The organism is Paenibacillus silagei (assembly GCF_017874735.1).
GTDB classification, from domain to species: domain Bacteria; phylum Bacillota; class Bacilli; order Paenibacillales; family Paenibacillaceae; genus Paenibacillus_AQ; species Paenibacillus_AQ silagei.
The window spans coordinates 1-57,671 of sequence record NZ_JAGGLV010000035.1 but is presented as its reverse complement, the minus strand read 5'-3'; the positions used below and the strand labels follow the sequence as shown (position 1 = coordinate 57,671).

Sequence of the window (57,671 nt, the reverse complement as noted above, 5' to 3'; positions counted from 1 at the left end):
ATCTCGCCTTCGTCTTCTACAGGAACTCCTTGAATGTCTTCGCCATCTTCATGCTCAGACAGCTCTTCATCCTCTTTGTCCGCTCTGCACAGTGTAGCTACAGCATCATCCTCACGGATATTAATCAGCTTAACGCCCTGCGCATAACGGCCCATGGTGGATATTCCGTCCATGCTGGTACGTATCAGGGTACCGCTGGTCGTAATAATCATCAGATCCTCGTCCTGCTTGACGACCTTCAGCCCGACAACCGGCCCGTTCTTATCCGTAAGGTTAATGGTCTTGATGCCTTTACCGCCGCGGGTCTGGGACCGGTAGTCAGCAGCAGGTGTCCGCTTACCATAGCCCTTGGTGGTTACGATCAGCACCTCAAGCTCCTGGTCTACGCAGTCCATGCCAATAACATGGTCATTGGAATCAAGCGTGATTCCCTTAACCCCGGTAGCGCTGCGGCCCATGGAACGCACATCATTCTCCGAGAAGGTAATCGACATTCCGCGTGCAGTACCGATAATCAGATTCTGCTCACCGTCTGTCAGCTTCACCTCAATCAGTGAATCCTCCTCACGGAGATTGATTGCAATCAGGCCACCCTTACGAATGTTGTTGTAATCTTCCAGAGGCGTCTTCTTCACAATTCCCTCGCGGGTCGCGAAGAACAGATACTTGTCACTGTCCGCTTCCTCTACCTGGATGACCGCGCTGATCTTCTCGCCCTGCTCGATTTGAATCAGGTTGATGATCGGCGTTCCCCGGGCAGTCCGTCCAAGCTCCGGAATCTCATAAGCCTTAATCCGGTACACCTTACCCTTATCAGTGAAGAACATCAGGTAGTTATGGGAGTTGCTCACGAAGAGATGCTCCACAAAGTCCTGGTCCTTGGTGTCCATCCCGATGACACCGCGTCCGCCGCGCTTCTGGCTGCGGTAGGTGTTGACCGGAAGACGTTTGATGTAACCGGTGTGGGTAATCGTGATAACAACCTCTTCACGCGGAATCAGATCCTCGTCGAGGATGCTTTCTTCCCCAACCGTAATTTCTGTACGGCGGTCATCGGAGTACTTATCCCGGATCTCCTGCAGCTCATTGCTGATAATATCCAGCACAAGATGCTCATTGGCCAGAATCTCACGGTATTCGGCAATTTTGGCCAAAAGCTCGTTATATTCGTTCTCGATCTTCTCGCGTTCCAGACCGGTCAGGCGCTGCATCCGCATATCGAGGATCGCCTGGGCCTGCTCTACGCTTAGACTGAAGGTCTCCATCAGACCTTCCCGGGCAATATCGGTAGTGCGTGAGGCGCGGATCAGGGCAATGACCTCATCCAGATGATCCAGGGCAATACGCAGACCTTCCAGAATATGCGCCCGTGCTTCCGCCTTCTTAAGGTCGAAGATCGTCCGGCGGCGGATGACTTCGATCTGATGCTGCAGATAGTGATACAGCACATCGCGCAGATTCAGAATCTTCGGTTCATTGTTGACAATAGCCAGCATGTTGATCCCGAAGGTGGACTGCATAGAAGTATGCTTGTAGAGATTGTTGAGTACCACACTCGGATTCACATCCCGTCTCATTTCAACCACTACGCGCATTCCATTACGGTCAGACTCATCACGCAGATCCGTAATTCCCTCGATGCGCTTCTCACGCACCAGCTCCGCAATCTTCTCCACGAGCCGGGCTTTGTTGACCTGGTAAGGAAGCTCATGCACAATAATCCGGGCCTTGCCGTTATTCTCTTCAATGACCGCTTTGGCACGCATGGTAACCGATCCGCGTCCAGTGCGGTAGGCCTGACGGATGCCTTCACGGCCCAGAATATATCCGGCCGTCGGGAAATCCGGGCCTTGAATATATTCCATAAGCTCCATAGGCGTAATATCAGGATTCTTAATCATCGCCTGCACACCGTCAATAACCTCACCGAGGTTATGCGGAGGAATGTTGGTTGCCATCCCCACCGCAATCCCGCCTACACCATTGACCAGCAGATTGGGATAACGCGCCGGCAAGACTACAGGCTCGTTCTCTTCACCGTCATAGTTGGGCGCGAAGTCAACGGTCTCCTTGTTCAGGTCACGTAGCATTTCTCCGGCAATTTTGGACAAACGTGCTTCTGTATATCGCATTGCAGCCGCCATGTCTCCGTCTATGGAACCGAAGTTACCATGACCGTCTACAAGCATATAGCGCATGGAGAAGTCCTGTGCCATACGTACCATTGTTTCATAGACTGCTGAGTCACCGTGCGGGTGATACTTACCGATAACCTCACCGACGATTCTCGCTGACTTCTTATGTGGCTTATCCGAGGACATACCAAGTTCCGACATCGCAAACAAAATGCGTCGGTGAACAGGCTTAAGTCCATCCCGCACATCCGGCAAAGCCCGGCTTACAATGATGCTCATTGCGTAATCCATAAAGGATTCGCGCATTTCCACGCCAATGTCCCGATCTTTGACTTGCGGGTTATTTTGTTCAGCCATGAGTTGGTGGACCTCCTTCAGTTAAAAACCGCTACCCTATATTATATTACTTTCACAAAACCAGCACAATTAAACATGATAGCCTGTTATCGTCTATATTGATTTTCTTTTAGTACGGATAAGGGTATACGCCCTCTCCGCTGCTGTCTTCAGTACATAGACTGTAGAGACAAGAGAATTGGCTTCATGCCCCTGTTTTCGTCCCAAAAAGCATAATCTCATATCCTTATATTATAACATTATTTTGCTTTCTTGTCCTGAAAATTCGCTATGCGTAAAGAAACGGAGGCAGAACATGAAGATTCAACGCGTGTCCAGCAAATGGGCAAAAACGAAAGTCATTCTGCAAAACCGTCAGCTCTCGGTCTATATTCCGGAAACGCGCAAATACGGCCTGGAGGATCTGAAAGAAATGCTGCATCTGCATGGCACGGTATATATAAAGCCCGACCGCGGCACCTATGGCAGCGGAGTGATGAGAGCCGAGCAGAGGGTTGTACACTTAAGTCCCAGCGGGCAGCAGCCGGAGACCGATGAACCGGAGACAGCAGCTGCAGGCATTGAAGCAGAAGTGCCGGCAGAGCCGAAGCTGATGTATATTCTCAGGTATGCGAAGGACGCCGAGGTCTTTAATAGCCCTGAAGAGCTTCATGCCGCACTGGTGCCCCGGATTAAAGACCGCAGCTATCTGGTCCAGCAGGGCATTGATCTGCTGCAGCATCAGGAGCGCCCCTTCGACCTGCGGGTGCTTACCCAAAAGAATCCCCAGGGCAGCTGGGAGACTACAGGCATGCTTGGCCGGGTCGCCGCACCGCAGAAGGTGATCACGAATTATCACAGCGGGGGCAGTGTTTTTCCGGTAGGTGCCCTGTTCAAGGAGCATATGACCTCTGACGAAATGTCTGCAACTACCCAGCAGCTCAAATCGCTGGGCGTCCGAATCGGCGCGCAGCTCGAAACGGCTTATCCAGGCCTTAAGGAGCTGGGGCTTGATGTCGCCATAGACCAGCATCACGATCTATGGCTGCTTGAAGTAAACACCTTACCCTCCATCATTGTCTTCAAATTGTTCCCGAACAAAGCAATTTACCGCAAAATCCACCGTTACGCTGTGGCCTATGGACGGTTGAAGCCTAACCGGAAGTCCGTGACCAGCCACCGCAAGCGAATATCGAACTTCTAGCTCTATGTATTCAAACGGCAGACTATATACCCTCTGTATTACTAAAAAACCTCCGGCTTTATCCGCAAGGGATAATCCGGAGGTTCGCTATGTGCGGCTTAAATATCCAGGTTCTTAACCGATTGCGCATGCTCCTGAATGAATTCACGGCGCGGTTCGACATTGTCACCCATCAGGGTATCAAAGATGCTGTCCGCCAGCATGGCATCCTCAATGGTCACCTGCAGCATGGTGCGGCTCTCAGGGTCCATCGTCGTGTCCCACAGCTGAGCGGCGTTCATCTCACCCAGACCTTTGTAGCGCTGAACATTAACCTTCACGTTCTCACCGAAGGCAGCAATGATCTCATCGCGCTCCTTCTCGGTCTGTGCATAGCGCACAACCTTGTTGCGCTCGATCTTGAAGAGCGGCGGCTGGGCGATATAGATATACCCTGCGTCAACAATCTTCCGCATGTAGCGGTAGAAGAAGGTCAGCAGCAGTGTTCGGATATGTGCGCCGTCGACGTCCGCATCCGTCATAATGACAACCTTGTGGTAACGCGCCTTCGAGAGGTCGAAATCATCGCTAATCCCGGTTCCGAGTGCGGTGATAATCGCCCGGATTTCCGCATTGGACAAGATCCGGTCCAGCCGGGCCTTCTCGACGTTCAGAATCTTACCGCGCAGCGGCAGGATCGCCTGAAAATGACGGTCCCGGCCTTGCTTGGCTGATCCGCCCGCCGAGTCACCTTCGACGATGTACAGCTCACTGATCGACGCATCCTTGGAGGAGCAGTCCGCCAGCTTTCCCGGCAGGGCGCTGACTTCAAGCGCACTTTTGCGGCGGGTCAGCTCACGGGCCTTTTTGGCCGCTTCACGGGCACGGGAAGCCTGCAATGACTTCTCCAGCACCTTGCGTGAGACGGCAGGATTCTCTTCCAGGAACTCCTGCAGCTTCTCGCCGAACAGTGATTCTACAATCCCGCGGACTTCACTGTTGCCGAGCTTGGTCTTGGTTTGGCCTTCGAACTGCGGCTCAGGGATTTTGACGGAAATAATCGCCGTCAGACCTTCACGGACATCATCACCGGTCAGATTCTGGCTGCTATCCTTGATCACGCCGGCCTTGCGTGCGTAATCATTAATGATCCGCGTCAAAGCGCTCTTGAAGCCGGATTCATGCGTTCCGCCCTCGTGGGTATTGATATTGTTGGCGAATGAATAGATATTCTCTGTATATGAATCGTTATATTGGAGAGCTACTTCAACCGCGATCATATCCCGTGAGCCTTCCACGTAGATCGGATCCTCATGAAGAGCTTCTTTTTTCTCGTTAAGGTATTTCACATACTCCACAATACCGCCTTCATACTTGAACGTATTGTTGACTCCGGTCCGTTCATCCAGCAGTGACAGCTCAATGCCCTTGTTCAGGAAGGCCAGCTCTCGGATACGGGTAAGGAGCGTGGAGTATTCAAAAGTAGTGGTTTCGGTAAAAATATCCGGGTCCGGGTGGAAGGTGGTGGTGGTCCCCGTCTCCTCTGTATCCCCGATCACTCTGATGTCATATTGCGGCACGCCGCGGTTGTACTCCTGCTGGTAGACATGCCCGTCACGCTTGACGGTCACTACTACCTTCTCGGACAAAGCGTTAACCACAGAGATCCCCACGCCGTGAAGACCGCCGGACACCTTGTAGCCCCCGCCGCCGAACTTACCGCCTGCATGCAGGACAGTCATGACCACTTCAAGCGTGGACTTCTTCAGCTTGACGTTCTCACCGACAGGAATTCCCCGCCCGTTGTCAATAACAGTCACACTGTTATTCTCAGTAATTATGACTTGAATCCGGTCGCAAAAACCTGCCAGCGCCTCATCGATACTATTATCGACAACTTCCCAGACCAAATGATGCAGACCTTTGGAGCTGGTGGAGCCAATGTACATGCCGGGACGTTTCCGAACTGCTTCCAGCCCTTCCAGTACCTGAATCTGGCTCTCATCATATGTCGGTTGATTCATTGACATGCCTTCACCTACTTCTTTCAGATTATCTCTTGTAACTTGCGAAACCTATATTTCTAACAAGATCTTGGCTCTTTTTTTGAGAGTGGAGGAGGAGATCGGGGAGTAATAGACAGTATTCCTGGTCACGACAATAGACTTCGCTTCCTCTTCACCAATGCGTTCCAGCTTCTTATCCTGCTGGGAATGAGTCATAAACTGCTTCGATACCTTGGAGGACTTCTCAATCGATATATCAAATATAGCAATCAGCTCTGAGGATCGAATAATTTTTTCTCCGCCCAAATGAATATACATGGTCTTCCTCCGCTCTTTATAACCCCACTTTGCCGCCATGAACATGATACAGGATTGCACCCTTTAGTTTATCAGCGTTCAGTCCCTCAACACCGGTGGCAGTGATGAAGGTCTGCACCTTGCTCTGAAAGGTTTCGATAAGCTGGGTCTGACGATAGGGATCAAGTTCGGACAAAACATCATCAAGAAGCAGCACAGGATATTCTCCGATCTCCTCATGGATCAGTTCAATTTCCGCCAGCTTGAGCGATAAAGCTGCCGTACGTTGCTGCCCTTGGGAACCGTAGACCTGAGCTTCTCTTCCGTTGATAAAAAAGGACAGGTCATCCCGATGGGGACCCGTCAGCGTCATGCCGCGCCTGATTTCCTGATCTCTTGTTTGTGATAACTTTAACATAAATTTGTCCAATAAGACAGCTTCATCTTCCTCTTCACGCTCACCAAAGGAGGGGACATAGAGCAGCTTGAGCTCTTCTCCGCCGTTTGTGATGCCCCGGTGGATGCTTTCTGCCCATATCTGCAGCTTCTTTATGAATTGTTTCCTTTTTTTGACGATTTTAACACCATGTTCTACAAGTTGGGCATCCCAGATGTCCAGAAGCTCCCGGCCGCCAGCCTCCTTGCCCCATAACTGCTTCAGCAAATTGCCCCGCTGGAGGAGGACTTTCTGGTACTGCTGCAGATGAAACAGGTAGCTCGGCTGAACCTGGCCAATCTCCATGTCAAGGAACCGGCGCCGGATGCCCGGGGTGCCTTTAACAATCTCCAGATCCTCCGGAGCAAACATTACAACGTTCAGCGAGCCTACGAATTCACTGAGCCGCCGTTGCTCCAGTCCGTTAATTCTGGCCTTCTTGCCCTGCGGGGACAGGGTCAGCTCCAGCTTAAGATCTCCGTATTTGCGCTCTACTTCAGCAACAATCTGTGCGGAGCCCGCCGGGGCATCGAAGGAGATCAGCTCCTTGTCCTTGGAGGTCCGGTGGCTTTTGGTCATCGCAAGGACAAACAAAGCCTCCATGAGATTGGTTTTGCCCTGGGCGTTCTGTCCGAGAATGAGATTCACATCGCCCAGATGCTCAAGACGCAGCAGCCCATAGTTGCGGTAATCCTGCAGTCCGATATTTTTGACAAACAAGAGCCTGTTCCTCCTTAGGGTTACTCCTCCTTAACGCCGCCGCCCTCAACTTCAAAGACGCCGTTATCCTGTACCTCGATTGTATCACCCGGGTAGAGCTTCCGGCCACGCCGTTCTTCCACCTCACCGTTCACCTGCACATGCCCTTCCTGCAGCAGTGCCTTAGCCATCCCCCCTGTGGATACACAATCGGAGAGCTTCAGGAACTGGTCGAGCTTAATATATCCACTGTGGATAACTATTTTTTTCATGTTTTTGATCCTCTCAGCCACTTATCCACATGTTCATGAACAGGGCGTTAATTAGTTGTCCGGTACGGCAGAATCACATACAGGCTGCGGCTCTCATCGAGCGGTCTGAGAATAATCGGGCTCATCATGCCGGTGAAGGCGATCACGAGCTGCTCACTCTCCACCACCTTCAGCACATCGAGCATATATTTGGAGTTGAAGGAGATGCGCAGCGGCTCGCCTTTGAAATCGATAACTTCCAGCTCCTCACGGACCTTCCCCAGCTCGGAGGAGCTGGAAGAGATCTCTACATCACCGTTTTCCAGGGTCTGCATCCGGACGATGTTCGTTTTCTCTTCGCGGGACAGCAAATAAGCACGGTCAATCGATTCGCTTAATTTTTTTGTGTCCAAAGTTAGTTCTGTTTTGTAGGTGGTTGGAATAATTCTAGAAGTATCCGGATAAATGCCATCCAGAATCCGCGAATAGAACAGCACTTTGTCGATTTTGAACAGCACCTGGTTATCAGCGACGACAATATCCACCAGCATATTCTGATCAGGGATAATTTTGCTCAGCTCGTTCAGCGTTTTGCCGGCAATGACAATATTCGCGAACTGGATATTCTCTGTGCCTTCCAGGTGTGCAGCTCTGGTTGCGAGCCGGTGGCGGTCGGTAGCCGTGAACTTGAATTCATTGTCGGCCAGATTCCACAGAATGCCTGTCAGGATCGGTGTGGTCTCTTGGGTGGAGATGGAGAAGGCAGTCTGCTTGATCATATTCTTCAGCAAATCACCGGGCATGGAGATGGTTTCATTCTCTTCAATGCTTGGCAGAACAGGGAATTCTTCAGGATCGAGGCCCACAATCTGAATCTCCGTAGAGCCGGAGGAGATGTAGGTCTGGAAGCCTTCCTTGACTTCCATGTGAATTTCTTTGGAGGGAAGCTTCTTGATAATCTCTACGAAAAATTTGGCGGGAAGCACTACGCTGCCCGGCTGCTCTACCTTGACGATCGTCTGGCTGTCATTCTCGGCAGGGATGAAGGACTGAATGGAAATATCCGTATCACTTGCAGTCAGTGTAACGCCCTGATGGCTAACCTCAAACTTAATACCGGTCAGAATAGGGATAGTTGTTCTGCTGGAGATTGCCTTGGAGACATGGCCGATGGATTCGTTAAGCTCGTTTTTGAGAATGCTGATTTTCATGATTTCACTCCTAGCTGAAAAATTGGGAAATGGGTGTACGTAAATGCTCTTTGAAACCTGCTCTTAGAAGATGAATTATTATAGTTATTTAATAGTATTAGTAGTAGGGGCTCCGTTTATGTGGATAAGTGGCTAAACAGCATAAAATTAAGCCTACCCACATGTGTATAGATTGTGTATAGGCTCTTTGTTCCTCTTAGGAAGGATTTTTAATTTTCTCCGAAAGATTATTTACCACTTTATAGAGCTCCTGGTCCACCTTTAATTGCTGCGTAATCTTCTCATGGGCATGGATAACGGTCGTATGATCGCGTCCTCCGAAGGCCTCGCCGATCTTAGGAAGCGAATAATCCGTCAGCTCGCGGGAGAGATACATGGCAATCTGCCTTGGAAAAGCCACAGCCTTCGTGCGTTTCCGCGCTTTGAAGTCCTCCATGCGCAAATTGTAGTATTCACCGACTTTTTGCTGAATATCGTTAATGGTGATCATCTTCGGACGGCTCGAAGGGATGATATCCTTCAGCGCTTCGGCTGCCAGATGTGTCGTCACATCCTGGTTCGTCAGGGAAGAATAAGCCACTACACGGATCAGCGCGCCTTCAAGCTCCCGGATATTCGTGTCGATCTGGTTGGCAATGTACATCATGGCTTCGTTCGGGATATCCAGGTTCTCCGCCTTGGCCTTCTTGCGTAGAATGGCAATCCGCGTCTCAAGATCGGGGGGCTGGATATCTGTGATCAGTCCCCATTCGAATCGGGAACGCAGCCGTTCTTCCAGAGTAGGAATTTCCTTGGGAGGCCGGTCGCTAGAGATGATAATTTGCTTGCGTTCTTCGTGAAGAGCATTGAACGTATGGAAAAATTCCTCCTGCGTGGACTCCTTGCCGGCCAGGAATTGGATGTCGTCAATCAGCAAAATGTCAACATTGCGGTACTTGTTGCGGAAGCTTTCGCCGCGGTTATCACGGATGGAGTTGATGAATTCATTCGTGAATTTCTCGGAGGAGATGTAAATCACCTTGTTGTTGGGGTTATGCTCCAGCACATAATGGCCGATCGCATGCATAAGGTGAGTCTTTCCGAGACCTACGCCTCCATACAGAAACAGAGGGTTATAGGCTTTGGCCGGCGCTTCGGCTACAGCAAGGGAGGCTGCATGCGCAAAACGGTTGCCTGAGCCGATCACGAATGTGTCGAAGGTGTATTTGGGATTGAGCAAATGTGTCTGTGCCTCTTCGCGCGAAACAACGGGAGTGGGCGTACTTTGCTGAACCACAGGCTCAGAGGGCTTGTTCTCCTCAATGACAAATTTGACTTCCACTTGCTGTCCGGTAACTTCATATACCGTTGCTCCTACCAGTTTGGTATAGCGACTTTCCAGCCATTCTACGGCAAAGGTTGTAGGCGCCGAGATGATAAGAGCCTGGGAATTGAATGTCATGGCCTTGGTGGCCTTGAACCAGGTATCGAAGCTCGGCTTGCTTAGTTTGGTTTGAATAATCGATAATATTTGCTGCCATAATTCGGAAGTATGGCTGTCCACAGACTGTCACTCCTTTAAATCTTCCAAATGTGGCATCAGCCATGAAGTGGAAATGTCGAAGAAAATGGGTTGGCGATTAATCTTATCCCCAGTATGCAACTTCAAGAGACAAAAAAATATGGATAAATTTGAATTGTTCACAACTTTATCCACAGCTTGTTGATAATTTATTGAACAAACAAATCTATTCACATTCAAAAGTAATACTATCATAGCAAAACGCCCCTTATTTTTCAATGAGCGACGCCATTTTATCCACAAATTCAATCACTTGTGTATAATTTTTAGGCACACCACTACATATTGTTGATAATTTGTTTACCGTTCGACAATTTCCGCGACTGCGGCAATTTTTTTATACACAGGTTGTGCTCACCTGTGAGCAAAATCCGCCCGGAATTAATCACAGGTGGATAACTGGACAAGCCTGTGGATTATTATTTTGGAAGTGTTCCTTGTGGATAAGCGGTTAGGGTTAGGATTAGTGAAGAAGCGGGAGACGCTGGGGATAAGATTCCGGATTCCGGCTGGTCCCAAAAAACGGGGGCAAAAGTGGAGCAGCCGGAAAAAGAGGGAGAAAGAGACATGGTTGACTTTTGGCGCATTAATGTGTTTAAATATATAAAGGTGTTTTCTGTGAGGATATGTCTCCAAATTAAATTGATAATACTTGTAGATACTGTCCCTACTTTAAGGACGGCTTAGTCCGTTTCTGCTTATATGACAGTAATTATGTTCCTGTAAGGGAGGTGCAATACATGAGACCGACGTTCAGACCAAATGTGAGTAAACGCAAAAAGGTGCATGGTTTCCGCAAAAGAATGAGCACGAAAAACGGCCGCAAAGTGCTGGCAGCCCGCCGCTTGAAAGGCAGAAAAGTTTTGAGTGCGTAAGATAGGCCACTTTGGGACCACTGCTGTGGTCCTTTTTTACGCTTTATTTGCAGAATGCATCAGCTGTTTTTATTTCTCTTCTATATATAGCGCAGAATGGGATGATGCTCAGTGAGCAGAAACCCACGCATTACTTCTGCTGCTGCAACAATAAACGATAGGCTCTGCAGGGGATATTAACGCTACTGCGGGGCTTTTTTTAAAATATAAGAATTCAATTTCACTAGATTGTAGCTTCCACAAGCTGTCTATGTTTGTTGGCAGGGGATCTCCAGGGCCGGCGCAGTAACTGTTTATGGTCTCCCTTGAATGACAATACTAATTAGAAGATGAAATTCCGGAGCCTGGAGCAAGTCCGGTATTTGAATAGGAGATTTCCGTGCACAAAAGTTTACGATTACGAAACCGTGCCGACTTCAGCCGCGTATACCGCCATGGGAAGTCATTTGCGAATCATCAGTATGTGGTGTATTGGTTCCCCAGAAGAGAAGTGGAACGATTCCGGGTGGGCATATCCGTCAGCAAGAAGGTCGGGAATGCCGTAGTCCGCAACCGGATGAGAAGGCTGGTTAAGGAGATTGTCCGTCACCACGAGGCGGAAATTGCCGGCAATCTGGATATCGTTTTCATTGTCCGAAAAGGAGCGCTCTCCAAGGATTACGCCGAACTGGAGAAAAGCGTGCTGCATGTGCTGCGCAAAGCCAAGCTGCTCAAGGCTTTACGCAAGTAAAAGAGCCTGAAGAGGGCTTGTTTATTTGTATCCATAATTATGTTATGATTTACGGTGCAATGGAATGTTTATGAGAGGGGTTTTGAAGTGTCTCTAATGAAGACTAAGCGAGGAAAAATGTTTCTTCTCCTCGGGTTAATGGTTCTAATGATTGCTGTTCTGTCGGGATGCTCTCCGTCTGCGACAACAGTGACGCACACTACGGAGGATTTGAAAAATGGAGGCTTCTGGCAGAGTAATGTTGTGTATTATTTCGCCATTGCCCTGGATACTTTTGCGAAATGGTTCAATGGCCAGTATGGCCTAGCCGTTCTTGTAATGGTTATCATTGTCCGCACGCTGATTCTTCCGCTTACGATTAAGCAGGTGAAGAGCTCACGTGCCATGCAGGCAATTCAGCCGGAACTTGAGAAGATTAAGAAAAAATATAAAGATGAGCCCGAAAAGGTACAGCAGGAGACAATGCGCCTGTTCCAAGAGAACAAGGTCAATCCGATGGCGGGCTGTCTGCCGCTGATCGTGCAAATGCCAATCTTCATTGCCCTATACAACTCGATCTACTACAATCCGGATCTTAGATTACATGACTTCCTGTGGCTGCAGCTCGGCAAACCCGATCACCTGTTCATCCTGCCGCTCCTTGCCGCTGCTACGACATTTATCCAGACCCGTATGATGACCAAAATGAACCCGGTACAACAGCAGGGTCCAATGCAGTTCATGATGATGGTATATCCCGTTCTGATCTTCATCATGTCCTACAACTTCCCGTCTGCACTTCCGCTGTACTGGTTCTATAGCAATCTGTACACCATCATTCAGAACTACTTCTTGTACCGCAACAATGATAAGCACAAAGCAGCACTTGCCGCTGCCAGCGCTACGGTGAGTGCAGGCAACAGCAAGGCTAAGGATGTTAACCTGACGAAGAGCAAGAACAGCAACTCTAACGCCCGCAAAGATGTAACTCCTGCTGCTAAAGGAAACGGAAGCAATGGGAAGAAGGGGGTCAAAAAGTCAAAATGAGCAAAGTCGTCGCGACAGGGAAAACCATTGAAGAAGCTGTAGAACGGGGACTTAATCAGCTTGGAGTTCACAAGGACCGGGTAACGGTCAACGTACTTGAACAGCCGTCAAAAGGATTCCTTGGATTGATCGGTGCGAAGGGTGCCAAGGTGGAATTGACCTTAATCCCGGAAGCCGCACCGGCATCAGCGGCGAGTGCTCCGCTACTGTCTCAGCAGACAACAAGAGAGAGCAATACAGAGGCGATCAGCGGTGTACCGCGCCAGGATTCCGGACACCCGGTAGAAGAAGCATACGGTCAGGCCGTTCATTTCATTGTAGATGTCGCCAAGAGCATGGGGCTTGAGGTGGAAGTTGAAATCGTTCATGCCAAGGAATCTACTGTTCTGCAAATTTCCGGTCCGGAGCTTGGGCTGCTGATTGGCAGAAGAGGACAAACTCTCGATGCTTTGCAGTATTTGGCTAATATTGTGGCCAACCGGTATTCTGACAGCTTCATCCGGCTCGTGCTGGATGCAGAAAACTTCCGGGAGCGCCGCAAGAAGACACTGGAGGAGCTGGCTGACCGTCTGGCCGGGCGTGTGGTGAGGACCCGCAAAGAGGTGGTCCTTGAGCCCATGTCGCCGCAGGAACGCAAGATCATCCATTCCAGATTACAGGATCACAAGCAGGTGAACACCCTCAGCAAGGGTGAAGAGCCGAACCGCCGCGTCGTTATAACTTTGAAGTAGAACCATATGCCGCAATGACTCCTTGACCTATGCGAGGAGTCATTGTTTTTTTGAAGAGACCAAAACCAGAGGTGAATTACAAACATGCTTAGTGATACTATTGCCGCTGTATCGACAGCCTTGGGCGAGGGCGGTATTGCCATCATCCGGGTTAGCGGACCGCAGGCAATCCCCCAAGTGGCCCCTTTGTTCAAAAGCCGTATCCCCCTTACGGAAGCTGATTCTCATACGGTGCATTATGGACATATCGTAAGTCTGCAGGACGGGGAACAGCTGGAAGAGGTACTGGTAACCGTCATGAAGGGACCACGCTCCTTTACCACGGAGGATGTGGTGGAGATCAGCGCCCATGGCGGTGTAATCTCTGTAAGAAGAGTAATGGATCTGCTGCTGCAGCAGGACATCCGGCTGGCCGAGCCGGGAGAGTTCACAAAGCGTGCCTTTTTGGGCGGACGGATTGATCTCTCGCAGGCCGAGGCCGTAATTGATCTGATTCGTTCCAAGTCGGACCGGGCCTTCTCGGTTGCCCTCAAGCAGGTTAGCGGCTCGTTATCCGCACGTATTCATGAGCTTCGGCACACGCTAATTGAGACACTGGCCCATATAGAAGTGAATATTGATTACCCCGAGCATGATGTGGAATCCTTAACTGCCGATTTCATCAAGGATAAGAGTCAAGAGGTTATGCAAGGCATAGATAAGCTGCTTCGAACTGCCAATGAAGGAAAGATTCTGCGCGAAGGGATTACGACAGCTATTGTGGGCAGGCCCAATGTCGGGAAGTCCTCACTGCTGAACGCGCTTGCCCGCGACAACAAGGCGATTGTGACCGACATTCCGGGAACAACGCGTGATGTGATAGAAGAGTATGTAACGATTAATAATATCCCGCTGAAGCTGCTGGATACTGCCGGTATCCGTGAGACGATGGATGTGGTGGAGAGAATCGGTGTGGAGCGCTCGAAGGCGGCTTTCAGCGATGCGGATCTGATTCTGCTGGTGCTGAATGCCAATGAGGAGCTTCATGAGGATGAACTGGCACTGATGGAACAAATCCACGGTAGACAAGCGCTGGTCATCATGAATAAAATGGACTTACCGTCCCGTCTGGACACGGAGAAGCTGCGCTCCTTTTTCGCTGAAGCGAGTATTGTACCGATGTCGGTGCTGGAAGAGGAAGGACTCGATAGACTGGAAGAGGCGATCTCCGCACTATTCTTCGGAGGCAAGCTGGAATCTGGCGATCTGACTTATGTAAGCAATGTAAGGCATATAGCCTTGCTTAAGAAGGCACATAAATCACTACAGGATGCCTATGAAGCAGCGGAGATGCTGATTCCTATAGATATGATACAGATTGATGTACGTCTAGCCTGGGAGCAGCTCGGGGAGATTATTGGAGATACGGCGGCGGATTCGCTGCTGGACCAGATCTTCTCGCAATTCTGCTTGGGCAAATAAGAAGGAGGAACCGTTATGAATTATGATGGAGGCAGCTATGATGTTATCGTCATCGGTGCCGGTCATGCCGGCTGCGAAGCAGCTCTGGCTGCTGCACGGATGGGCTGCCGCACACTGATGATCACAATTAACCTGGATATGGTGGCCTTCATGCCATGTAATCCATCGATTGGCGGACCCGCCAAGGGCCATGTGGTGCGTGAAATTGATGCACTCGGCGGAGAAATGGGCCGCAATATAGACAAGACCTTCATTCAACTGCGAATGCTTAATACAGGCAAGGGGCCTGCGGTTCATGCTCTGCGTGCACAAGCCGACAAGTTCCTCTATCAGCACGCAATGAAAGAAACGATGGAAAAGACTCCTAACCTGACTCTGCGCCAGGGGATGGTGGAGGAACTGATCGTCGAAGACGGACGCTGCGCCGGAGTGGTGACGAAAACAGGGACGGTGTATCACAGCAAGACCGTTATTCTGACAACGGGAACCTACCTGCGCGGCAAAGTGATCATGGGTGAGCTGACATATGAGAGCGGACCAAATAATCAGCAGCCGTCCGTACGCCTGTCCGAGAATCTGCGCGAACTGGGGTTCGATTTGGTCCGCTTCAAGACCGGAACGCCGCCGCGTGTCCACAAGGATTCGATTGATTTCTCCAAGACAGAAATCCAGCCGGGCGATGAGAAGCTGAAATTCTTCTCTTTTGAAACCAAATCCTCGGATAATGAGCAGTTGCCTTGCTGGCTGACCTACACCTCCCCGGTTACTCACCAGATCATTAATGACAATCTGCACCGGGCGCCAATGTTCACGGGTATTATTGAAGGAACGGGTCCGCGTTATTGCCCTTCCATTGAAGATAAGGTTGTCCGGTTCAGTGATAAATCACAGCATCAGATCTTCCTGGAGCCGGAAGGTAAAAACACATCGGAATACTATGTACAGGGTCTGTCGACAAGCCTTCCTGAGGATGTGCAATTGGCGGTCCTGCGGTCTATTCCCGGTATGGAGAAGGTAGAGATGATGCGCAACGGCTATGCCATTGAATATGATGCCATGGTTCCGACGCAGCTCTGGCCGTCTCTGGAAACCAAACGTCTGCCGGGACTATTCACTGCGGGACAAATCAACGGTACCTCCGGCTATGAAGAAGCGGCAGGGCAGGGGGTTATTGCCGGTATCAATGCAGCGCGTAAAGTACAGGAGAAAGAGCCGGTCGTGCTGGATCGTTCGCAGGGTTATATTGGCGTTCTGATCGATGATCTTGTCACTAAGGGAACGAATGAGCCTTATCGTCTGCTGACTTCCCGTGCGGAATACCGGCTGCTGCTCCGTCATGATAATGCGGATCTCCGCCTGACACCAATCGGTTATGATATTGGGCTGATTACAGAGCAGCGCTATGAAGCCTTCCTTGATAAGAAGGGCCGGGTCGACCGTGAGATTATCCGTCTGCAGGAGACGAAGGTCAAACCGGTTCAAGTGAATGAAGCGCTAGCCAGTTATGGATCTGCACCGATTGTTGACGGAAGCAATCTGCTGACCTTAATGCGCCGCCCTGAGCTAGCCTACAGCTTCGTGGATCTGATCTCTCCTTCTCCAGAAGAGCTGGATGAAGAGATGAAGGAGCAGGTGGAGATTCAGATTAAGTATGCCGGCTATATTGAGAAACAGCTTCTGCATGTGGAGAAGCTTCAGAAGATGGAGAAGAAGAAGATTCCAGACGACATCAACTATAATGAGATTCATGGACTGGCAATGGAGGCCCGGCAAAAGCTGACCAAAATCGCTCCCATCTCCATAGGGCAGGCTTCGCGTATCGGAGGCGTTACCCCGGCAGATATCTCGATTCTGCTGGTCTATCTGGAGCACTATAACCGTGTAACAGCGGCGAAAGGATAACCTATGGATACAACGGTAGCTGAGTTCACCGACCTGCTCAAGGAGCATGGGCTGGAACTCTCAATGAAGCAGCTTGAACAATTTGAACTCTATTATCAGGAGCTGGTCTCCTGGAATGAGAAGATGAATCTAACCGGGATCACAGAGCGGAGCCAGGTATATACCAAGCACTTCTATGATTCTTTATCTTTAGCCTTCTACGTGAATATGCAGGAGACAAAGAGTCTTGCTGATATTGGTTCAGGGGCAGGGTTCCCTGGTATTCCGCTAAAAATATGCTTCCCGGATCTTAAGCTGACGATTGTGGATTCACTTAGCAAACGGATCACCTTCCTGCAGCATGTCTGTGATACCCTGGGGTTGAAGGGTGTACAGCTCATTCACGGCCGGGCAGAGGATGTGGCCAGACAGTTTGTTCACCGGGATGCTTATGATGTAGTTACTGCCCGTGCGGTGGCTCGTTTATCGCTTCTGAATGAATTCTGTCTGCCATTCACCCGCAAGGACGGCATCTTCGCTGCCATGAAGGGGAGCGATCCGACGGAGGAACTGCAAGAAGCCAAGCGCAGCTTCAAGGAGCTGCGTGCTGAACTGCACAAGGTAGAATCCTTCAGTCTGCCGGTGGAAGAATCTTCCCGGCATATCATTCTTGTACGTAAGACTGGGGCCACACCGTCCAAGTATCCGCGCAAGCCCGGCGTACCTGCGAAGTCGCCGCTCATCTAATTGTTTCACGTGAAACAACATTTGACAGTCTTCTGTTATAGTGGACCATGCTCATCTTTGATGAGCTTGGTCTTTTTTTAAATATAAGAATGTATAGGTTTCACGCTATCCATTATCCTTCTATTTCTCACTGAAACGGTACCGTCCTTTAAAAGGACGGCAAAGCCGTTTCCACTTGTAAGATAAGAATTTATATTTTTTGGGCCCTTACAAAGCACCTGAGTTATCTTCGAAGCCAAAGCCCCACTTTGTGGGGTTATTTTTATGGAAAGCAGGGTCTGTTCAGGCTGGTTTGCAGGAAAAATAGGTCATTATGGAGAATAGGATTATTAGCAGAAAAGTGATAGAATAATATAGTAAGACTTTTAATAGATAAGATCAGAATAAATGCCAGGCCGTCTTTTAAGAGAAGTGGCTCAGAATGACTTAGGGATACTTTTCTTACGCTGTACGATAAGCTTTTCGCATGAAAGGTTAAGATGATCGTACTATAACGAAATTAGGTGGTTATGAACGGAATGAAAGAACAATTCACCAAGCTTTTTGGATTTACCGAGCGGAGCAGCGGAGAAGAGATCAAACAAATCCCGGTTCATGAGGTCATCAGCAGTCCGTATCAGCCACGGACTATTTTCGATGATGAGAAGATCGACGAGTTGTGTCAGACTATCAAAACTCATGGCGTGATCCAGCCGATCGTTGTGCGTATGCGTGATTCCCAGTATGAGATTATTGCAGGCGAAAGACGCTGGCGGGCAGTTAAAAAGCTGGGCATGGACACCATTCCGGCGCTTGTCCGCGAATTCAATGATTCACAGGCTGCATCGATCGCACTGATAGAGAACTTGCAGCGTGAGGGCTTAACCTCTATTGAAGAGGCGATCGCGTATCAGAAGCTGATTGACTTGCATCAATTGACCCAGGAGAGTCTGGCTCAGCGGCTTGGCAAAAGCCAATCCACCATTGCCAACAAAATCCGCTTGCTGAATTTGCCTGAACAGGTCAAAACTGCTTTAATGGAAAGAAAAATCACCGAGCGTCATGCACGCTCGCTCTTGTCGCTGGACACTGAGGAGATGCAGCTTAAGGTTCTGGCTGAGGTTATTTCCAAGGAATTGAATGTAAAACAAACAGAAGCACGTATCGCCTTCTACAAGGCCGTTACCCAGACCAAAAAATCAAAACGGACCTCCTATACCAAAGATGTCCGTCTCGCTCTTAATACAATTCGTCAATCTATAGACATGGTGACCGGCTCAGGAATGGAGATTAAGACCTCCGAGAATGACCGCGGAGATCATTATGAGATTGTGATCCAAATTCCAAAACGATAATGGCAACAAAAGCTGAAGGCGGCCCTGAGGTGTTGGCCGCCTTTTCTATGACTAGCTCCGAACGTTATCACATATACACTCTAAGGATAAGTTGTTGTCTATTTGCAAATATAAGGATTTATATGTCGCTATAAATTATCCTTCTATTTCTCGCCGAAACGGTACCGTCCTTTAAAAGGACGGTAATGCCGTTTCCACTTGTTTACCTACATCTCCGCAAACGTGATGCCGTAGATCCAGATTATTATGCCGTTAACAGCTAAGAACTACAAGATGATTCTTTCTAAACAATTCGAGGTGAAATAAGTGTCCAAGATTATTGCCATAGCAAATCAAAAAGGCGGGGTAGGTAAAACAACAACCTCTGTGAACCTGGGTGCCAGCATGGCTACTCTGGGGAAGAGAGTGCTGCTTGTTGATATTGATCCGCAAGGCAACACTACGAGCGGCGTTGGCGTCAACAAAGCGGATGTAGAAAATTGCATTTACGATATTCTTATTAATGAAGTGGATCCGCAGGATACAATACAGGAGACCCGGATTGAGGGCCTTCATATTATTCCGGCAACCATTCAGCTGGCAGGAGCAGAGATCGAGCTGGTCTCTACGATATCGCGGGAACTGAAGCTGAAGAAGGCACTGAATGCAGTGAAGGCGAATTATGATTACATCATCATAGATTGCCCGCCATCATTAGGGATTCTTACCATTAACTCTCTAACGGCTGCTGACTCAGTGATTATCCCTATACAATGCGAATATTATGCGCTTGAAGGATTAAGCCAGCTGCTCAACACTGTAAGACTGGTTCAGAAGAATCTTAATCCTCATCTCAAAATAGAGGGAGTATTGCTCACGATGCTGGATGCCCGGACGAACCTCGGGATTCAGGTTATCGAAGAAGTGAAAAAGTATTTCCAGGAAAAGGTATACAGAACGATTATCCCGCGTAATGTACGCCTAAGCGAAGCCCCTTCACATGGACAGTCAATTATTACCTACGATTCCCGTTCCAAGGGAGCGGAAGTATATTTAGAGTTGGCAAAGGAAGTGATCTCTTATGAGTAAGCGTTTGGGGAAAGGCTTGGATGCATTAATACCTTCTCTGTCGATCAATGAAGACGATAAGGTAGTAGAGATTCCGTTGACGCAGCTTAGAGCCAATCCTTATCAGCCGCGCAAGGATTTCAATGAAGAGGCCATTCAGGAGCTTGCAGAATCCATAAGACAGCATGGTGTGATCCAGCCGATCATTGTTCGCAGTGTTTTGAAAGGGTATGAGATTATTGCCGGGGAACGCAGATTCAGGGCCTCGCAATATTGCGGCAAAGCTACGATTCCGGCAGTGGTCCGCAGCCTCAGTGATCAGCAGGTGATGGAGATTGCCCTGATCGAGAACCTGCAGCGTGAGAATCTTAACGCGATGGAAATAGCGGTTGCTTATCAAGGACTGATGGATCAATTCTCACTAACTCAGGAAGAGCTTTCTCTTAAAGTCGGAAAGTCCAGATCGCATATCGCCAACTTTTTGCGGCTGCTTAGCTTGCCGGAAGAAGTGAAGGATTATGTTTCACGTGGAACAATTTCGATGGGGCATGCCCGGGCAATTGTGGCTCTGAAAGATCCGGAGGTCATCAAGCAATTGGCTGCCCAGTGTGTGGAGCTTCAGTGGAGTGTTAGAGAACTGGAAGAGGTAGTGAAAAATCTCGACCGCAAACCGGCTAATGGAATTAAGGCCAAGGTTGTGAAACGTGATCCTTATATTGATAATGTAGAGGAAGTATTACGGGAGCGATTCAAGACAACAGTCAAAATTAAACAAGGCAAGGAAAAAGGGAAAATCGAATTAAACTATTACAGTGCCCAAGACCTGGAAAGATTGCTGGAGCTGCTGGGGAACTGATTTGGATATTTGTACCGAAGACATATCCTGAGATATCCTTAATACGGATATGGAGGGGTATGTTTTTTAAATCGAAAAGAGGGAGGGTGGAAGATGGAGAGGCTGGTATATCTCGATCACGCAGCTACTTCGTGGCCCAAGCCGCCGGAGGTGGCTGCAGCTATGGTGGAGGCCTTGGAACAGTCAGGGGCCAATGCCGGGCGGGGCAACCACTCACTGGCTATCGGGACGGGGCGGGTATTAGTTCGTGCACGAATGCTGCTGGCAGAGTTGTTTGGTATAGCGAATGCTCAGGATATTGCGTTCACCCATAACACAACTATGGGGCTAAATATGGCTATTAAGGGTACACTTCAACCAGGGGATCATGTCGTTTCGACGATGACAGAGCATAACTCAGTGCGCAGACCCTTGGAGTATTTGCGCCGGAGCATCGGGATTGAAGTGGATTATATACAGGCGGACCGCGAGGGCCAAATCAATCTTCACGAGCTCCAGCGTTCTCTGCGTCCTAACACCCGGATGGTGATCTGCAATCATAGTTCCAATCTGCTGGGAAGTATTCTGCCGATTGGGGATATCGGTGACATAGTGAAATCGCATGGGGCTGTGTTCCTGGTAGATGCCGCTCAAAGTGCAGGGGCGCTTAATATTAATGTGGCGGCTATGAATATTGATCTGCTGGCATTTCCGGGACATAAAGGGCTGCTCGGTCCGCAAGGGACCGGGGGGCTGTATATCTCTCCTGGGATGGATCTGGAACCGCTGATGCATGGAGGGACTGGCAGTCAGTCGGAGAACAGCGAGCAGCCAAGTGTTCGCCCGGACCGTTATGAGGCAGGGACACAGAATGCCGTCGGAATAGCTGGTCTGCTGGCTGGCGTGAAGGCGGTTAAGGCGCTGGGAGTGGAACAGATTCATATGCAGGAATGGAAGTTGACACAACTGTTGATGGAGGGCTTGGCTGCTATTCCGGGCATGCGGATTCTGGGTCCGGCACCGGGCGCTCCGCGCAGCGGAATTGTGGCTTTTGTTGTAGAGGGGCAGGAGTCGGCGCATATTGCCCACCGGCTGGACCGCGAATACCAGATTGCTGTACGGGCAGGAATGCACTGTACACCGCTGGCCCATCAAGCAGCGGATACTCTGGCTAGCGGAGCGGTAAGGGCGAGTGTGGGAGTGAGTTCCACGGAAGCGGATGTTCAGCGGCTGCTGTTAGCCATGGACGAAATGTACGGCGTATCGCGTTCAAGCTAATAAGTGGATAAGGATTCAGGTGAATTATACAGGTCGGTGTCGTTACAGCGTGGGAATTCTTATTTTTGTATAAAGGATGATTCAACATGTCGGAGTTAAATGAAATCATAAGCGAGTATTTATCGGCGTTCATCATGGGCTTTGCCGGGGTAATCATACTGATGGCCATTATGATGATCGTCCAGGGTGCCAGGCTTCGCAGAATGCGGAGCCGGTACGAAGCCATGATGGGCGGGAATGGCATAGAGGATCTGGAGAATCTGCTGGTCAACCTGAAGAATCAGGGGGATATGCTGGAGGAGGTCCAGCTGGAGCAGAAGACGCTGCTTGAAGCGGCACACACCAAAATGCGCGGCATGAAGTCGAAGGTGGCCATGAAGCGCTATAATGCTTTTGGAGAACGCGGTAATGACCTGAGTTTCTCGCTTGCCATTCTGGATGACAACCACAGCGGGATTGTGCTGAGCAGTCTGCACAACCGCGAGAACTCATATATCTATGCTAAGCCGATTGAACAGGGAGAGACCCCGTATGCTCTGTCACCGGAGGAGAAGGAAGTTATTGCTCTCGCGTTGCAGCAGATCTAGCATGCAGGTTCCACTGCTTCAAGGCAGAGTAGAGGCTGGATGAAATAATATCCGACAAGCGCATCACCAGGCTTAATCTGGTGTTCTGCAATACGAAATATTCCATGAATCCTCCCACATTAACGATGCCGGTCAAATGGATATCGCCAACGGGGGGAAGCTGCTTGTTGACCCCTGCGCCAGGACGCAGCGGACCTTCAACCACCTGAATGCAGCCGACGCTGGTGGACTGGCCGAGGCAGGCGTCAATGGCGATGATGAACGGGTTGGCATGCTTTTGGTACACAAGGCTAACTGTCTCTTCCAGGTTAATGGCATGTACCGGCTCCTCCAGCGTTCCGTAGAGATGGAACAGCGGGCTGTGAAAGCGGGCCAGTGTCGTGCCGACCAGGGGGCCAAGAGAATCGCCGGTCGAGCGGTCCGTGCCCACGCAGATAATGACAATGGGCGTATCCGGACGGGTGCGCGAAAAGTGGAACAGCAGACGGTGGGTAATGGCAGAATAGATATTGGGGTCGGCATGTGATATTTTTAAACAGGATGGTTCTTGCAGCGGTGGAGCTTTGGAAGAGAAATTCATATAATCGTCCTTTCTGAGGCGGCGACTGCAAATCACGGAAAATCAGCTGAAAAAGCAGTCAGGCTGCCAGGCTGCTGATTATGCAAGGCTTACGTCCGCGGGAGCGTGTTCTGATGATCCTAGTATATGGATGGAAGTGGTTTTTTATACTATGGCGGCAATAGATAGGACCAATAGCCCAGAGGAGGCGTGGAGTGTGGAGGAGGAACTGCTGCTAGCGTTTGATTCGACCCAGCAGGCGCTGCGCGCCGAGATGCTGCTTGAATATGCGGAGATTGAAATCGATATCTTCCCTACGCCCAAGGAGATCACCGCCGGCTGTGCGATGTCGATCCAATTCTACCGGAGTGCGCTGGATGAGGTAAGGGTCCTGGTCGAAGAGCAGAACGTAGAGATCCGGGGGATCTTCGCCAAGGCCGTTGAGGGTGCAGGGTATGTGGAAATAACGGAGAAGGAGGGGTTCGATGATTAACAGCTTACTGGCGGCCGACGGCGTTGACGGTGTTGTTAATGATGCCGTCCGCTTCAAAGATAAATTATGGGACTGGTTCACCAATACTGATATGTGGGCCGCGGTCCTTTTTTCGGGAATCAGAATTCTCATAATTTTCATTCTGACCCGGGTGATTATCAAGGTGGTCTCCAATGTGATTGACCGGTCGCTTGAGCGGGAGACGAGGGGGAGGGCATTAGTCAATAACCGGCGCTTCTCCACGGTCGGCGGACTGATGAAGAATGTGGTTACCTTCTTCTGTAACTTCACCATGATTCTGCTGGTTCTGTCGGAGTTCAACTTCGATCTGAAGCCGCTGCTCGCCGGAGCAGGGGTAGTCGGGCTGGCTATAGGGTTCGGCGCACAAAGTTTGGTCAAAGATGTGATTACGGGCTTCTTTATTATTTTTGAGGACCAGTTTGCAGTCGGGGATGTTATCCAGAGCGGAACCTATAAGGGAACGGTAGAGATGATTGGCCTGAGGACGACCAGACTGTTAAGTGCTACGGGCGAGGTACACATCATTCCTAACGGCACGATTGTTAATGTGACGAATTATTCGCTGGCGAATGCACTGGCTGTAGTAGATGTTCCGGTTAAAATCGAACGCGGGCTCGAAGCCACCCTGGCACTGATCGGCGAGGCGCTTCAGGGCATCGAGGAACGCAGCTCCAGTGTCATTGCCTACCCTAATATTCTGGGAATCCAGTCGATGAGCACCTCAGAGTATGTCATCCGCATAGCGGCGAATTGCCTGCCTAATGCCAGAGACGCTGCCGAGCGGCAGATTCAGAATGATATCAAGCATGCTCTGGAGAAGCAGAGCGCCCTGGAGGCTGCTAAGGCCGAGCAGGAGGCGCGTGAGCAGGCGGAGAGGGAGGCAAGAGAGGCTGAGGCGGCCCGTGAGCAGGAACGCATAGAGGAAGCCCGTAGAGCCCGTGAGGAGCAAGAGGCCAGCCCAAGAAGGCAGGCAGCTGCTGCGCAAGAGGCAGAGGAGGGGGAAGAGTAATGGAACGCAAGGTATTCGGGCTGGGTGATATTGTGCAGATGAAGAAGCAGCATCCCTGCGGAAGTAACGAGATGGAGATTATCCGTATGGGGATGGATATCCGGATTAAGTGCACCGGCTGTCAGCACAGTGTCCTCATTCCCCGCGCCAAATTCGAAAAGAATCTGAAGAAGGTCCTGCATTCAGCGGATAGTGGAGCGGAGAATAATTAAGCTGGCGCAGGAAGCGAAACGCAAATGAATAACGCTTGCAATTGTGCGATTAGCATGATATGATAATTCTTGCTGCGGAGAGGTACCCAAGAGGCCCAAGGGGGCTGACTCGAAATCAGTTAGGCGTGTCAAAGCGTGCGTGGGTTCGAATCCCACCCTCTCCGCCACTTCAGCAATTATATTCTTAATTTATGAGACCTCCGTTCTGATACGGGGGCTTTTTTGTGTCTGTATACGCAAAAAGAGAGACCTTCGCAGGTCTCTCTTCCAGAGGCAGTACATCAATGACGTTCGGAAATCTCTGTCTATAGCTACTACTGTGATTGGGTAATGCCAAAGCTGTTACTCCTTTTTACAGAGCCAGCTTCACTCTCCCCGGGTACGATAGCTGCTGAATTCAGAATCCCTGTGATCGTGTTCGTCTGCGACGTTCAACGGAACCACACCTCTCTTTTGTACTGCCTGGGTCTAGTATGCGCAGCCTTCAAGGTTTTATACCTGGCTGCTGAAATTAATGGACACGGGCCTTCTCGACTTTTTTCCACTTGCGGTTCTGGTTGCTGGTCTCCGGGAAGGTGTCGCCTTTCTCCATTGTAATCCGCTTCGGATTCTGAATCTCCGTGTGGAAGCTCCGCGCTTCGCCTACCTCGGTGTAAACGCCCGGGTTGGGGGCTTTGTCGCCCTTTTCATACTCCGTCTGTTCGCCCATTGGTGAATAACCTCCTGTAATCGAATGATGAAGCTGTTATATTGTGGCCTTGACGATGAGGGATTACTCAGAGGTTCTTACGGAATCCGCCAACATTTTTTGGGGGTCCAGCATCTGGTACGTATTAATAAAACTTGCAATCCTCTGCTGGGTTTGGTATATTGATTTGGTGCGAGTCTATGTTTGTGCTCGTTCCTTGCTCCTGACCTGATCAGGGGCCGCAGACCATAAGGAGGTGAAAATTATGCGCAAATATGAAGTCATGTACATTATTCGTCCTGACATTGAACAAGAAGCCGTTCAAGCAGCAGTCGAAAAATTCCAAGGCATCATCTCCAACGGCGGAGAAATTACAAAGCACGATGTGCAAGGTAAACGCCGTCTTGCGTATGAGATCAAGAAACATCGTGATGGCGTTTTTGTTTTGGTTAACTTCAATGCAGAACCTGCAGTAGTTACTGAGCTTGAGCGTATCATGAAGATTTCTGACGAAGTAATTCGTTATCTCATTACGAACGACGTTGCCTAAGATATTGACAAGCTTTGTAACGAATCGCGCTATTAAGGAGGGGACCTAATTGTTGAACCGTATCATTCTGATCGGTCGGTTGACCCGTGACCCGGAACTTCGTTATACTCCTGCTGGTGTTGCCGTAACACAGTTTACGCTTGCCGTAGACCGTAACTTTACGGGCCAGAATGGTGAACGCGAGGCGGACTTTATCCCGGTAGTAACCTGGAGACAGCTGGCTGAGACCTGTGCCAATTATTTGCGCAAAGGAAGACTGGCAGCCGTGGAAGGACGCATCCAAGTACGGAATTACGAGAATAACGAAGGCAAACGTGTATACGTTACTGAAGTTATTGCCGATAATGTCCGTTTCCTGGAATCCGCGCAGAGCCGTGAAGGCGGAAATGCATCAAGTGGTGGAAGTATGCCTGAAGAGCCAGCCTTCGGTGGCGGCGGTAACGGCGGGAACAGTGCTCGCGGAAATGGCAACAACAATAATTTCTCGCGTAACAACAATACCCAAGATCCTTTTTCGGGCGATGGAAAACCGATCGATATATCGGACGATGATTTGCCATTTTAATAAGGAAGGACTGAACTGAACATGGCTTTCAAACCAAGAGAAGGTGCGGACAACGACAAAAGACCGGCACGTCGTGGTGGACGCAACAAGCGTAAAAAAGTGTGCTATTTCACTGTGAACAAGATTACTCACATTGATTATAAAGACACTGAGCTTCTTAAGAAGTTCATCAGCGAACGCGGAAAGATCTTGCCGCGTCGTGTAACGGGTACAAGTGCAAAATACCAACGCGCTCTGACTATTGCTGTAAAGCGCTCGCGTCAAATCGCGCTGCTGCCTTACACAACAGAATAGGACGTTTTATGAAGCAGCCGGCTTAGCCGGCTGCTTTTTGTATGGGATAACCCATAATTGACAAACGGATTCGATGTGTAGTAAATTACAGGTATCCTATAACTAAAGGGGAAATTTTGATGTTGGTGAGCGTTCTTAACTAAGCAATTTCATATCGTTCCGGCTGTTAGCCGCCGCATGCTCTGATTTTGCCGGGGGCATGTCTTGTTGGAGTCTGTCCTGATGACATCTCTGACTGAGTAGACTGCGGGCTGCTGGAATGAATGATTTAGTTAAGAACACACGCGAAGCGTCATGATGGCCTCTTGATCCGGCTATTGTTCTCTTTGTGATTAACCGTGCTCTTGCAGCACGGTTTTTTCTGTTTTCAGGTGTCCTCCCGAAAGAGCCGGGACTCTGAGGCCAAAGAGAAGCAGCAGCAAAAAGAGGGCGAAGACTGCCGTGGTGGCGGTTCTTTGCCCTCTTTTTGCGTTATGCGCAGTGGATTGGGATAAGAAATATACTTGTATACAAGGAGGAACTCAAGTTGAATCTGCAAAGTCTGCACACATTGGAATATGAGACGATTAAGCAAGAATTGCTACGTCATGCGGTATCTTATGAGGGAAGAAGGGTTGTCAGAGAGCTTCAGCCAATGATCTACCTGCCGGCGATACACCGGGCGCTTGAGGAGGCGCAAGAAGCGAAGGAGCTGCTGGAGCGCGGAGCCAGTGTGCCGATTCCCTCGCTGGAGGGCATTGAATGGGTGCTGTCACTGCTCGGGACCGGCTATATGTACAATGAGCAGGATTTCACCGCAGTCTCGCTGTTTCTGAACAGCTGCGGACAGCTCAGGAAATACATGGCCGCGAAGGAGCAGATAGCGCCGCGCATCGCCGCTTACGGGGCATCCCTTCAGGAGCTGAATGGGGTTCGGGACGAGATAGAACGGTGTATCCGGCTGGGCGTCATTGATGACCACGCCAGCAAAGGACTGGAACGGGTCCGCAAACGGCTGGCAGTCGCCAAGGAGCGCCTGCACCGGAAGCTGGAGAGTATCATGAACCGCCACAAATCCATTTTACAGGAAAGTCTGGTCAGTATGCGCGGCGGGCGGTATGTCATTCCGGTGAAACGGGAGTATCACAAGCAAATTAGGGGCTCGGTGCTGGACCAGTCCACCAGCGGGCAGACGGTATTCGTGGAGCCGGATGAGGTGGCCTCGTTACAGGGAGAGATCGAGCTCCTGACTGCTGACGAGGCCCGCGAGGAAGGAATAATCCTGAGTATGCTGACAGGGCTGATAGAGCAGGAGCAGGCCGCTATCCGGCTTAATATTGAGGTGACGGGCATGTATGACTTTATTTTCGCCAAAGGGAAGGTTGCCCGGGTAATGGATGCGGGGCCGGTTGCTCTGAACGAACGCGGTTATGTAAGGATGAATGGAGGCCGTCACCCCCTGCTGAAGGATATGGTGCCGGTCAGTCTGGAGCTGGGTCAGGGGTATAAATCGCTGATCGTGACCGGGCCAAATACAGGCGGCAAGACGGTTGTGCTCAAAACCCTGGGTCTGCTCGTATTAATGGCACAGTCCGGCCTGCTGGTACCGGTTGATCCCGGCAGTGACTTCGCGGTCTTCACTAATGTAATGAGCGTTATCGGAGACGGACAGAGCCTGACACAGTCCCTAAGCACCTTCTCGGCACAGATGAAGAGTATTGAAGGAATGCTCTATGATGCCGGCAGAGGCGTGCTGCTGCTGATTGATGAGCTGGCTGCCGGCACAGACCCTGGTGAAGGGTTCGCGCTGTCCATCGCGATTCTGGAGGAGTTGAACCGGAAGGGGGCTAATATCGTGGTAACGACCCACTTCAATGAGCTGAAGGCCTTCGCGGCGGCAACGGCAGGCTTTGAGAATGCACGGATGGAGTTCGATAAGAACACGCTACAGCCGCTGTATAAGCTAACGATTGGCGAAGCTGGAGAGAGCTACGCGCTGCAGATCGCCGAGAAGCTGGGTATTGTCCATTCCGTTATCGAGCGGGCCAAACAGCTTGTGACAGAGCAGCAGGGACACAGAGGCGGCCACAGCCCGTGGAAGGACGCTATCAGAGCTGCTGAGAGGGCTAAAGCAGCGGAGGCTGAAATAACTGCAAAAGCGGATAGAACGGCTAAAGGACTGAAGGGAAACGGTGCACCACAGGAGGCACACACACCGGTACCTGAATTTGCGGTAGGGGATGCTGTCTATGTCAGCTCTCTGGGGCGCACTGGAATTGTCTATGAGAAGAAGGACAGCCGGGGGAGGGTCGGAGTGATGATTCAGAAGCAGAAGCTGAGCATTAACCATAAGCGGCTGAAGCCTTATCTGTCCAAGGAGGAGCTGTATCCTGAGGATTATGATTTTGATATTATTTTTGAGAGCAAGGAGACCCGGAAGAAGCGTAAGCTGATGCGGAAAAAGCATGTGGAGGGCCTGAGCATCATCCATCCGGGAGAGGAAAATTAAGGCGCTGCTATAGCTGAAGTCTGCCCGTTAGGGCAGGCTTTTTTCAACATCGGAAGGGTTCTGGGCTGCCCCGAAATAAATTAAAGACTTCACTTTACAGTGAATATTGTATATCCTCTATAATGTGGAATAATTATTTGTCCATAATCTGCATAATAGGCATTACAGTAAAATCTAGTGTAGAAACCGCTTACATTACTGTGTGATCCAACCCGGGAGGGAAGAAATATATGTCAAACCGACTCATCGGCAGACTGATGCTACCGCTTGCGCTCTTGGTGGCATTGTCGGCATGCAGCGGGCCAAGCCCGGCCGTCAAGAATGTTGTGGCGCGCCTTAGCCAAACAGCCGATGAACCCGTTACAGGCGGGACTGTGACCTTCGGCTACCCGTCCGCTTTTCAAGGGATCTTTGAACCGGCATTCTTCGAAGGAGAAGATGATTCCAATGTGCTGGAGTTCACCACTGAGGCGATGTTCACTGTGAAGGATGATTTGTCCACCGCTCCTAATATCGCCAGCTGGCAGGAGTCCGAGGATCATACGGTGTTCACATTCAACATTAAGCCCGGGGTCCGCTGGCATAACGGGGATGAGCTGACCGTGGAGGATTGGAAGTTTGCTCTGGAGACTATCGCCAGCCCGGAGTATACGGGTTCCAGATATTATAGCGTTGAGATGATCAAGGGCGCAGAAGCGTACCACCAGGGCCAGGCTAAGGAAATTACAGGGCTTAAGGTGATGGACCCGTATACGCTGCGCATTACAATGAATTCAGCACGTGTGAACGTGATTGATAATCTGTGGGCCTACCCGATGAACAAGCGATACTTCGCGGGAGTGGCAGTTAAGGATATGCTGGACAGCGATCAGGTGCGCAAGCGGCCAATTGGCACGGGTCCGTTCATGGTAACCAGCATTGTGCCGGGCCAGACGGTGGAAATGAAACGGTTCGATAATTATTACAAGGGCGGAGCGCTTCTGGACGGGATTACTTATAAGGCGATCGACAGCAAGGATATTACCTCTCTGCTTGAAGCAGGAACTGTCGATATGGCGGCTTTGCCGCGTGATGCCTATGAGGCCGCAGGGCAATTGGATAACGTAGAGATTAGGGTCACACCAGGAATGTCGTTTGAATATATCGGGTTCAAGTTTGGACACTGGGATGAGACAGACGGTCAGGTGGTAATGGATAATCCCAAGTTCAAGGATAAACGACTGCGTAAGGCAATGTATTATGCACTTGACCGGCAAGGGATTCTAGATAAATATTCCTATGGTCTTGGGACGCTTATCGAGACACCTATCCCCAGCTCCAGCTGGGCCAAGATCGCGGATGAGGAGATCGACACCTATCCCTATTCTCCGGAAAAGGCTGGGCAGCTGCTGGATGAGGCCGGGTATCTGGATCTAGACGGGGATGGACTCCGCGAAGATCCCGGCGGCAAGAAGCTCGTTATTCACTATGATGCGATGAGCGGCAGCAAGACAGCTGAGGCCCGGACGGCAGCCATTCTCCAGAATTGGCGTGATGTCGGGCTGGATGTGCGGCTCAGCGGAGGAAGCCTCAAGGAGCTGAATACCTTTTATGAAGCTGTGGAGTCGGATGATCCGGCAGTGGAGCTGTTCAACGGCGTGTGGGGACTGGCCAGCGACCCTGATCCTTCGGGCTTATGGCGCGCTACCGATTCGTGGAATTACCCCCGGTGGACGTCGAAGCGCAGTGAGGACCTGATCCGGGAAGGGGTTAGCCTGAAGGCGTATGATAAGGACTTCCGGAAGGAAATCTATTATGAATGGCAGAAGCTGATCAATGATGAGGTTCCAATGATCTTTTTCGCTGAACGCTCGGATATTACTGCGGTGAATAAGCGTCTGCAGGGGGTAACAATGAACGCTTTAAGCAATATCATCAATCCGCAGAGCTGGTGGATTAAGGATACTGAATAGGCTAAGAGGACGGTCTGATCTGCTGTGTTAAGTGGCTGAACAGACTGTCTTTTTTTATTTTTTTTGGCTGAAAAAGAATCAAAACGCCGTTTGCTGCGTCATATACTTTATGGAATATAAGCGGCCTAAGTGTCAAAGTTGTCGTTATTTGTTGTTTCTTTTTAGTGGTGAAGTGATTACAATAGAAATATTGTTTATGTGTCAAAGCCGTTTTCCAGGTTTATTCTACAATTAGAACGACCCGAATCCCGGAAAGGGGGAATAATACCATCTGAAGCAGGGCGGCGTACAGCAGCTAGAACAGCCCACTCATGACTGCCTTGGAAGCCCAGGCGGCCATTGTAAATAGATTACGTTCATAATATGTACATTCCACCATAAAGAAGGAATCAAAAATGATGAATAAGCTTAAAAAAATAAAAAAAAGATACATTGCGCTCATTCTGGTACTGGTGATTGCAGCCGGAGGGTTTCTGTTCCAGAAGCCGCTGGCTGTGCTGGCCTTCGACCTCTTTTTGTCCGATCAGGTAGAGACCAAGCTGGCAAACGAATCCTATGTGCCTCTGGAGAATAACACCAGCAAGACACCGACTTCCGTTAAGGCTGAACCGGTGGCACTCAAAAGCGATCCGTTCTCTCTGATGCTTCTTGGTACAGATCAGCGGAAGAATGAAACCGCACGCTCAGATACCATGATGTATGCGGTGATCCGGCCGGAGGATTATAAAATTCTGCTGATCTCCGTTCCCCGGGATACCTACACGGAAATTATCGGATACAAGGATAATAAGAAGGATAAAATTACACATGCGTATGCGTTCGGCGGGCAGCAAATGTCCAAGGACACACTGGAAGCGCTCCTCGGCCATGATATTCAATATTATGCCACCATTAACTTTCAGGGGCTGAAGGATGCTGTCGATGCCATTGGCGGTGTGCCGCTCCCGATCAAGAAGGATATTGTCAACAAAGGCAAAGACCATGAGAAATTCACCATTAAGGCCAATAAGTCGAATTATAGCGGCGAAGAGGCACTTAACTATACCCGCTACCGTGAGGATAGCGACTTCAACCGTACCAAACGTCAACAGGTCTTTATTGATGTCGTAGCGAATAAAATGTTATCGATCAGCCAGATCGGCAATATTCCTGAGCTGCTGGATATCATGGGCGACAACTTCAAAACGGATATTCAGCCCTCGATGATCATCAGTCTCGCCAAGAAGTTCATGGGCGGCAAGGACATGGATATCTCCAGCTTCACGGTGATGGGGGAAGGCAAACGGATGGACGGGGTCTACTACGATATAGTGAACGAAGAGGATCTGAATAAAGCCAAGGCGCTGATCGACAACTGGATGAACCCCAGCACACCGGTTGACCAGCTGATTGAGCCAGGCAAGGCCGGCAATGCGCTTGAGCCTTCGGCCACACCTGCAGTACAATAAGGATCAGAACCGATTTTCTTGACCCGTTATAAAAACAGCAGCCATTCCCTCAAGGTTAATGGCTGCTGTTTACTGTCTTCATGCTATAATGGAATGGAACTTATTGCTGAGGGCAGACGTATAACTACGGTGGGCTTTAGTGCAAGGAAGGTAAAGTAGCATTCCTTCGGAATTCTTTGAGGAGGATTAAGAGATGAACATTGCGTTTTTTTTACTTCCGAAGCAGGAGGTCGCATGTGTTACCATGGATTCGACGCTGCGGCAGACCCTGGAACGGATGGAGTTTCACCGCTATACAGCAGTGCCGATCCTGAACCGCAACGGAGAATATGCGGGAACGGTTACAGAAGGTGATTTGCTCTGGTATATGAAGGAGTCGGGCGGCGCGGTCACCTTTGAGAATGCTTCCAAATTTCTGCTTAAGGATGTCCCGCTGCGGATGAACAATCTGGCGGTCTCGATTGATGCGGATATGGAAGATCTGATTAATTTGGCCAAGGTCCAGAACTTTGTACCGGTGGTCGACGACATGAAGCGGTTCATCGGCATTGTACGCCGGAGCCAGATTATTGAATACTGCGAGAAATTTGTCTCACGGCAATCGCTCGAATCGTTATAAGGTACCAAGGCCTGTATTTCCGGCGAAGCGGAATGCGGGCCTTTTTTAAAAGATGGAAGGCGGTATTCAGGGCGGCAGGCGTCCGTGTGGCTCGGAAATTTTTATGCTATAATGGAGAATAATGCTTTTTGCCGGAGGTAGAGAGACAGTGCCCAATGTGCCGAAGGATCTGGATGTGGCCAAACGCGCCAAGGTAATTGAGTGGTTAAAGACGGAAGTTATTGATCAAGTCTCAAGGTTATTCAAAGCGCTGTGGGAAGGCAGTACCACCCGTGTCGGCGACAGTCTGGCCAGCCTGATTATGAGCTCGTACATCTTGGGGCGCAGACTCGGTATTCCTTATCGCGAGCTGGATGATTTACTGCTGGAGAAGCTGCGAAAGCACAGGCAGGAGGGCCATCAGCTCGAAGAATGGTACCAGGATATATCTGCATTAGAAGAACATATGCGTAAGAGGTGAATACTGTTGAAATTTCGCTGGACATCTGTGGCTTGGAGCGTAGCTTATCTGTTGCTGCTGTTATCCCTGTCAACCCCGCTGCTAATTATTACAACATTCTTTATGATTATTCCGGCCATAGTGCTCTTTACGACCCTTAACACCAAGCAGTTCATTCTGCATCTGTTACCGGTTCTGCTGATTGTGGGCCTGATTACCCCGATGTATATCCTGATTGCGGCTTATTTCTTAATCCCGGCCCTTGTGATGGGACGATGGTACAAGAAGCGTGCTTCAGCTATTTCTACACTGATTGCCGGTATGGTTGCTATACTAGCTGAATTCCTGCTGATCCTGCTGATCAGTACGACGTTCCTTAAGTTCAATTTGTACGACTACGTCTATGATGTTCTGAAGACCTATGCAGACTGGCTGGCAAGTATGGGGGCAAGCAATCCGCTGCTGTCCGAGATCGCCCTCTCCTCTGATCAGATTGGCCAGATGAGCTGGCTGACGATCCAGGCGATACCGATGACGCTGATCCTCAGTGCGTTCGTGATTGCGGTCATTACCCATTCCATTGTCCGCCCTATTCTGAACAGTATGGAATATGCGGTGCCTAAGCTGAAGCCGGCGCGGGAATGGAGACTGGCCAGATCGTTCATCTGGTATTATCTGCTTGGCGTCGTAATCAGCCTGCTGTTCGGCGGTGCCGACAGCGGCTTCATGCTAATGGTCTCGGCCAATCTGCTGCCGCTGCTGCAGATTGCGTTCAAGATCCAGACCATCGGCTTCCTCTTCTTCCTGGTGCATGAACGGAAGTGGAGCAAGATCATCGCTCTTCTGCTGGCAATCCCTGTTATTGCTCTGCCGGGATTCTGGATTATTGGTGTGGTGGACCTGGCGTTTCCGCTGCGGGAGCTTGTGAAGAAATCGAAACGATAGGGTGAGGGCTCATGCCAAAATTTCTGCAAAGACGCTGGCACGGCTATCATACCGTGTGGGCGTTCTTACTGCTGCTGGTCCTGATTATAGTAGTCAGTATCTATAACTGGGTCCTCGGTGTTGCCAGTCTCTTCCTGGCCGGCACATTGTGTTTCACCATGCTGCAGGCCGAGCTGTCGTTCCGCCGCAACCTTGTAGATTATATCAACGGCCTGTCCTTCCGCATCAAGCGGGTGGAGGGGGAGGCTGTAAGCATGCTTCCGCTCGGGATTATCCTGTACAGTGAGAGCCGGGCGGTGGAATGGCATAACCGGAATGCCGGCCAGATCTTCTCCCGCAAGTCGCTTGTGGGTGAAGATATGCAGGAGCTGATGCCGGAGGTTATGGCTTCTCTGCAGAATCTGCCGTCCAAGCGGGAACCGGTTAAGGAAGGGGTATTGAAGGAGCAGCGCCATGAGCTTACGGTGGATGACCGTTATTATGAGGTTGTAGTGATTCCAAGCGAACGGCTGCTGTATTTATTCGATATTACCGAGCTTGTGGTGTTGCGTGAGCGGTATGAGGAAGAGAAGCTGGCGATTGGAATTGTCATGATGGATAATCTGGATGAGGCCGCCCAGGGGATGGATGATCAGCAGCGTACTTCGCTAATCGCCAAGGTTGCCAGTGAGATTACCGAGTGGAGCAAGCAATTCGAGGTATATCTGCGCAGGTTGTCTTCCGAGCGGTACCTGATGCTGCTGAACCACCGCAGCCTTCAGGCCCTGGAGGAGAGCAGGTTCGTGGTGCTGGATGAGGTCCGTGAGATGACGGCAGACCTCAAGGTGCCGATGACGCTGAGCATAGGCCTTGCCTACGGCTCGGAATCGGCCAGTGAGCTGGGAGCGCTTGCCCAGTCGAGTCTGGACATGGCGCTCGGCAGAGGCGGGGACCAGGCCGCTGTGAAGGCGGGCCAGCGGCTCTCCTTCTACGGCGGCAAGACCAATGCCGCCGAGAAACGCACCCGCGTCCGGGCGCGGGTAATCGCCCACGCCCTGCGGGATCTGATGCAGGAGAGCGACCGGGTGCTGATTATGGGGCACCGGATACCGGATATTGACGCGGTGGGAGCGGCGATTGGCCTGCTTAAGGCGGCACAGATGTACAATGTGGAAGCCAGCATTGTGATGGAGACGCCGAATCCTTCGATTACCCGGATGTTGGAGGAGATCCGCAAGGATGAGGCGCTCTACAAGACCTTCATCACGCCAGAGCAGGCTCTCCAGATGATGACGGAGCATACGCTGCTCATTGTTGTGGATACACACAAGGCTTCCATGACTATGGAGCCGAGGCTGGTGCAGGTTGCCAGCCGGATTGTGGTGGTTGACCATCACCGCCGGGGTGAGGAGTTCATCAATGACGCTGTGCTCGTGTATCTGGAGCCGTATGCGTCATCGACCTGTGAGCTGGTGACGGAGCTGCTGCAGTACATTCATGACAAGATTAAGCTCAGCCCGCTGGAGGCCACGATGCTGCTGGCCGGGATCACGGTCGATACGAAGCATTTCGCGCTGCATACAGGCTCGCGGACCTTCGAGGCCGCCGGGTTCCTGCGCCGGGTCGGGGCGGATACGATTCTCATTCAGCGTATGCTGAAGGAGGATCTGCAGGAGTACATCTCGAAGGCGGAGATTATCAAGCATGCGCGCATGGTGTATGACCAGATAGCACTGGTGGTTACACAGCCCGGGATGAAGATCCCGCAGCTGCTGATCGCACAGACGGCGGATACGCTGCTAGGTATGACGAATGTGGTGGCGTCCTTCGTCATCAGTGAACGTCCTGACGGCCTGATCGGCATCAGCGCCCGTTCTCTGGGTCGGATGAATGTGCAGGTAGTCATGGAGAAGCTGGGCGGCGGCGGACATCTGTCCAACGCGGCTGTACAGCTTGAAGGAACAACCAAAGAAGCGGAAGCCAGACTGCTCGCAGTGCTGGCCGAAATTGAAGCGAAAGAGGGGTTATTTGAATGAAGGTCATATTCTTGAAGGATGTTAAGGGTCAAGGCAAGAAGGGGCAGGTTAAAGAGGTGTCGGAGGGCTATGCAGCCAATTTCCTGCTGCCGCGCGGGCTGGTTCGTCCGGCTACAGACGGTAATGTGAAGACACTGGAGAACCAGGCGGCAGCCGAACAGCGCCGCAAGGACCAGGAGAAGGAGGAAGCGGTACAGCTGGGCAAGAAGCTGGATGAGCTGACCCTGACTCTAAAGGCCAAAGCAGGCGAAGGCGGCCGTCTCTTCGGCGCTATTACCAGCAAGCAGATCGGCGAGACACTGGCAGCTACTCAGGGCATCGTCATCGACAAGCGCAAAATTGAGCTGAGCGATTCGATCCGCCATGTAGGCACGTTCCAGGCAACAGTTAAGCTGCATACTGAAGTAAAGGCTAACCTCACGGTTCAGGTAACGGAGGAGTAGGATGGGTGGAGATCTCTTTTTCGATCGGGTTCCCCCGCAGAATCTGGAGGCAGAACAGGCCGTACTGGGTGCAGTTCTACTGTCGGATGAGGCGTTAATTACCGCGATGGAGCGGGTGAATACCGAAGACTTCTACGACAAACCGCATCAGATGATATTTGAGGCGATGGTGCAGCTCGGAGAAGAGAGCCAGCCGATTGACCTGATTACATTGACATCCCGGCTCCAGGATAAGGGGGAGCTTGAGGATATCGGCGGTGTCAGCTATCTGGCGAAGCTGGCGCATGCGGTGCCGACTGCAGCCAACGTCGATTATTACGCCCAGATTATTGAAGAGAAGGCGATGCTGCGGCGGCTGATCCGCACAGCCACGCAGATTGTCAGCGAAGGCTATACCGGCGGCGAAGACGTAGGTATTATGCTGAGTGACGCCGAGCGGCGAATCCTGGAGATCTCGAACCGCCGCAGCGGCAGCGGGTTCATTGCCATCCGCGATGTGCTCATGCAGGTATTCGACCGGGTCGAGCTGCTCCATCAGAATAAAGGCGGAACCTCGGGGATTCCAACCGGGTTCGTTGACCTGGACCATATGACGAACGGCTTTCAGCGCAATGACTTGATTATTGTGGCGGCCCGTCCTTCCGTCGGGAAGACGGCCTTCGCTCTGAATATCGCGCAGAATGTGGCGGTGCGGGCGAAGGAGACGGTAGCCATCTTCAGTCTGGAAATGTCGGCGCCCCAGCTGGTTCAGCGTATGATCTGCGCAGAGGCCAATCTGGACGCCAATATTATGCGTACCGGTGATTTCAAGAGCGATGATGACTGGTCCAAGCTCACGATGGGCATCCAGTCGCTGTCCGAGTCCGAAATCTACATCGACGATACTCCGGGCATCACAGTTACCGATATCCGGGCGAAATGCCGCCGGCTCAAGAAGGAAAAGGGACTCGGAATGATTGTCATCGACTACCTGCAGCTGATCCAGGGCCGGGGCAAGGCCGGCGAGAACCGCCAGCAGGAGGTATCGGAAATCTCCCGTACCCTGAAGCAGATCGCCCGTGAGCTTGACGTTCCGGTTATTGCCTTGTCCCAGCTCAGCCGCGGTGTGGAGCAGCGCCAGGACAAACGGCCGATGATGAGTGACCTTCGTGAATCAGGCTCTATCGAGCAGGATGCCGATATCGTAGCCTTCTTGTACCGTGATGATTATTACAATCAGGATACCGAGAAGAAGAACATTATCGAAATTATTATTGCCAAGCAGCGTAACGGTCCGGTAGGGACGGTGGAGCTTGTGTTCCTCAAGAACTTCAACAAGTTCGTCAACTACGAGCGGGCCCATGCAGAACCGTTTGCAGGTTAGGCAAACTTCGCACAATACACGAACGATCGCACATTTCAGTCTGTGATCGTTCGTTTTTATTTGACTTTAAAAAGTGCCGCTGTTACACTGATTATTGTGCTTTGGCGGCCTGCCCGCCTGGTGTCCGGAGGGCTGCGTACAAGATGAAGCGCGTACAGAGCCCCTATGATAAGCGGAAAAATAATGGTGCTTGCTAGCACCTACGGAGGAATGTACATGTCAACGGTAGTCGTCGTGGGAACACAATGGGGAGACGAAGGCAAAGGCAAGATCACGGATTTTCTGGCGGAAAGTGCAGATGTGGTCGCCCGGTATCAAGGGGGTAACAATGCCGGTCACACGATTCTGATTGACGGAAAGAAGTTCAAGCTGAGCTTGATTCCATCTGGTGTATTTTATAAAGAGAAGACTTGTGTTATCGGCAACGGAATGGTCATTAACCCGGAAGCGCTGATCCAAGAAATTAATTATATTCATGACAATGGCTTCGATACGAAGAACCTGGTAATCAGCGATCGTGCGCATGTCATTATGCCTTATCATATGGTGCTGGATGCGCTTGAGGAAGACCGCAAAGGCCCGAACAAAATCGGTACAACACGCAAGGGGATCGGCCCGTGCTACATGGATAAGGCTGCCCGTAACGGCATCCGGATTGCTGATCTGATGGACGCTGAGGAATTCGAGCTGAGACTTCGTCCATTGATGGAAGAGAAGAATCAGGTGATCACTCAGGTATACGGCGCTGAGCCGCTGAATGTGGAAGAGATTCTGACCAAATATCTGGAGTATGCAGAAGTGCTGCGCGGCTATGTAACCGATACTTCGGTGGTACTGAATGATGCGATTGATGCGGATTCCCGGGTGCTGTTCGAAGGTGCGCAGGGCGTGATGCTCGATATCGACCAGGGAACTTATCCGTTCGTTACTTCATCGAATCCTTCGGCTGGCGGCGTCTGCATCGGTTCGGGCGTGGGTCCGTCCAAGATCAAGCAGGTTATCGGTGTGGCGAAGTCTTATACTACCCGCGTAGGAGACGGCCCGTTCCCTACAGAGCTGAACGATGCGACCGGTGATTATATCCGCGAGACCGGGCATGAGTACGGAACCGTAACCGGACGCGCCCGCCGCGTGGGCTGGTTCGACAGTGTGGTTGTGCGTCACGCCCGCCGCGTCAGCGGAATCACCGGCCTGTCGCTGAACTCGCTGGATGTCCTGAGCGGTCTTGAGACTGTGAAGATCTGCACCGGCTACAAGTACCGAGGAGATATTATCACACATTACCCGGCAAGCCTGAAAATGCTGGCAGAGTGTGAAGCGGTCTACGAGGAGCTTCCAGGCTGGAGCGAAGACATCACTGGGGCGAAGACGCTGGAGGATCTGCCGGCCAACACACGCAAATACGTGGAACGTGTATCGGAGCTGACGGGGATTCCGATCTCGATCTTCTCTGTGGGCCGCAACCGTGAACAGACTAATCAAGTACTGCCAATCTATATCTAGACTGAAGCAGAACTAAATAGATACGTATAGGAGCAGGGGCCTCGGTGAGGCTCCTGTTTTTGTTTTGTCAGGATTATTGATCAGCAGGTAATCAGCTTTAATGTGCTTCGGGGACGTTTCCCGGACGTTGTTCTAGTCAATACTGTGAGAATGGGATCATAGCGAACCGATTCTTCTGAGGTTGAATAGAGCAGGGTGTAAGGGAGTGATGTTGGTGAAAATAGTGAAGCGTGCGCTGAGCATCTGCCTGATTGTGGTGCTGGCGAGCGGCCTGTCCATGCTGACAACGGCCTATGTGGTGAATACGTATATCCAGTCGGTGCTGGCCAGCTTCGATATCAAGCTGGACGGGCCGGGGCCGGGAATCGGCGGCTTCGTGAAGAGTCTGACCGGTATGGGAGGCAGCGGGGCTGCCCCCAAGGAGAATTCCAAAGCGGCCTCAAACGAGACTAAAAACTCCACTAAGGAGGCTGATTCAAGCAAGACGGAGGTAGAGAAGAAGGACAGCAGTGGCGGAAAAGCCGGGAATCTTCAAGAGAAATCGGTAGACGAGACGGTGCCCGATAATGCACTGCCTGTGATGGGACAAGCCGCTTCGGGAGAAGAACAGAGTGAGCAGGGGCTGGACCAGAATCTGGTAATGACGCCGGAGGCTATGAATGATCTAAAGGAGAACCTGCCCGCTAATGCGAAATCCAATATCTTCAATATTTTGATGAATAAGCTTCCCCAGGAGGAGATGATCAAGATCTCCGCTGCCCTGGAGGGCGGCTTGACAGAGAGCGAAGTAACGGAACTGCAGGGTATCATTGCGAAGTACGTAGATGAGAATGAGTATAAGGCGCTGATGAAAATGCTTACACCAGATAGCGGAGGGACGAATCAGAATTAAGAATTGTCATTTTTTGGACAAGATTTGGCTGTTTAAAACGCATATTTTGGGAATAAACCCGCGAAATTGGCGGGTTTTGCTATGGGAGCAAAGTTGAAATTTTTCTTCAGGCTATGGTACAGTAAAAAAGGACTAATAAGGGTTAATATTTTGTAACCTTTTTCGTATGCGTCATACAGTCATATTCGTACTCATGCAAATCGGATGCGCGAAGCATATACATTCTTGTTTTTACAGCCGAAAGGGAGAGTTTCATGAAAGGATTTAAGTTTATACGCCGGATGGGGAACCTGCGGAACCGTGCAGAAGCATCCGCAGGATCTGGTGCTGCAGGTGAACAAGGTAAGGATGCAATAACTTCGGGTGAACCCCGTGTCTTTCAGCCGGAGATGAAATCCCGCCGCCGGCGTTCATGGATACTGGCTTCTGCCGGTCTGGTTCTGCTGACCACCTTCCTGGTGGGGGCACAGAAGAAGCAGGTAGCAGCGAATACAGTAACCTATTACAAAGTGCTGGTGAACGGTGAGGAGATTGGAGCGCTGAACCAGCAGGCGGATTTGAACAAGCTGTTCGAGGAGAAGAGACGGGAATATCAGCTCAAGTATCCTGACTCTGTGATGGTCCTACAGACCGGCGGTATTACGACCGAGGCCCAGCGGGCTTACAAGCCGGAGATTAACAGCGAGGCTACACTGGACAAGCTGGATGGTATGCTCAAGGCTTATGCCGTAGGCGTACAACTGGCTGTGGATGGGGAACCACTCGGGATTGTGAAGGATCAGGAGACGGCGGCGGCGGTGCTTCAGGCCGTTAAGGCGCATTACGCTCCGCAGAAGGCGGCAGCTCCGGGTGCGAAGCTGAAGAAGACAGCGGCCAAGGCGGGAGCGGCTGGTTCAGCCGCCAATGATCAGGTGGAGTCAGTCAAGATCCGGGAGAAAGTTAATATTGTTCCGGTGAAGGCCGATCCCAATAAGGTGCTTAGTGTAGAAGAGGCAGTGAAGGTGCTGACCGAAGGCAGGGAGGCGCCGCTGCGCTATGCGGTTCAAGAAGGCGACACAGTCTCCGCTATTGCTTCCCGGTTCAATATCACTCAGGCGGAGATTTTCCGCAATAATCCCGAGGTGAAGGAGCTTAGTCTGCAGATTGGGGATGAATTGCAGCTAACGGTGCCACAGCCTGACCTAACGGTCGTGACCGTAGAACAGGTAACTGAAGAGGTGGTCACGGAGCCTGAGGTTATTATCCGCAAGAGTGACCAGCTGCCGGCAGGCAAGCGGAAGGTAGTCCGCCCCGGACAAACCGGGCTCAAAACGATGAAGTACAGGCTGACCAAAGAGAACGGACAGGTGGTTCAGGAGGAGTGGCTGGGCCAGAGCGTAGTGAAGGCTTCTCTGCCTGAAGTGGTCTATTCCGGCACCAAGGTTGTAGGTGAAGGAACAGGAATGTTCGCCTGGCCGGTTAGCGGAGCGATGATCTCCAGCAGCTACGGCGAGCGCTGGGGACGCACACACAAGGGAGTCGATCTGGTATCGGGCAACCGCACGATCAAGGCTGCGGACGCTGGGACGGTCAGCTTCGCCGGTGTGCAGAACGGGTACGGCAATGTGGTGATCGTTAACCATAACAACGGATACGTTACGTACTATGGGCATTTAAGCAGTATTTCGGTCTCTACCGGACAGAAGCTGGGACAGGGCAGCCCCATCGGAATTATGGGCAGCACCGGGCGCTCGACGGGGACGCATCTGCATTTCGAGATCCGCAAGAACGGGACGGCCATCAATCCAATGAAATACCTGAAGTAATGGATAAGAGCTAGACCACCATTCTATAATTCTTCTCTGCCGTCCGGATTATTTCGGGCGGTTTTTATTTCTCTTTGAACTGGCATCTTATATAGATGTGACGCTAAGGCAGGTATGTTAAAATAAAGGAATCAGGGTTTCGAGTATCGTTAGAAAGGTGAAGCTGAGCATATGCAAATGGGAACGATTCTTGTAGTGGATGATGAACAACCTATTGCTGATATATTGAAATTCAATCTGGAAAAAGAGGGCTACGAGGTCATCTGCGCCTTCGACGGCAACAGTGCGGTGGAGCTGGCTCTGTCCAAACGCCCCGATCTGATGCTGCTGGATCTCATGCTGCCCGGCAAGGACGGAATGGATGTCTGCCGTGAGGTGCGCTCTGCCCATCTGGATATTCCTATCATTATGCTTACCGCCAAGGATGGGGAGATTGATAAAGTGCTGGGTCTGGAGCTTGGTGCGGATGATTATGTGACCAAGCCGTTCAGTACACGTGAGCTGCTGGCCAGGGTTAAGGCCCAAATGCGGCGCCAGCATAAGCCGTCCCCGTCGGAAGCGCCGAGTGAGACAGTGGAGAGCAAGCAGGGTGTCTATCATTTCGGATTATTCATTGATACGGATATGTACATGGTCTACAAGGATAGTGAGCCGCTGGATCTGACACATCGTGAATATGAGCTGCTCTATTATATGATCCGCCATGCGGGCAAGGTAATGACCCGGGAGCATCTGCTGCAGGCTGTGTGGGGCTTCGAATATTTCGGCGATGTGCGGACGGTGGATGTGACCATCCGCCGGCTCAGAGAAAAAATTGAGGAGAATCCCAGCAAGCCGGAGTATATTCATACCCGGCGCGGACTCGGTTATTTGATGCATAGCCCCAAAAACGGAGGGTTGTAATGAAGGCACTGTCCTTTTTCCGGACGATTCAGGCCAGGCTTATCGTAATCTACGTGCTGCTGATTCTGATTGCGATGCAGCTGATCGGCGTATACTTTGTCAGCTCGATGAAGAACTCGCTGACGGATAACTTCACCAAGGACCTGAAGGCCCGCGCCGAGATGCTCTCGATCCTCACCGCTGACAAATTCGGCAGTGAGACAGGGACAGCCGATGAGGAGTCGGCGGTGGAGAGCCTGCGCGGCATGGTGAATAATCTGTATATCAATGGTGCAGAAATTCAGGTGCTGGATGCGAGCGGCAAGATTATTACCACCTCGATCCCTTCACAGAATGACTATGTCGGCCAGCGGAACACGCAGACCGTGGTCAGCCGCGCCTTGCAGGGGATCAGCGATAATGAGGAATATATCATCGCTGATGATAATGTGCGTAAGAAGGTAGTGGCGAAGCCGGTAATTTCCGGTGATAAGGTGGTAGGCGCCATCTATATAGCTGCCGATATGAAAGACTTATATGCCACCATGAGCCGGATTAACAGTGTGTTCCTCTCGGGGCTGCTGCTGGCGCTGGCGTTGACGGCCGTACTGGGTGTCATTCTGGCCCATACGATCACACATCCGATTAAGGAGATGACCAAGCATGCCACGGCTGTGGCCGAAGGGCGCTTCAACCGGAAGGTTCCTGTGTTCGGCAATGATGAGATTGGCCAGCTGAGCCAGGCCTTCAACTATATGACGGACCGGCTGCGCGAGGCGCTGCTGCAGAACGAAGAGGAGAAGGAGAAGCTGTCGTCCATTCTCGCCAATATGAGTGACGGTGTCGTAGCCACAGACGAGAGCGGCGCGGTGATTCTGATGAATACACGCGCTGCCCTGATGCTGGGCGCGGAAGGACCGCTTCCGGCAGGAGCCTCGCTTGGCGGGCTGCTGGGGCTGGAGCCTGAGCAGTCTGTCTCGGTGACCCAGGGCGTTCCCCAGTCTGCTATGCTCCATCTGTCTCCTATGGTCGGCGAGGATCCCAATATTGTGCGGGTGACCTTCACCCCGATTCACCGCCGCGAAGGCGGACGGATCGCCGGGACGATTGCGGTGCTGCAGGATGTTACGGAGCAGGAGAATCTGGAGGAGTCCCGCCGGGAGTTCGTGGCGAATGTGTCGCATGAGCTGCGGACGCCGCTTACGACGATCAAGAGCTATGCGGAGGCGCTGGATGACGGAGCACTTGAAGATCCGCAGCTCGCCGTGCGGTTCGTCGGCGTTATCCGTAATGAGACGGAGCGCATGATCCGGCTGGTTACGGATCTGCTGCATCTGTCGCGGCTTGATTCTAAGGAATCCAGCCTGCGCATCCAGCAGACGGATATCACCGAGATGCTGGAGGATGTGGCGGACCGCTTCTCCTTCCAGATCCGCCAGAAGCGGATTCACATCAGCACCAGGGTGCGTAAGGATGTCGCTACAGCCTGGCTGGACCGCGACCAGATTGATCAGGTGCTGGGCAATCTGGTCTCCAATGCCCTCAAGTATACGCCAGAGGGCGGGACAATCCAGCTGGAGGCGCATAAGAGCGAGGACGGCATGCTGGCCGTGTCTGTCCGCGACTCCGGTATAGGGATTCCGAAGAAGGATATTGAGCGCATCTTTGAACGCTTCTACCGGGTGGATAAGGCACGCTCGCGGAACATGGGCGGAACAGGTCTGGGGCTGTCCATTGCCCGGGAAATTGTCAAAGCCCACGGCGGCTCCATCTCCCTGCAATCGGAGCTGAATGAGGGCTCGCTGGTCACATTCACACTGCCTTTGATGAAGCAAAGGGGGAGTGGGGCGTGAAGGAGAGAATCAAGTCATGGATGCTGGTCCTGCTTATACTCGGAAGTCTCGTGGAGAGCTATTACCTGATCTACAGGCTGCCCGGCAGTGATTCGGCAGTGTTGTCGAAGACCTTATATGTGAAGACGGATAATATGGGACTGAAGGAAAAGGTGGAGAACCTGCTCTACCCCGATAAAATGATTATTCATATGGGCGGGGATAAGCATACACTATTCTACCCCAGCTCCACCTTCTATAATCTGATTATGAACCGCCTGAAGGGACGCAGCTTCGAGAGCTTCCAGCGGCGGTCCGTACAGGATTTCGACTGGGACAAGATCCGCAGCGAGAATCCGGGCATTGAGCTGTCGTTCGGGGCAGGCATTCCGGTAACGCTGCTGCAGCGGGTCATGCAGATCTCGCCGGATTCGCTGTTCGAGGGGGAGAGCATTGACCGGATCTGGATCTACAATATCAAAAATGACTCCAAAGCCCATGTCATCTTCTTCAGCACACGCGGGGATATTGTGTACGAGGCGGCTAAGGCCGATCTTACGGTTCAGGATGTGCAGCAGCATGTGGACTTCGGCAAGAATCTGACTCTGTATACAGCTGTGAACGGTGAGTATTATGTCCCTGAGGCGGATGTACCGCTGGTTAAAGTCGTGATGCCTGCGGGTATGTATACCATTGAGCAAATGCAAAGCAATTTGTTCTTCGATGCAGGCAATACAAGATACATTCCTGAGAAGGACGGTTCCAAAATTTACACGGACAGCAAACGCAGCCTGCAGGTGGACCAGGAGCAGAACTGGATGAGTTATAGCGACCCGGCTGCACTTCCGGATGGCGACAGCACACCGGCAAAGGATGCGCTGGAGGCGGTGGAATTCGTCAATAACCATGGCGGCTGGAACGGAACCTACAGGCTGGCTGCTACGGAGGAGGGCCGGCAGGACCGCAAGGTTTCTTTTCAACAATATTATGGCGCTTATCCGTCCGGCTCCTATCCGATCATGAGCAATCCGCAGCTTCAGTATGGCGTAATTCATCTGGAGCTCCAGCAGGGAACGGTCTCTTCCTATGAGCGCTCCCTGATGTATACGAATGAGGACAAGTCTGAGAAGACCATTGTCGAGCTACCCGGCGGCGAACTGCTGAAGCAGCGGCTGGCGCAGATCGGCAGCTCCTTGCGGATCATTGAGCTTACGCCTGCCTATATGCCTGCGCTGGCCGGGGAGAAGCTGCAGCTTCATCCCGTCTGGCGGGTTACGCTTAGCGATGGCAGTGAGCTTACATTGAATTAGGGCGGAGTTAAGCCAAGCGGACAGAATACCGATTCGAGGAGGGACGTTATGGACTGGGGAAGGGCCAAGAGTGTATTGATATATGCCTTTCTGGTGCTGAATCTGCTGCTGTGCTATCAGCTATGGATCGATGTGCGCGATCAGGTCAGTGCGGGACTTGACTTCACTTCCCTGTCCGCAGAGACTCAGGCGGTGATGGAGGAGAAGAACATCCGGCTGCTGTGCCCGATTCCGGCTGCCACTCCGCAGCTGCCTGATATCACATACCGTTATTCGGCCGAAGAGCAGAATGAACTGCCTGTGAAGCTTAAGGAGCCGATCGACAGCAAGCTGATGTACTCCTCGTTCTCGGAGCTTAGCAATCTGCTGAAGAGCCAGATTCCCGACATTGCCAATTACCGGTTCGATTCACAGGAGAGTGAGGTCGGCAAGTTCGTCCTCCATCCGCTGGTGGATAACAAGTGGTCTCTGTTCAGAGTGCGGCTGGAGCTGATTAACAGTGACCAGAAGATTGTGGCCTACCGCTGGCCGAAGATTGAGATCGCAGCAAGCCGGAGCGAGGATCTGCAGAAGGTGCTTCCGGCTTCGCAGGCGCTTAGCAGTCTGATCGAGAAGTATTTTCCTGCGGGTTCTGCAGTGAAGGAGATTGAGCTGGGCTATTACGGCGAGCTGTTCAACTCCGAGAGCCAGGTGGCTTCGCCGATGTGGCGGTTCATGCTGGAGGACGGCAGCGCTTATTATATGGATGCGATCAGTGCGGACATTATCAGTCCGAAGACAACAGAGTAGAAGGAGCAGGAGAGATATGGGGATTTCATTTACAGTACTGTCCAGCGGTTCTACCGGGAATGTGACAGTGGTGCGTAACGGCGAGACCACACTTATGATCGACGCGGGTCTGAGCGCGAAGCGGATTGACGAGCTGCTGGCCATGCGCGAACTGACGGGAGCGGAGCTGGACGGAATTCTTGTGACCCACGAGCATTCGGATCATATTAAGGGGCTGGGCGCGATGGCCCGCAAGTATAATCTTCCGATCTATGCGAATTCGAACACCTGGGGAGCGATTGAGAAGGGGATTGGCAAGATTGAGGAGCATAACCGGGTCATTATGGAGACCGGGCAGCACCGGGATTTCGGCAGTATGCGGGTGGAATCCTTCGCCATCTCCCACGATGCTGCAGAGCCGGTAGCTTACAATTTCTATGACGGCAAGGAGAAACTGTGTGTTGCTACAGACCTCGGGTATGTCAGCGACAAGGTGAGAACGGCCATATCGGATGCCGATGTGCTGGTGCTGGAGTCGAATCATGATATCGAAATGCTGCGGATGGGGCGTTATCCCTGGAATACGAAGCGGCGGATTCTCGGCGATCTGGGGCATCTGTCCAATGAGGCGGCAGGCGCAGCGCTCAGCGAGATTCTGAGCGGGCGGACCAAGCGCGCCTATCTGGCACATCTGAGCAGAGACCATAATATGATGGATCTGGCGAAGATGTCCGTGCGCGGGGCGATGGAGGACCGGGGCTGCTTTTACAAAGACAGTGAGTTCAGGCTCTGCGACACCTACTATGACCGGCCTACGCCATGGGATAAGGTGAGCCAGTCATAAGACGGTCAACCTCGGTAATCTTGTGCTCCAGCTCCTGGCGGGAGAATAGCCCTTTATCAATTAACAGCTCAATCATTGCATGCTGGACAAGAATCAGCTGATAATGCTCATCCTTCAGGTCCCCCAGCTTGCCAATGAATTGCACCAGATCCTTACTTGTTGAAAAAGACTCCATAGTCCGGCCCTCCTTGTGAAATGGATAGTATTAAAGCTGTGAATAATTTACATTTATTTAACATAGAAAACATGTGGGCAGCGCGGCTGCCTGTGATACAATCATATAGAGCGTTCTAATCCTATTGTAGTCTTTTAAGTTGCAAAATATTCCGGATACAAGCTGTTAAACTTTTTAGTAGCTTATTAGAATAATAGACATCCCTTGCGCTTAGAACCCACTGGAATGTGGTGAATAAATCAAGTGAAACCTTTTAGTACTTCATGAAGTCTAAGAGATATAGCGGTTAAGCTCGGGCGTGGTTGCTTGGCGTTCAGGTCGTGAATGCGGTGGCAATAGAGGGGAGAGAGTGTAACATGGGATTATTTGATGATGATTTCTATTCAACCAAGGTGTCACGGCGCAAAAGCGGCAAATCTAAATCAACCGGCGGATATGCTGACGGCAAGTGGGCTGTCCGCAAATCGAAGCGGTCGCTGGCAACCTGGCAGATCTCGCTGATCAGCTCTGTCTGCAGTGCTGTAGCGGCTGTGCTGCTGTTCAGTCTGGTAACGGGACAGTTCGCCGCTGAGAGAGCTCAGGCTCCGGTGGTTATTGATAAGGTGGCTGCGAGCAGCGCAGATCCGTATGACCGGATTATTCAGGCTGCTGCACATATCCGCCCTGCGGTAGTGAGCATCATTAATCATAAACAAGATAATAAGGAACTTAATATTCTCGATGAATCCGCGCTAGGCTCGGGAGTTATCTATAAGAAGGATGACAATAAGGCATTTATCATCACGAATAATCATGTCATTGAGGGTGCCGGCAAGCTGGAAGTGGTTACAGTAGACGGCGTGACACACAAGGCGGAGCTGGTAGGTGCCGACAAGGTGAGCGATATTGCTGTGCTCTCCATTGACGGCAAGGGAATCGACCGGATTGCTGAGATTGGGGATTCCTCCAAGCTGCGTCTGGGTGAGACTGTCATTGCCATCGGCAACCCGCTGGGGCTTGGAGATACACTGACTTCCGGCATAGTCAGCTACACAGAGCGGACGATACCGGTGTCACTGAACCAGGATGGCGTGTACGATTGGGAGCAGGAAGTGATCCAGACGGATGCGGCCATTAACGAGGGCAACAGCGGGGGCGCACTAGTGGATCTGGACGGCAAGGTGATTGGTATCAATACGATGAAGATCTCCGATACGGGGGTAGAGGGACTGGGCTTTGCGATTCCCTCCAATCATGTGGTGGATACAGCCAATGAGCTTACCTCCAAAGGCCGGATAGCCCGGTCATACCTGGGCGTCTATTCAGTGGATCTGAATAATCCTTATGTACCGCTGGCCGATGACCAGCGTAAGGAGCTCAATCTTCCGTCTCTAGTGACCGATGGGGTTGTGGTTCTGGATGCTGTGGGACCGGCGAAGGAAGCGGGTCTGCAGCTTAACGATGTGATTACCAAGTTCAACGATAAGCCGATTACCTCCACGCTGTCGCTGCGCAAATATCTGTACGATCATACCAAGATCGGCGATAAGCTGAAGATTACCTATTACCGCAATGGTGAAGTGAAGCAGACCACAGTCCAGCTTCTTGAGAAGCCAGAGGAATAAAATTGGAAATGGCCGTATATAATAATGAGGCAGTCACGATTACGGAAACAGTTCAAGCCGTCCTTTTCAGGAAAAAAAGAAGAGGGCGGGGCTGTTTCAAGAATAAATAAATGGGGTAATTGGTAGCAATGGGTATAAATATTACAATTTATTATGACTGGTAGCCCTTACATTGGGAAGTAGTCCTTATAAGGGAAAAAACGGAGGAATTAGGATAGAACAGCTTGCCTTTGTTATTAAGGTGTGGTAACATGAAATTGTTCTTACATTGATACCTTATTCTCGCATTGAAAAGGGCTGTCAACCAAAGCTACAACCTTTCTCAATGTGTGAATTTTTTCTTTGTCTGAAGATAAAAAGAACATATTAATTTAAATTTGTGGAGGTAACACACATGCAAACAGGTACAGTTAAATGGTTCAACGCAGAAAAAGGATTCGGTTTCATCGAAGTTGAAGGCGGAAGCGACGTATTCGTTCACTTCAGCGCAATCACTGGCGACGGCTTCAAAACTTTGGACGAAGGCCAACGCGTTGAATTCAACGTTGTTCAAGGCAACCGCGGACCACAAGCCGAAAACGTTGTAAAACTGTAATTAATAGAAGGTACCGTCCCCGCTTGTGAAAGTTGGGACGGTCTTTTTTTATCATCACTTGCTTGCAACATAAAGGAAGGGAGGAACGGCAATGAACTACCGGAAAAAGCCTTTGGAGGAAGTACCGGAAGAAAATACCGCAATTTGGGCCTGTACCAATGAGGATTGCAATGGATGGATGAGGGATAATTTCGCATTTGAACATGCGCCTTCCTGCCGTCTCTGTCATTCCCCAATGGTTCGTAGCATGAAGATGCTGCCGCAATTGCTTAATTCAAATGGCGATCTCAAATCGCTTAAGAAAGGTATTTCCATTACCTAGACCAATACCTTTATGAGTCAAGACAACTATATATGCAGGACACCTTCAAGACGGTGAAACCGTCTTATTTTTTTTGCTTTTAAATGCAAAATTGTGATATTTGTCACAAATCTATTGTTTTTTATGCCTAAACGGGGCGTATAATGTGATAATTATCACACTTTGAGTGATGGGAATTTGACAAAATAGACATAACGAAATGGGGAGAAGGAAGGGGAGAAATATGGATACAGTACTGCTGTCGCGTATACAATTTGCGTCGACGACAATTTTTCATTATTTCTTTGTGCCAGTATCGATCGGACTTGCGCTCATAATTGCCATTATGGAGACCATGTACGTAAGAAAGGGCAATGAAGAGTACAAAAGAATGGCGCAATTCTGGGGGAAGCTATTCCTGATTAACTTCGCAGTAGGTGTAGTAACAGGGATCTTGCAGGAGTTCCAGTTCGGGATGAACTGGTCGGATTATTCGCGCTTCGTCGGTGATGTGTTCGGGGCTCCGCTTGCGATTGAAGCCTTGTTGGCCTTCTTCCTGGAGTCCACGTTCATCGGAATCTGGATCTTCGGCTGGGATAAGGTATCCAAGCGGATTCATCTGTTATCCATCTGGCTGGTCGCCTTCGGAACGATGCTGTCGGCATTCTGGATTCTGCTGGCTAACTCGTTCATGCAGCATCCGGTTGGCTTCCAGATTAACAATGGCCGTGCTGAGATGAATGACATCTTCGCACTGATTACAAATGGCCAGCTGCTGGTGGAATTTCCGCATACAGTGCTTGCCGCTTACGCTACAGGCGCCTTCCTGGTAACAGGGATCAGTGCATACAAATTGCTTAAGAAGCAGGACGTTGCCTTTTTCCGAAAATCATTCGAGATTGCAGCAATTGTAGGGGTTATCTCATCCTTCGGCGTTGCGGTTGCAGGACATGCACAGGCTCAATATCTGGTAGAGACACAGCCAATGAAGATGGCGGCATCCGAAGCGCTGTGGGGCGAGAGCGGCGACCCGGCACCTTGGACGGTATTTGCCAATATCGATGTGAAGAACCAGACCAACAGCAATGAAGTTCAGGTTCCGTATCTGCTGAGCTTCCTGTCCTACAGTAAATTCTCCGGTGAAGTGAAGGGGATGCTGGAGCTGCAGCAGGAGTATGAAGTGGCCTATGGGCCAGGAGATTATATTCCGCCGGTCAAAACAACCTTCTGGAGCTTCCGGATCATGGTGGCTGCAGGCTCGCTGATGATACTGTTTGGGGTATACGCGATCTACCTGATGTGGCGTAAAAAGATGGACAGACCCAATACTTGGTTCATGCGCTTCATGTTCTGGGGACTGCTGCTTCCGCCGATTGCCAACACGGCCGGCTGGATTATGACAGAGATCGGGCGTCAGCCATGGACTGTATTCGGACTTATGACTACAGAAGACAGTGTATCACCTAATATTACCAGCGGACAGGTGCTGTTCTCGGTGATTTCTTTTACCGCGATCTATGCCATATTGGGTGCAGTGCTAGTCGGCCTGTTCGTCAAAGTGATCAAAAAAGGTCCTTATGCTATGGATAACGAACACGGTGAATCCCACGATCCGTATAACAAGGAGGGCTAACCAATGTCACTTAATGAATTATGGTTTCTGCTGATTGCGGTGCTGTTCGTTGGATTCTTCTTCCTGGAAGGCTTCGACTTCGGTGTAGGGATGGAGACGCAGATTCTGGCCAAGAATGATACGGAGCGCCGGATACTGATCAATTCGATCGGGCCGTTCTGGGATGCAAATGAGGTATGGCTGATTACGGGTGCCGGTGCCATGTTCGCGGCCTTCCCGCATTGGTATGCTACGCTGTTCAGCGGTTTCTATATTCCGTTTGTATTTGCTCTGCTGGCGCTAATCGCCCGTGGTGTCGCCTTCGAATTCAGAGGCAAGCGCGATTCCAAGGCTTGGCAGAAAACATGGGATGTCTGCATCTTCTTCGGCAGCTTCCTGCCGCCGTTCCTGCTCGCCGTGGTATTCGCCAGCTTCATCAAGGGCTTGCCGATCGACAAGGATATGCAGATGTATGCCGGATTCTTCGATATCGTCAATGCTTATACAGTGGTTGCAGGGATTACGGTTGTCCTGCTGTGTCTGGTGCACGGGCTGATGTTCACTACGCTCCGCACGCTTGGAGATCTGCAGGAACGGGCGCGTAAGCTGGCCCAGAAGCTGCTGATTCCACTGGCGGCGCTCTTGGTAGCCTTCGTTGTAATGACATATACTATGACAGATATCTTCGATAAACGCGGAACGCTGCTGTGGATTGTAGTCGTTCTCGCTGTAGCCGCTTATCTGCTGGCCGGATATTTCATGACTAAGAAGAAGGACGGCTATGCCTTCGGGATGACTGGTGCTGTGATGGCGCTGTCTGTTGCATCGATCTTCATCGGACTGTTCCCGCGGGTGATGATCAGCTCGCTGGATCAGGCATTCAACCTGACGATTACGAATGCGGCCTCCGGCCAATATTCGCTGAAGGTGATGACGATTGTAGCGCTGACCCTGCTGCCGTTCGTGCTGGGCTATCAGATCTGGAGTTATTTCATCTTCCACAAACGGGTTCATGAGAAGGAGCATCTTGAATACTAATGGATAAAAATTTGCTTGGGTACAAAGGAGTTAAGCCTGTCTTTCTGCTGGTTGGCTTCCTGACCCTGGTGCAAAGCTTCTCCATTCTTCTGCTGGCGAAGTCGCTGGCAGAAGCTGTCTCTGCGCTGTTTGCGGGAGAACCGCTGAAGGAACAAGGGGCTAGAGCGCTCTTGTTCCTTCTTGCGTTTCTTGTGCGTCATGCCTGCGCTATGCTGATGAGCCGGGCGGCGTACCGCTTCGCGGAAGCGACCGGCAGCAGCATGCGGAGACAGATGATGGACAAGCTGTTCCAGCTGGGACCACGGCTGGCTGGCGACCGGGGAACCGGAAATATGGTCACATTAGTGCTTGAAGGAGTAACGAAGTTCCGCACATACCTGGAGCTGATTATTCCGCGGATGGTCGGTATGGCGGTAACACCCGCTCTGCTGCTTATCTATGTATTCACCCTGGATACGTCCAGCGGTGTCATTCTTACTTTAACGATGCCGATCATTATTGTATTCATGATCCTGATCGGGATGACAGCCCGCAAGCAGATGGACCGTCAGCTGAAGTCCTACCGTACCTTATCGAATCACTTCGTGGATTCGCTGCGCGGTCTGGAGACGCTGAAATATCTTGGACGCAGCCGCAGCCACAGTGAGAGTATTGCTAAGGTCAGTGACCGCTACCGTTCAGCAACTATGCGTACGTTGCGAGTCGCCTTCCTGTCATCGTTCGCACTGGACTTCTTCACCATGCTGTCTGTCGCTTCGGTAGCGGTAAGTCTCGGTCTGCGTCTGGTCAATGAGCAGATGACGCTGGTTACCGGACTGACGATCCTGATTCTCGCGCCGGAATATTTCCTGCCGGTGCGGCTGGTGGGTGCAGATTTCCATGCCACACTGGACGGCAAGGAAGCCGGAGAAGCGATGAAGAGCATCATTGACCGTGAGACGGTCCAGGCGAAGCTGCTGGAGCCGGGTGGGCAGGGAGCGGTAAAGGGCGATGGAGGAGAGCTGCCGGGAGCCGTTTTCACGTGGAACAATGATAGTGAACTTCGGCTTCATGCGGTGGGCGTACAATATGAAGCTGACGGTGTATCCTCGCTCGAAGGGGTGAATCTCGACTTCAGGGGATATGCCAGAATCGGTATTATCGGGGAGAGCGGGGCAGGCAAGTCTACGCTTGTAGATATTCTGGGCGGCTTCCTTCATCCAACCTCCGGAAGCCTTACGATCAATGGAAGCCTGGTCAGTGCGCTGACCGATGAGGGGTGGCGGAAGCAGACGGCTTATATTCCGCAGCGCCCGTATATCTTCAGCGGCACTCTGGCTGATAATGTCCGGTTCTATTATCCTGAGGCTTCGCAGGAAGCGGTAGCTGCCGCGCTGGAGTCGGCAGGTTTATCGAAGCTGGTGTCCTCGCTGCCGGAGGGATTGAACGAAATGATCGGCGGCGGCGGCCGTTCGCTCAGCGGCGGACAGGAGCAGCGTGTGGCTCTGGCCCGCGCGCTGCTGAGCAGCCGCCCCATCATGCTGCTGGATGAGCCGACGGCCCATCTGGACATTGAGACGGAATATGAGCTGAAGGAGACGATGCTGCCGCTGTTCGAGGGTAAGCTGGTATTCCTGGCTACACACCGCCTGCACTGGATGATCGACATGGATCTGATTGTCGTTATGCAGCAGGGACGGGTGGCTGAAATAGGCACACACGACGAGCTGACTGCGCGGAGGGGTGCTTATTATGAGCTTATTCAAAGTCAATTGGAGGGAATCCATTGAAACGTGAAGGATGGTTTGCTCCCTATTACTCTGCCTACTTCTGGCGGTTCGTGTTAATCATCTTGCTGGGCGCACTGACAATCTTCTCGGCGTCTTCGCTGATGTACACCTCAGGCTTCCTGATCTCGAAGGCCTCGATTCCGCCGGAAAATATACTGATGATCTATGTCCCCATTGTTGGTGTGCGTACCTTCGGGACCAGCCGGGCTGTCATCCACTATGTGGAACGGCTGGTGGGACATGACACGATTCTGCGCATTCTATCGAAGATGCGGGTCCGGCTGTACCATATGCTGGAGCCGCAGGCACTGTTCTTATCCACGCGCTTCCGTACCGGGGATATTCTCGGTATGCTTGCCGATGATATCGAATATTTACAGAATGTGTATCTGCGTACGGTCTTTCCGAGTATTATCGCGCTATTGATCTATGCAGCGGCAATGATTGCGCTCGGGACGTTCGATGTGGCCTTTGCTCTGCTTATGGGACTCTATATGCTGGTGCTGGTAGTCGTATTACCGCTGATCTCCCTCTTGTTGACCCAGAAGCGTCAGCGTCAGGTGAAGCAGGAGCGCAACCGGCTGTATCAAAAGCTGACAGATGCTGTCCTCGGCTTAAGTGACTGGGTCATCAGCGGGCGGCAGAGCCAATTCGTCGATACGTACGAAGCGGACGAACAGGCGGTTGCCCGCATAGACGGTTCGCTGCGGCGCTGGGCACGGCTGCGTATGTTCATCGGGCAGGCCGTTGTTGGCCTGGCCGTGTTGTCTTTGTTATACTGGGCGGCTGGACAGTATGCTGAAGGGGCGATTGCCGGAACGCTGATTGCGGCGTTCGTGCTGGTGGTCTTCCCGGTGGCAGATGCCTTCCTGCCCGTATCCGAGGCTGTGGAGAAAATTCCGCAATACCGGAATTCACTGGAGCGGCTGGAGGGCGTGGAAGCCGCAGCGGGAGATGCACCGCTTAGCGCGGGAACTGCTGCTGGGAGTGCCGGAGCGGAAGCTCAGGCTGCCGCTGCGCTGCAGGCGGCTAAGGCTAGCGGACAGGTTCAGATTGAACTGAAGTCGGCGGGCTACCGCTATGCGGCAGGTGACGACTTCTCTGTTCAGGGGTTGGACCTTGCGCTGCCGCAGGGGCGGAAGGTTGCAGTGATCGGCCGCAGCGGAGCCGGTAAATCGACACTGCTCAAGCTGGTGCAGGGCGTGATTGCGCCCACCATCGGCTCCGTGACGATTAACGGGATCGATGCTGCGGCTTACGGTGAGCGGATTCCGCAGCTCATCGCGGTGCTGAACCAGAGCCCGCATCTGTTCGACACCACGGTGGCGAACAATATCCGGCTCGGGGACCCGGGGGCTTCGGAGGCAGCGGTCCAGCAGGCGGCAGCCCTGGCGAAGCTGGATACGCTGATCTCTTCGCTGCCGGAGGGCTATGATACTCCGGTACGCGAGGCGGGGCAGCGCTTCTCCGGCGGAGAGCGCCAGCGAATGGCCTTGGCCCGTATTCTGCTGCAGAATACGCCGGTGGTTGTGCTGGATGAGCCAACCGTTGGCCTCGACCCGCGCACGGAGCGCGAGCTGCTGGCGACGATGTTCGAGGCAATGGCCGGCAAGACGCTGATCTGGGTCACGCATCATCTGGTGGGCGCCGAGCAGATGGACGAGGTCATCTTCATGGAGAACGGCCAAGTGGAGATGCGCGGCACCCATGCCGAGCTGATGGAGCGGCAGCCGCGTTACCGCAAGCTTTATGAGCTGGACCGCCCGGGTCAATATCTGAATGGGGCAGATGGTGTGTAGAGGCTAGGATTAGAGCCGAGGTAAGTGTGTGAGTACAAAGGTAAAAGCTCTTCCTGTCCCGCTGGGGGCAGGAAGAGCTTTTTTGCACGTGCGCCCAATGTAATCGGAAAACCGATCACATTGGGCGAGTGCTGGGTGTTGGGGCGGGATGTAATCGGAAAACCGATCACATTGGGCGAGTGCTGGGTGTTG

53 protein-coding genes and 1 tRNA gene (1 of these 54 running past the window's edge) are annotated in these 57,671 nt (G+C 51.5%); 44 read left to right on the top strand and 10 right to left on the bottom strand.

Annotation, left to right across the window (positions count from 1 at the left end; genetic code table 11):
* A protein-coding gene (gene gyrA, locus J2Z70_RS31060) for a DNA gyrase subunit A (RefSeq protein ID WP_209879308.1) crosses the window boundary here: on the bottom strand, window positions 1-2,492 show its 5' portion. The gene continues 55 nt to the left of window position 1, outside the view; 2,492 of the gene's 2,547 nt are visible here — the first part of the coding sequence; the start codon lies at window positions 2,490-2,492; its stop codon lies beyond the left edge, outside the window.
* A 295-nt stretch (window positions 2,493-2,787) separates the two neighbouring features.
* Here gyrA and J2Z70_RS31055 point away from each other — a divergent pair, with 295 nt between their 5' ends.
* A complete protein-coding gene (locus J2Z70_RS31055; protein WP_209879305.1) occupies window positions 2,788-3,675 on the top strand; it encodes a YheC/YheD family protein in 888 nt (295 codons plus the stop codon).
* Between the two features lie 98 nt (window positions 3,676-3,773).
* On the opposite strand, the gene gyrB is transcribed toward J2Z70_RS31055, so the two are convergent.
* The 6 genes from gyrB to dnaA all read right to left on the bottom strand — a co-directional run bounded on the left by gyrB (window position 3,774) and on the right by dnaA (window position 10,097).
* Window positions 3,774-5,684 carry a DNA topoisomerase (ATP-hydrolyzing) subunit B gene (gyrB, locus tag J2Z70_RS31050; protein ID WP_209879303.1) on the bottom strand — a complete coding sequence of 637 codons (1,911 nt, stop codon included), beginning with the start codon at window positions 5,682-5,684 and terminating at the stop codon, window positions 3,774-3,776.
* 45 nt (window positions 5,685-5,729) lie between these two features.
* Window positions 5,730-5,978, bottom strand: a complete 249-nt coding sequence (remB, locus tag J2Z70_RS31045) for an extracellular matrix regulator RemB (protein WP_036728071.1) — start codon at window positions 5,976-5,978, stop codon at window positions 5,730-5,732.
* A gap of 16 nt (window positions 5,979-5,994) precedes the next feature.
* Window positions 5,995-7,113: a DNA replication/repair protein RecF gene (gene recF, locus J2Z70_RS31040; protein ID WP_209879300.1), complete on the bottom strand. Its 1,119-nt coding sequence runs from the start codon at window positions 7,111-7,113 to the stop codon at window positions 5,995-5,997.
* Between the two features lie 20 nt (window positions 7,114-7,133).
* Window positions 7,134-7,364 (bottom strand): S4 domain-containing protein YaaA, encoded by a 231-nt coding sequence (yaaA, locus tag J2Z70_RS31035; RefSeq protein ID WP_036699885.1) that lies wholly within the window; start codon window positions 7,362-7,364, stop codon window positions 7,134-7,136.
* A gap of 47 nt (window positions 7,365-7,411) precedes the next feature.
* Entirely contained in the window at window positions 7,412-8,554 is a 1,143-nt protein-coding gene (gene dnaN, locus J2Z70_RS31030) for a DNA polymerase III subunit beta (RefSeq protein ID WP_036728067.1), read from the bottom strand.
* Window positions 8,555-8,750: 196 nt separating this feature from the next.
* A complete protein-coding gene (gene dnaA / locus J2Z70_RS31025) occupies window positions 8,751-10,097 on the bottom strand; it encodes a chromosomal replication initiator protein DnaA (protein WP_209879298.1) in 1,347 nt (448 codons plus the stop codon).
* 758 nt (window positions 10,098-10,855) lie between these two features.
* On the opposite strand from dnaA, the gene rpmH reads away from it, so the two are divergent.
* The 12 genes from rpmH (at window position 10,856) to J2Z70_RS30965 (ending at window position 22,647) form a co-directional block, all read left to right on the top strand.
* Complete coding sequence (gene rpmH, locus J2Z70_RS31020) at window positions 10,856-10,990, top strand: 50S ribosomal protein L34 (protein WP_039295761.1); 135 nt, start codon at window positions 10,856-10,858, stop codon at window positions 10,988-10,990.
* A gap of 379 nt (window positions 10,991-11,369) precedes the next feature.
* Window positions 11,370-11,720: a ribonuclease P protein component gene (gene rnpA / locus J2Z70_RS31015; RefSeq protein ID WP_036699878.1), complete on the top strand. Its 351-nt coding sequence runs from the start codon at window positions 11,370-11,372 to the stop codon at window positions 11,718-11,720.
* Window positions 11,721-11,807: 87 nt separating this feature from the next.
* On the top strand, window positions 11,808-12,746 hold the full coding sequence (locus J2Z70_RS31010; protein WP_209879294.1) for a YidC/Oxa1 family membrane protein insertase: 939 nt from the start codon (window positions 11,808-11,810) through the stop codon (window positions 12,744-12,746).
* Window positions 12,743-13,477, top strand: a complete 735-nt coding sequence (jag, locus tag J2Z70_RS31005; protein ID WP_036699874.1) for an RNA-binding cell elongation regulator Jag/EloR — start codon at window positions 12,743-12,745, stop codon at window positions 13,475-13,477. Before J2Z70_RS31010 ends, jag begins: the two co-directional genes overlap by 4 nt.
* 84 nt (window positions 13,478-13,561) lie before the next feature.
* Window positions 13,562-14,938, top strand: a complete 1,377-nt coding sequence (gene mnmE / locus J2Z70_RS31000; RefSeq protein WP_036728062.1) for a tRNA uridine-5-carboxymethylaminomethyl(34) synthesis GTPase MnmE — start codon at window positions 13,562-13,564, stop codon at window positions 14,936-14,938.
* Between the two features lie 15 nt (window positions 14,939-14,953).
* Window positions 14,954-16,840: a tRNA uridine-5-carboxymethylaminomethyl(34) synthesis enzyme MnmG gene (gene mnmG / locus J2Z70_RS30995; protein WP_036728061.1), complete on the top strand. Its 1,887-nt coding sequence runs from the start codon at window positions 14,954-14,956 to the stop codon at window positions 16,838-16,840.
* A 3-nt stretch (window positions 16,841-16,843) separates the two neighbouring features.
* Window positions 16,844-17,566: a 16S rRNA (guanine(527)-N(7))-methyltransferase RsmG gene (rsmG, locus tag J2Z70_RS30990; RefSeq protein WP_076081916.1), complete on the top strand. Its 723-nt coding sequence runs from the start codon at window positions 16,844-16,846 to the stop codon at window positions 17,564-17,566.
* Window positions 17,567-18,084: 518 nt separating this feature from the next.
* Window positions 18,085-18,900 carry a nucleoid occlusion protein gene (gene noc / locus J2Z70_RS30985; RefSeq protein ID WP_036728058.1) on the top strand — a complete coding sequence of 272 codons (816 nt, stop codon included), beginning with the start codon at window positions 18,085-18,087 and terminating at the stop codon, window positions 18,898-18,900.
* Window positions 18,901-19,206: 306 nt separating this feature from the next.
* Entirely contained in the window at window positions 19,207-19,968 is a 762-nt protein-coding gene (locus tag J2Z70_RS30980; RefSeq protein ID WP_036728056.1) for a ParA family protein, read from the top strand.
* Complete coding sequence (locus tag J2Z70_RS30975) at window positions 19,961-20,803, top strand: ParB/RepB/Spo0J family partition protein (protein ID WP_036728055.1); 843 nt, start codon at window positions 19,961-19,963, stop codon at window positions 20,801-20,803. Before J2Z70_RS30980 ends, J2Z70_RS30975 begins: the two co-directional genes overlap by 8 nt.
* Before the next feature lie 93 nt (window positions 20,804-20,896).
* Window positions 20,897-22,060 (top strand): aminotransferase class V-fold PLP-dependent enzyme, encoded by a 1,164-nt coding sequence (locus J2Z70_RS30970; protein ID WP_209879291.1) that lies wholly within the window; start codon window positions 20,897-20,899, stop codon window positions 22,058-22,060.
* Window positions 22,061-22,146: 86 nt separating this feature from the next.
* The gene (locus tag J2Z70_RS30965; RefSeq protein ID WP_209879288.1) at window positions 22,147-22,647 is read left to right on the top strand and encodes a DUF4446 family protein; all 501 of its coding nucleotides are present in this window, start codon (window positions 22,147-22,149) and stop codon (window positions 22,645-22,647) included.
* On the opposite strand, the gene yyaC is transcribed toward J2Z70_RS30965, so the two are convergent.
* Window positions 22,619-23,227: a spore protease YyaC gene (gene yyaC / locus J2Z70_RS30960; protein ID WP_036728050.1), complete on the bottom strand. Its 609-nt coding sequence runs from the start codon at window positions 23,225-23,227 to the stop codon at window positions 22,619-22,621. The genes J2Z70_RS30965 and yyaC overlap by 29 nt on opposite strands.
* 196 nt (window positions 23,228-23,423) lie before the next feature.
* Here yyaC and J2Z70_RS30955 point away from each other — a divergent pair, with 196 nt between their 5' ends.
* The 4 genes from J2Z70_RS30955 (at window position 23,424) to J2Z70_RS30940 (ending at window position 25,108) form a co-directional block, all read left to right on the top strand.
* A complete protein-coding gene (locus J2Z70_RS30955) occupies window positions 23,424-23,699 on the top strand; it encodes a putative Se/S carrier protein (protein WP_036728049.1) in 276 nt (91 codons plus the stop codon).
* On the top strand, window positions 23,692-24,729 hold the full coding sequence (locus J2Z70_RS30950; protein WP_209879285.1) for a mechanosensitive ion channel family protein: 1,038 nt from the start codon (window positions 23,692-23,694) through the stop codon (window positions 24,727-24,729). Before J2Z70_RS30955 ends, J2Z70_RS30950 begins: the two co-directional genes overlap by 8 nt.
* A complete protein-coding gene (locus J2Z70_RS30945; protein ID WP_036728045.1) occupies window positions 24,729-24,941 on the top strand; it encodes a DUF951 domain-containing protein in 213 nt (70 codons plus the stop codon). The genes J2Z70_RS30950 and J2Z70_RS30945 overlap by 1 nt, the downstream gene beginning before the upstream one ends.
* Before the next feature lie 76 nt (window positions 24,942-25,017).
* Window positions 25,018-25,108 (top strand) — tRNA-Ser (locus tag J2Z70_RS30940).
* Window positions 25,109-25,452: 344 nt separating this feature from the next.
* On the opposite strand, the gene J2Z70_RS30935 is transcribed toward J2Z70_RS30940, so the two are convergent.
* On the bottom strand, window positions 25,453-25,650 hold the full coding sequence (locus J2Z70_RS30935) for a YjzC family protein (RefSeq protein WP_036728044.1): 198 nt from the start codon (window positions 25,648-25,650) through the stop codon (window positions 25,453-25,455).
* A gap of 244 nt (window positions 25,651-25,894) precedes the next feature.
* On the opposite strand from J2Z70_RS30935, the gene rpsF reads away from it, so the two are divergent.
* The 20 genes from rpsF (at window position 25,895) to J2Z70_RS30835 (ending at window position 48,586) form a co-directional block, all read left to right on the top strand.
* A complete protein-coding gene (gene rpsF, locus J2Z70_RS30930; protein ID WP_036728042.1) occupies window positions 25,895-26,179 on the top strand; it encodes a 30S ribosomal protein S6 in 285 nt (94 codons plus the stop codon).
* A gap of 49 nt (window positions 26,180-26,228) precedes the next feature.
* Window positions 26,229-26,744, top strand: a complete 516-nt coding sequence (gene ssb, locus J2Z70_RS30925) for a single-stranded DNA-binding protein (RefSeq protein ID WP_036728041.1) — start codon at window positions 26,229-26,231, stop codon at window positions 26,742-26,744.
* 21 nt (window positions 26,745-26,765) lie between these two features.
* Window positions 26,766-27,038, top strand: coding sequence for a 30S ribosomal protein S18 (gene rpsR, locus J2Z70_RS30920; RefSeq protein WP_036699837.1), 273 nt, complete (start codon window positions 26,766-26,768; stop codon window positions 27,036-27,038).
* A gap of 526 nt (window positions 27,039-27,564) precedes the next feature.
* Complete coding sequence (locus J2Z70_RS30915) at window positions 27,565-29,526, top strand: endonuclease MutS2 (RefSeq protein ID WP_209879282.1); 1,962 nt, start codon at window positions 27,565-27,567, stop codon at window positions 29,524-29,526.
* 230 nt (window positions 29,527-29,756) lie between these two features.
* A complete protein-coding gene (gene opp4A, locus J2Z70_RS30910; RefSeq protein WP_209879279.1) occupies window positions 29,757-31,478 on the top strand; it encodes an oligopeptide ABC transporter substrate-binding protein in 1,722 nt (573 codons plus the stop codon).
* 395 nt (window positions 31,479-31,873) lie between these two features.
* The gene (locus J2Z70_RS30905; RefSeq protein WP_209879276.1) at window positions 31,874-32,926 is read left to right on the top strand and encodes an LCP family protein; all 1,053 of its coding nucleotides are present in this window, start codon (window positions 31,874-31,876) and stop codon (window positions 32,924-32,926) included.
* Between the two features lie 193 nt (window positions 32,927-33,119).
* Window positions 33,120-33,545 (top strand): CBS domain-containing protein, encoded by a 426-nt coding sequence (locus J2Z70_RS30900; RefSeq protein WP_036728036.1) that lies wholly within the window; start codon window positions 33,120-33,122, stop codon window positions 33,543-33,545.
* Between the two features lie 157 nt (window positions 33,546-33,702).
* On the top strand, window positions 33,703-34,005 hold the full coding sequence (locus tag J2Z70_RS30895; protein ID WP_179090524.1) for a MazG-like family protein: 303 nt from the start codon (window positions 33,703-33,705) through the stop codon (window positions 34,003-34,005).
* Between the two features lie 6 nt (window positions 34,006-34,011).
* Complete coding sequence (locus J2Z70_RS30890) at window positions 34,012-34,929, top strand: DUF2232 domain-containing protein (protein ID WP_036728034.1); 918 nt, start codon at window positions 34,012-34,014, stop codon at window positions 34,927-34,929.
* 11 nt (window positions 34,930-34,940) lie between these two features.
* A complete protein-coding gene (locus J2Z70_RS30885; RefSeq protein ID WP_209879273.1) occupies window positions 34,941-36,944 on the top strand; it encodes a DHH family phosphoesterase in 2,004 nt (667 codons plus the stop codon).
* The gene (rplI, locus tag J2Z70_RS30880) at window positions 36,941-37,387 is read left to right on the top strand and encodes a 50S ribosomal protein L9 (protein WP_036728030.1); all 447 of its coding nucleotides are present in this window, start codon (window positions 36,941-36,943) and stop codon (window positions 37,385-37,387) included. Before J2Z70_RS30885 ends, rplI begins: the two co-directional genes overlap by 4 nt.
* Window position 37,388: 1 nt before the next feature.
* On the top strand, window positions 37,389-38,750 hold the full coding sequence (dnaB, locus tag J2Z70_RS30875; protein ID WP_036699821.1) for a replicative DNA helicase: 1,362 nt from the start codon (window positions 37,389-37,391) through the stop codon (window positions 38,748-38,750).
* Window positions 38,751-38,966: 216 nt separating this feature from the next.
* Entirely contained in the window at window positions 38,967-40,253 is a 1,287-nt protein-coding gene (locus J2Z70_RS30870) for an adenylosuccinate synthase (RefSeq protein WP_076081902.1), read from the top strand.
* A 208-nt stretch (window positions 40,254-40,461) separates the two neighbouring features.
* Window positions 40,462-41,145, top strand: coding sequence for a hypothetical protein (locus J2Z70_RS30865; protein ID WP_209879269.1), 684 nt, complete (start codon window positions 40,462-40,464; stop codon window positions 41,143-41,145).
* A 254-nt stretch (window positions 41,146-41,399) separates the two neighbouring features.
* On the top strand, window positions 41,400-42,950 hold the full coding sequence (locus tag J2Z70_RS30860) for a peptidoglycan DD-metalloendopeptidase family protein (RefSeq protein ID WP_209879266.1): 1,551 nt from the start codon (window positions 41,400-41,402) through the stop codon (window positions 42,948-42,950).
* Between the two features lie 171 nt (window positions 42,951-43,121).
* Entirely contained in the window at window positions 43,122-43,853 is a 732-nt protein-coding gene (gene yycF / locus J2Z70_RS30855) for a response regulator YycF (protein ID WP_036728027.1), read from the top strand.
* Window positions 43,853-45,685: a cell wall metabolism sensor histidine kinase WalK gene (gene walK, locus J2Z70_RS30850; protein ID WP_209879263.1), complete on the top strand. Its 1,833-nt coding sequence runs from the start codon at window positions 43,853-43,855 to the stop codon at window positions 45,683-45,685. Before yycF ends, walK begins: the two co-directional genes overlap by 1 nt.
* Window positions 45,682-46,974, top strand: coding sequence for a YycH family regulatory protein (locus J2Z70_RS30845; protein ID WP_076081898.1), 1,293 nt, complete (start codon window positions 45,682-45,684; stop codon window positions 46,972-46,974). Before walK ends, J2Z70_RS30845 begins: the two co-directional genes overlap by 4 nt.
* Before the next feature lie 48 nt (window positions 46,975-47,022).
* Entirely contained in the window at window positions 47,023-47,763 is a 741-nt protein-coding gene (gene yycI, locus J2Z70_RS30840; RefSeq protein WP_076081897.1) for a two-component system regulatory protein YycI, read from the top strand.
* Window positions 47,764-47,779: 16 nt separating this feature from the next.
* The gene (locus tag J2Z70_RS30835; RefSeq protein WP_036699804.1) at window positions 47,780-48,586 is read left to right on the top strand and encodes an MBL fold metallo-hydrolase; all 807 of its coding nucleotides are present in this window, start codon (window positions 47,780-47,782) and stop codon (window positions 48,584-48,586) included.
* Here the strand turns inward: J2Z70_RS30835 and J2Z70_RS30830 are convergent.
* The gene (locus J2Z70_RS30830) at window positions 48,555-48,761 is read right to left on the bottom strand and encodes a hypothetical protein (RefSeq protein ID WP_209879260.1); all 207 of its coding nucleotides are present in this window, start codon (window positions 48,759-48,761) and stop codon (window positions 48,555-48,557) included. The genes J2Z70_RS30835 and J2Z70_RS30830 overlap by 32 nt on opposite strands.
* Window positions 48,762-49,117: 356 nt before the next feature.
* Here J2Z70_RS30830 and J2Z70_RS30825 point away from each other — a divergent pair, with 356 nt between their 5' ends.
* From J2Z70_RS30825 to cydC, 7 genes are all read left to right on the top strand, one after another.
* Window positions 49,118-50,365 carry a S1C family serine protease gene (locus J2Z70_RS30825; RefSeq protein ID WP_209879257.1) on the top strand — a complete coding sequence of 416 codons (1,248 nt, stop codon included), beginning with the start codon at window positions 49,118-49,120 and terminating at the stop codon, window positions 50,363-50,365.
* Between the two features lie 394 nt (window positions 50,366-50,759).
* Window positions 50,760-50,960 (top strand): cold-shock protein, encoded by a 201-nt coding sequence (locus tag J2Z70_RS30820; protein ID WP_019914582.1) that lies wholly within the window; start codon window positions 50,760-50,762, stop codon window positions 50,958-50,960.
* Between the two features lie 91 nt (window positions 50,961-51,051).
* Window positions 51,052-51,282 (top strand): cold-shock protein, encoded by a 231-nt coding sequence (locus J2Z70_RS30815; RefSeq protein WP_036699797.1) that lies wholly within the window; start codon window positions 51,052-51,054, stop codon window positions 51,280-51,282.
* A gap of 223 nt (window positions 51,283-51,505) precedes the next feature.
* Window positions 51,506-52,894, top strand: coding sequence for a cytochrome ubiquinol oxidase subunit I (locus J2Z70_RS30810; protein WP_209879254.1), 1,389 nt, complete (start codon window positions 51,506-51,508; stop codon window positions 52,892-52,894).
* A gap of 3 nt (window positions 52,895-52,897) precedes the next feature.
* A complete protein-coding gene (cydB, locus tag J2Z70_RS30805; RefSeq protein WP_036728016.1) occupies window positions 52,898-53,911 on the top strand; it encodes a cytochrome d ubiquinol oxidase subunit II in 1,014 nt (337 codons plus the stop codon).
* Window positions 53,911-55,680, top strand: a complete 1,770-nt coding sequence (gene cydD / locus J2Z70_RS30800; RefSeq protein WP_036728014.1) for a thiol reductant ABC exporter subunit CydD — start codon at window positions 53,911-53,913, stop codon at window positions 55,678-55,680. Before cydB ends, cydD begins: the two co-directional genes overlap by 1 nt.
* Window positions 55,677-57,479, top strand: coding sequence for a thiol reductant ABC exporter subunit CydC (gene cydC, locus J2Z70_RS30795; protein ID WP_209879251.1), 1,803 nt, complete (start codon window positions 55,677-55,679; stop codon window positions 57,477-57,479). The genes cydD and cydC overlap by 4 nt, the downstream gene beginning before the upstream one ends.
* The last annotated feature ends 192 nt before the right edge of the window (window positions 57,480-57,671 follow it).

Coding starts and splice junctions, on each gene's coding strand:
- rpsF (WP_036728042.1), top strand. CDS start 25,895: ATGCGCAAATATGAAGTCATGTACATTATTCGTCCTGACATTGAACAA.
- J2Z70_RS30820 (WP_019914582.1), top strand. CDS start 50,760: ATGCAAACAGGTACAGTTAAATGGTTCAACGCAGAAAAAGGATTCGGT.
- mnmE (WP_036728062.1), top strand. CDS start 13,562: ATGCTTAGTGATACTATTGCCGCTGTATCGACAGCCTTGGGCGAGGGC.
- J2Z70_RS31055 (WP_209879305.1), top strand. CDS start 2,788: ATGAAGATTCAACGCGTGTCCAGCAAATGGGCAAAAACGAAAGTCATT.
- J2Z70_RS30970 (WP_209879291.1), top strand. CDS start 20,897: ATGGAGAGGCTGGTATATCTCGATCACGCAGCTACTTCGTGGCCCAAG.
- gyrB (WP_209879303.1), bottom strand. CDS start 5,684: ATGTCAATGAATCAACCGACATATGATGAGAGCCAGATTCAGGTACTG.
- cydD (WP_036728014.1), top strand. CDS start 53,911: ATGGATAAAAATTTGCTTGGGTACAAAGGAGTTAAGCCTGTCTTTCTG.
- rplI (WP_036728030.1), top strand. CDS start 36,941: ATGAAGGTCATATTCTTGAAGGATGTTAAGGGTCAAGGCAAGAAGGGG.
- J2Z70_RS30965 (WP_209879288.1), top strand. CDS start 22,147: ATGTCGGAGTTAAATGAAATCATAAGCGAGTATTTATCGGCGTTCATC.
- rsmG (WP_076081916.1), top strand. CDS start 16,844: ATGGATACAACGGTAGCTGAGTTCACCGACCTGCTCAAGGAGCATGGG.
- J2Z70_RS30860 (WP_209879266.1), top strand. CDS start 41,400: ATGAAAGGATTTAAGTTTATACGCCGGATGGGGAACCTGCGGAACCGT.
- rpsR (WP_036699837.1), top strand. CDS start 26,766: ATGGCTTTCAAACCAAGAGAAGGTGCGGACAACGACAAAAGACCGGCA.
- noc (WP_036728058.1), top strand. CDS start 18,085: ATGAAAGAACAATTCACCAAGCTTTTTGGATTTACCGAGCGGAGCAGC.
- J2Z70_RS30950 (WP_209879285.1), top strand. CDS start 23,692: ATGATTAACAGCTTACTGGCGGCCGACGGCGTTGACGGTGTTGTTAAT.
- dnaN (WP_036728067.1), bottom strand. CDS start 8,554: ATGAAAATCAGCATTCTCAAAAACGAGCTTAACGAATCCATCGGCCAT.
- J2Z70_RS30835 (WP_036699804.1), top strand. CDS start 47,780: ATGGGGATTTCATTTACAGTACTGTCCAGCGGTTCTACCGGGAATGTG.
- yyaC (WP_036728050.1), bottom strand. CDS start 23,227: ATGAATTTCTCTTCCAAAGCTCCACCGCTGCAAGAACCATCCTGTTTA.
- J2Z70_RS30870 (WP_076081902.1), top strand. CDS start 38,967: ATGTCAACGGTAGTCGTCGTGGGAACACAATGGGGAGACGAAGGCAAA.
- dnaB (WP_036699821.1), top strand. CDS start 37,389: ATGGGTGGAGATCTCTTTTTCGATCGGGTTCCCCCGCAGAATCTGGAG.
- J2Z70_RS30825 (WP_209879257.1), top strand. CDS start 49,118: ATGGGATTATTTGATGATGATTTCTATTCAACCAAGGTGTCACGGCGC.
- jag (WP_036699874.1), top strand. CDS start 12,743: ATGAGCAAAGTCGTCGCGACAGGGAAAACCATTGAAGAAGCTGTAGAA.
- mnmG (WP_036728061.1), top strand. CDS start 14,954: ATGAATTATGATGGAGGCAGCTATGATGTTATCGTCATCGGTGCCGGT.
- cydB (WP_036728016.1), top strand. CDS start 52,898: ATGTCACTTAATGAATTATGGTTTCTGCTGATTGCGGTGCTGTTCGTT.
- J2Z70_RS30945 (WP_036728045.1), top strand. CDS start 24,729: ATGGAACGCAAGGTATTCGGGCTGGGTGATATTGTGCAGATGAAGAAG.
- J2Z70_RS30900 (WP_036728036.1), top strand. CDS start 33,120: ATGAACATTGCGTTTTTTTTACTTCCGAAGCAGGAGGTCGCATGTGTT.
- J2Z70_RS30935 (WP_036728044.1), bottom strand. CDS start 25,650: ATGGGCGAACAGACGGAGTATGAAAAGGGCGACAAAGCCCCCAACCCG.
- J2Z70_RS30815 (WP_036699797.1), top strand. CDS start 51,052: ATGAACTACCGGAAAAAGCCTTTGGAGGAAGTACCGGAAGAAAATACC.
- J2Z70_RS30830 (WP_209879260.1), bottom strand. CDS start 48,761: ATGGAGTCTTTTTCAACAAGTAAGGATCTGGTGCAATTCATTGGCAAG.
- yycI (WP_076081897.1), top strand. CDS start 47,023: ATGGACTGGGGAAGGGCCAAGAGTGTATTGATATATGCCTTTCTGGTG.
- J2Z70_RS30975 (WP_036728055.1), top strand. CDS start 19,961: ATGAGTAAGCGTTTGGGGAAAGGCTTGGATGCATTAATACCTTCTCTG.
- J2Z70_RS30865 (WP_209879269.1), top strand. CDS start 40,462: ATGTTGGTGAAAATAGTGAAGCGTGCGCTGAGCATCTGCCTGATTGTG.
- yycF (WP_036728027.1), top strand. CDS start 43,122: ATGCAAATGGGAACGATTCTTGTAGTGGATGATGAACAACCTATTGCT.
- remB (WP_036728071.1), bottom strand. CDS start 5,978: ATGTATATTCATTTGGGCGGAGAAAAAATTATTCGATCCTCAGAGCTG.
- walK (WP_209879263.1), top strand. CDS start 43,853: ATGAAGGCACTGTCCTTTTTCCGGACGATTCAGGCCAGGCTTATCGTA.
- J2Z70_RS30810 (WP_209879254.1), top strand. CDS start 51,506: ATGGATACAGTACTGCTGTCGCGTATACAATTTGCGTCGACGACAATT.
- J2Z70_RS30905 (WP_209879276.1), top strand. CDS start 31,874: ATGATGAATAAGCTTAAAAAAATAAAAAAAAGATACATTGCGCTCATT.
- opp4A (WP_209879279.1), top strand. CDS start 29,757: ATGTCAAACCGACTCATCGGCAGACTGATGCTACCGCTTGCGCTCTTG.
- yaaA (WP_036699885.1), bottom strand. CDS start 7,364: ATGAAAAAAATAGTTATCCACAGTGGATATATTAAGCTCGACCAGTTC.
- rpmH (WP_039295761.1), top strand. CDS start 10,856: ATGAGACCGACGTTCAGACCAAATGTGAGTAAACGCAAAAAGGTGCAT.
- J2Z70_RS30885 (WP_209879273.1), top strand. CDS start 34,941: ATGCCAAAATTTCTGCAAAGACGCTGGCACGGCTATCATACCGTGTGG.